Origin of the sequence: Halalkalibacter urbisdiaboli, from assembly GCF_002156385.1 — a bacterium.
Lineage (GTDB): Bacteria > Bacillota > Bacilli > Bacillales > Bacillaceae_D > Halalkalibacter_A > Halalkalibacter_A urbisdiaboli.
Map to the genome: position 1 here is coordinate 1 of NZ_MVJM01000008.1, position 56419 is coordinate 56419.

General features: G+C 40.3%; 71 protein-coding genes and 2 other annotated features (1 of these 73 cut by a window edge). All 71 genes read left to right on the forward strand.

The features are described 5' to 3' along the window. Window positions 1–589 precede the first annotated feature (589 nt). A complete protein-coding gene (locus B1R93_RS21805) occupies window positions 590–1060 on the forward strand; it encodes a CtsR family transcriptional regulator (RefSeq protein WP_088106017.1) in 471 nt (156 codons plus the stop codon). A 26-nt stretch (window positions 1061–1086) separates the two neighbouring features. Next, window positions 1087–1620 (forward strand): protein-arginine kinase activator protein McsA, encoded by a 534-nt coding sequence (gene mcsA / locus B1R93_RS21810; RefSeq protein WP_088106018.1) that lies wholly within the window; start codon window positions 1087–1089, stop codon window positions 1618–1620. Between the two features lie 3 nt (window positions 1621–1623). Then, a complete protein-coding gene (mcsB, locus tag B1R93_RS21815; RefSeq protein ID WP_088106019.1) occupies window positions 1624–2700 on the forward strand; it encodes a protein-arginine kinase McsB in 1077 nt (358 codons plus the stop codon). Between the two features lie 18 nt (window positions 2701–2718). After that, a complete protein-coding gene (gene clpC / locus B1R93_RS21820) occupies window positions 2719–5160 on the forward strand; it encodes an ATP-dependent protease ATP-binding subunit ClpC (protein ID WP_088106020.1) in 2442 nt (813 codons plus the stop codon). A 145-nt stretch (window positions 5161–5305) separates the two neighbouring features. Next, the gene (gene radA, locus B1R93_RS21825; protein ID WP_088106021.1) at window positions 5306–6679 is read left to right on the forward strand and encodes a DNA repair protein RadA; all 1374 of its coding nucleotides are present in this window, start codon (window positions 5306–5308) and stop codon (window positions 6677–6679) included. A gap of 3 nt (window positions 6680–6682) precedes the next feature. Continuing rightward, complete coding sequence (gene disA, locus B1R93_RS21830) at window positions 6683–7756, forward strand: DNA integrity scanning diadenylate cyclase DisA (protein ID WP_088106022.1); 1074 nt, start codon at window positions 6683–6685, stop codon at window positions 7754–7756. 145 nt (window positions 7757–7901) lie between these two features. Continuing rightward, window positions 7902–9002, forward strand: a complete 1101-nt coding sequence (locus B1R93_RS21835) for a PIN/TRAM domain-containing protein (protein WP_088106023.1) — start codon at window positions 7902–7904, stop codon at window positions 9000–9002. A gap of 182 nt (window positions 9003–9184) precedes the next feature. Next, window positions 9185–9871, forward strand: a complete 687-nt coding sequence (gene ispD / locus B1R93_RS21840) for a 2-C-methyl-D-erythritol 4-phosphate cytidylyltransferase (RefSeq protein ID WP_088106024.1) — start codon at window positions 9185–9187, stop codon at window positions 9869–9871. Continuing rightward, window positions 9868–10344: a 2-C-methyl-D-erythritol 2,4-cyclodiphosphate synthase gene (ispF, locus tag B1R93_RS21845; RefSeq protein WP_088106025.1), complete on the forward strand. Its 477-nt coding sequence runs from the start codon at window positions 9868–9870 to the stop codon at window positions 10342–10344. The genes ispD and ispF overlap by 4 nt, the downstream gene beginning before the upstream one ends. A 91-nt stretch (window positions 10345–10435) precedes the next feature. Then, the gene (gene gltX / locus B1R93_RS21850; RefSeq protein WP_088106026.1) at window positions 10436–11890 is read left to right on the forward strand and encodes a glutamate--tRNA ligase; all 1455 of its coding nucleotides are present in this window, start codon (window positions 10436–10438) and stop codon (window positions 11888–11890) included. Between the two features lie 17 nt (window positions 11891–11907). Further along, window positions 11908–12132: a binding site (T-box leader), on the forward strand. A gap of 136 nt (window positions 12133–12268) precedes the next feature. Continuing rightward, window positions 12269–12928 (forward strand): serine O-acetyltransferase, encoded by a 660-nt coding sequence (gene cysE / locus B1R93_RS21855; RefSeq protein ID WP_088106027.1) that lies wholly within the window; start codon window positions 12269–12271, stop codon window positions 12926–12928. A gap of 43 nt (window positions 12929–12971) precedes the next feature. Further along, on the forward strand, window positions 12972–14369 hold the full coding sequence (gene cysS / locus B1R93_RS21860; protein WP_088106028.1) for a cysteine--tRNA ligase: 1398 nt from the start codon (window positions 12972–12974) through the stop codon (window positions 14367–14369). 2 nt (window positions 14370–14371) lie between these two features. Continuing rightward, on the forward strand, window positions 14372–14788 hold the full coding sequence (locus B1R93_RS21865; protein ID WP_088106029.1) for a Mini-ribonuclease 3: 417 nt from the start codon (window positions 14372–14374) through the stop codon (window positions 14786–14788). 16 nt (window positions 14789–14804) lie between these two features. Further along, a complete protein-coding gene (gene rlmB, locus B1R93_RS21870) occupies window positions 14805–15554 on the forward strand; it encodes a 23S rRNA (guanosine(2251)-2'-O)-methyltransferase RlmB (RefSeq protein ID WP_088106030.1) in 750 nt (249 codons plus the stop codon). Between the two features lies 1 nt (window position 15555). Beyond that, window positions 15556–16065 carry an NYN domain-containing protein gene (locus B1R93_RS21875; RefSeq protein WP_088106031.1) on the forward strand — a complete coding sequence of 170 codons (510 nt, stop codon included), beginning with the start codon at window positions 15556–15558 and terminating at the stop codon, window positions 16063–16065. 70 nt (window positions 16066–16135) lie between these two features. Continuing rightward, a complete protein-coding gene (gene sigH / locus B1R93_RS21880; RefSeq protein ID WP_088106032.1) occupies window positions 16136–16789 on the forward strand; it encodes an RNA polymerase sporulation sigma factor SigH in 654 nt (217 codons plus the stop codon). Window positions 16790–17174: 385 nt separating this feature from the next. Further along, the gene (gene rpmG / locus B1R93_RS21885) at window positions 17175–17324 is read left to right on the forward strand and encodes a 50S ribosomal protein L33 (protein ID WP_088106033.1); all 150 of its coding nucleotides are present in this window, start codon (window positions 17175–17177) and stop codon (window positions 17322–17324) included. 223 nt (window positions 17325–17547) lie between these two features. Beyond that, window positions 17548–17736 (forward strand): preprotein translocase subunit SecE, encoded by a 189-nt coding sequence (gene secE, locus B1R93_RS21890; protein ID WP_207634191.1) that lies wholly within the window; start codon window positions 17548–17550, stop codon window positions 17734–17736. Window positions 17737–17826: 90 nt separating this feature from the next. Further along, complete coding sequence (gene nusG / locus B1R93_RS21895; protein ID WP_088106034.1) at window positions 17827–18360, forward strand: transcription termination/antitermination protein NusG; 534 nt, start codon at window positions 17827–17829, stop codon at window positions 18358–18360. Between the two features lie 159 nt (window positions 18361–18519). Beyond that, a complete protein-coding gene (rplK, locus tag B1R93_RS21900; protein WP_165763915.1) occupies window positions 18520–18945 on the forward strand; it encodes a 50S ribosomal protein L11 in 426 nt (141 codons plus the stop codon). Between the two features lie 98 nt (window positions 18946–19043). Next, complete coding sequence (rplA, locus tag B1R93_RS21905) at window positions 19044–19739, forward strand: 50S ribosomal protein L1 (RefSeq protein ID WP_088106036.1); 696 nt, start codon at window positions 19044–19046, stop codon at window positions 19737–19739. Window positions 19740–19796: 57 nt separating this feature from the next. Next, window positions 19797–19936, forward strand: a sequence feature (ribosomal protein L10 leader region). A gap of 38 nt (window positions 19937–19974) precedes the next feature. Next, window positions 19975–20472, forward strand: a complete 498-nt coding sequence (gene rplJ, locus B1R93_RS21910; protein WP_088106037.1) for a 50S ribosomal protein L10 — start codon at window positions 19975–19977, stop codon at window positions 20470–20472. Between the two features lie 70 nt (window positions 20473–20542). Further along, the gene (gene rplL, locus B1R93_RS21915) at window positions 20543–20905 is read left to right on the forward strand and encodes a 50S ribosomal protein L7/L12 (protein WP_035664717.1); all 363 of its coding nucleotides are present in this window, start codon (window positions 20543–20545) and stop codon (window positions 20903–20905) included. A 107-nt stretch (window positions 20906–21012) separates the two neighbouring features. Then, window positions 21013–21615, forward strand: a complete 603-nt coding sequence (locus tag B1R93_RS21920) for a class I SAM-dependent methyltransferase (protein ID WP_088106038.1) — start codon at window positions 21013–21015, stop codon at window positions 21613–21615. A 331-nt stretch (window positions 21616–21946) separates the two neighbouring features. Beyond that, window positions 21947–25489 (forward strand): DNA-directed RNA polymerase subunit beta, encoded by a 3543-nt coding sequence (rpoB, locus tag B1R93_RS21925; RefSeq protein WP_088106039.1) that lies wholly within the window; start codon window positions 21947–21949, stop codon window positions 25487–25489. Between the two features lie 117 nt (window positions 25490–25606). Continuing rightward, window positions 25607–29230, forward strand: coding sequence for a DNA-directed RNA polymerase subunit beta' (gene rpoC / locus B1R93_RS21930; RefSeq protein ID WP_088106040.1), 3624 nt, complete (start codon window positions 25607–25609; stop codon window positions 29228–29230). 92 nt (window positions 29231–29322) lie between these two features. Next, window positions 29323–29571, forward strand: a complete 249-nt coding sequence (locus tag B1R93_RS21935; RefSeq protein WP_088106041.1) for a 50S ribosomal protein L7ae-like protein — start codon at window positions 29323–29325, stop codon at window positions 29569–29571. A gap of 108 nt (window positions 29572–29679) precedes the next feature. Next, window positions 29680–30099: a 30S ribosomal protein S12 gene (gene rpsL, locus B1R93_RS21940; RefSeq protein ID WP_088106042.1), complete on the forward strand. Its 420-nt coding sequence runs from the start codon at window positions 29680–29682 to the stop codon at window positions 30097–30099. Between the two features lie 35 nt (window positions 30100–30134). After that, entirely contained in the window at window positions 30135–30605 is a 471-nt protein-coding gene (gene rpsG / locus B1R93_RS21945) for a 30S ribosomal protein S7 (RefSeq protein ID WP_088106043.1), read from the forward strand. Between the two features lie 51 nt (window positions 30606–30656). Beyond that, on the forward strand, window positions 30657–32735 hold the full coding sequence (gene fusA / locus B1R93_RS21950) for an elongation factor G (RefSeq protein ID WP_088106044.1): 2079 nt from the start codon (window positions 30657–30659) through the stop codon (window positions 32733–32735). Window positions 32736–32863: 128 nt separating this feature from the next. Further along, window positions 32864–34054 (forward strand): elongation factor Tu, encoded by a 1191-nt coding sequence (gene tuf, locus B1R93_RS21955; RefSeq protein WP_088106045.1) that lies wholly within the window; start codon window positions 32864–32866, stop codon window positions 34052–34054. A 303-nt stretch (window positions 34055–34357) separates the two neighbouring features. Then, window positions 34358–34666: a 30S ribosomal protein S10 gene (rpsJ, locus tag B1R93_RS21960; protein ID WP_010896316.1), complete on the forward strand. Its 309-nt coding sequence runs from the start codon at window positions 34358–34360 to the stop codon at window positions 34664–34666. A gap of 91 nt (window positions 34667–34757) precedes the next feature. Beyond that, window positions 34758–35387, forward strand: coding sequence for a 50S ribosomal protein L3 (gene rplC / locus B1R93_RS21965; protein WP_088106046.1), 630 nt, complete (start codon window positions 34758–34760; stop codon window positions 35385–35387). 25 nt (window positions 35388–35412) lie between these two features. Then, window positions 35413–36036, forward strand: a complete 624-nt coding sequence (gene rplD / locus B1R93_RS21970; protein WP_088106047.1) for a 50S ribosomal protein L4 — start codon at window positions 35413–35415, stop codon at window positions 36034–36036. Continuing rightward, window positions 36036–36326, forward strand: a complete 291-nt coding sequence (gene rplW / locus B1R93_RS21975) for a 50S ribosomal protein L23 (protein WP_088106048.1) — start codon at window positions 36036–36038, stop codon at window positions 36324–36326. The genes rplD and rplW overlap by 1 nt, the downstream gene beginning before the upstream one ends. Window positions 36327–36353: 27 nt before the next feature. Beyond that, window positions 36354–37184, forward strand: coding sequence for a 50S ribosomal protein L2 (gene rplB, locus B1R93_RS21980; RefSeq protein WP_088106049.1), 831 nt, complete (start codon window positions 36354–36356; stop codon window positions 37182–37184). A 60-nt stretch (window positions 37185–37244) separates the two neighbouring features. Continuing rightward, on the forward strand, window positions 37245–37523 hold the full coding sequence (rpsS, locus tag B1R93_RS21985; RefSeq protein ID WP_066159568.1) for a 30S ribosomal protein S19: 279 nt from the start codon (window positions 37245–37247) through the stop codon (window positions 37521–37523). A gap of 26 nt (window positions 37524–37549) precedes the next feature. Further along, window positions 37550–37891 (forward strand): 50S ribosomal protein L22, encoded by a 342-nt coding sequence (gene rplV / locus B1R93_RS21990; protein ID WP_035345222.1) that lies wholly within the window; start codon window positions 37550–37552, stop codon window positions 37889–37891. A gap of 3 nt (window positions 37892–37894) precedes the next feature. Then, window positions 37895–38554 carry a 30S ribosomal protein S3 gene (rpsC, locus tag B1R93_RS21995; protein WP_088106050.1) on the forward strand — a complete coding sequence of 220 codons (660 nt, stop codon included), beginning with the start codon at window positions 37895–37897 and terminating at the stop codon, window positions 38552–38554. Between the two features lie 2 nt (window positions 38555–38556). Beyond that, a complete protein-coding gene (gene rplP, locus B1R93_RS22000) occupies window positions 38557–38991 on the forward strand; it encodes a 50S ribosomal protein L16 (RefSeq protein WP_088106051.1) in 435 nt (144 codons plus the stop codon). Then, window positions 38981–39184 (forward strand): 50S ribosomal protein L29, encoded by a 204-nt coding sequence (gene rpmC, locus B1R93_RS22005; RefSeq protein WP_003322618.1) that lies wholly within the window; start codon window positions 38981–38983, stop codon window positions 39182–39184. The genes rplP and rpmC overlap by 11 nt, the downstream gene beginning before the upstream one ends. A gap of 16 nt (window positions 39185–39200) precedes the next feature. Then, entirely contained in the window at window positions 39201–39461 is a 261-nt protein-coding gene (gene rpsQ, locus B1R93_RS22010; protein ID WP_088106052.1) for a 30S ribosomal protein S17, read from the forward strand. A gap of 34 nt (window positions 39462–39495) precedes the next feature. Beyond that, the gene (gene rplN, locus B1R93_RS22015; protein WP_088106053.1) at window positions 39496–39864 is read left to right on the forward strand and encodes a 50S ribosomal protein L14; all 369 of its coding nucleotides are present in this window, start codon (window positions 39496–39498) and stop codon (window positions 39862–39864) included. A 48-nt stretch (window positions 39865–39912) separates the two neighbouring features. Beyond that, window positions 39913–40224, forward strand: a complete 312-nt coding sequence (gene rplX, locus B1R93_RS22020; RefSeq protein WP_088106082.1) for a 50S ribosomal protein L24 — start codon at window positions 39913–39915, stop codon at window positions 40222–40224. A gap of 26 nt (window positions 40225–40250) precedes the next feature. After that, on the forward strand, window positions 40251–40790 hold the full coding sequence (gene rplE, locus B1R93_RS22025) for a 50S ribosomal protein L5 (RefSeq protein WP_088106054.1): 540 nt from the start codon (window positions 40251–40253) through the stop codon (window positions 40788–40790). Between the two features lie 32 nt (window positions 40791–40822). Continuing rightward, window positions 40823–41008: a type Z 30S ribosomal protein S14 gene (locus B1R93_RS22030; RefSeq protein WP_066159591.1), complete on the forward strand. Its 186-nt coding sequence runs from the start codon at window positions 40823–40825 to the stop codon at window positions 41006–41008. Window positions 41009–41037: 29 nt separating this feature from the next. Next, complete coding sequence (gene rpsH / locus B1R93_RS22035) at window positions 41038–41436, forward strand: 30S ribosomal protein S8 (RefSeq protein ID WP_088106055.1); 399 nt, start codon at window positions 41038–41040, stop codon at window positions 41434–41436. Between the two features lie 33 nt (window positions 41437–41469). Then, window positions 41470–42006, forward strand: a complete 537-nt coding sequence (rplF, locus tag B1R93_RS22040) for a 50S ribosomal protein L6 (protein WP_088106056.1) — start codon at window positions 41470–41472, stop codon at window positions 42004–42006. 30 nt (window positions 42007–42036) lie between these two features. After that, the gene (gene rplR, locus B1R93_RS22045) at window positions 42037–42399 is read left to right on the forward strand and encodes a 50S ribosomal protein L18 (RefSeq protein WP_088106057.1); all 363 of its coding nucleotides are present in this window, start codon (window positions 42037–42039) and stop codon (window positions 42397–42399) included. A gap of 21 nt (window positions 42400–42420) precedes the next feature. After that, window positions 42421–42921, forward strand: coding sequence for a 30S ribosomal protein S5 (rpsE, locus tag B1R93_RS22050; protein WP_088106058.1), 501 nt, complete (start codon window positions 42421–42423; stop codon window positions 42919–42921). A 13-nt stretch (window positions 42922–42934) separates the two neighbouring features. Further along, complete coding sequence (rpmD, locus tag B1R93_RS22055) at window positions 42935–43123, forward strand: 50S ribosomal protein L30 (RefSeq protein WP_088106059.1); 189 nt, start codon at window positions 42935–42937, stop codon at window positions 43121–43123. 31 nt (window positions 43124–43154) lie between these two features. After that, a complete protein-coding gene (gene rplO / locus B1R93_RS22060) occupies window positions 43155–43595 on the forward strand; it encodes a 50S ribosomal protein L15 (protein ID WP_088106060.1) in 441 nt (146 codons plus the stop codon). Next, a complete protein-coding gene (gene secY, locus B1R93_RS22065; RefSeq protein WP_088106061.1) occupies window positions 43595–44887 on the forward strand; it encodes a preprotein translocase subunit SecY in 1293 nt (430 codons plus the stop codon). The genes rplO and secY overlap by 1 nt, the downstream gene beginning before the upstream one ends. 73 nt (window positions 44888–44960) lie before the next feature. Further along, window positions 44961–45614 (forward strand): adenylate kinase, encoded by a 654-nt coding sequence (locus tag B1R93_RS22070; RefSeq protein WP_088106062.1) that lies wholly within the window; start codon window positions 44961–44963, stop codon window positions 45612–45614. Continuing rightward, on the forward strand, window positions 45611–46357 hold the full coding sequence (gene map / locus B1R93_RS22075) for a type I methionyl aminopeptidase (protein WP_088106063.1): 747 nt from the start codon (window positions 45611–45613) through the stop codon (window positions 46355–46357). Before B1R93_RS22070 ends, map begins: the two co-directional genes overlap by 4 nt. An 18-nt stretch (window positions 46358–46375) precedes the next feature. Continuing rightward, the gene (locus B1R93_RS22080) at window positions 46376–46681 is read left to right on the forward strand and encodes a KOW domain-containing RNA-binding protein (protein ID WP_088106064.1); all 306 of its coding nucleotides are present in this window, start codon (window positions 46376–46378) and stop codon (window positions 46679–46681) included. Window positions 46682–46685: 4 nt separating this feature from the next. Next, on the forward strand, window positions 46686–46904 hold the full coding sequence (infA, locus tag B1R93_RS22085; protein ID WP_010896341.1) for a translation initiation factor IF-1: 219 nt from the start codon (window positions 46686–46688) through the stop codon (window positions 46902–46904). 100 nt (window positions 46905–47004) lie between these two features. After that, complete coding sequence (rpmJ, locus tag B1R93_RS22090) at window positions 47005–47118, forward strand: 50S ribosomal protein L36 (protein ID WP_003322638.1); 114 nt, start codon at window positions 47005–47007, stop codon at window positions 47116–47118. Window positions 47119–47140: 22 nt separating this feature from the next. Beyond that, entirely contained in the window at window positions 47141–47506 is a 366-nt protein-coding gene (gene rpsM, locus B1R93_RS22095; protein WP_088106065.1) for a 30S ribosomal protein S13, read from the forward strand. Between the two features lie 20 nt (window positions 47507–47526). Then, window positions 47527–47919 carry a 30S ribosomal protein S11 gene (rpsK, locus tag B1R93_RS22100; RefSeq protein WP_012957161.1) on the forward strand — a complete coding sequence of 131 codons (393 nt, stop codon included), beginning with the start codon at window positions 47527–47529 and terminating at the stop codon, window positions 47917–47919. 170 nt (window positions 47920–48089) lie between these two features. Then, entirely contained in the window at window positions 48090–49034 is a 945-nt protein-coding gene (locus B1R93_RS22105; protein WP_088106066.1) for a DNA-directed RNA polymerase subunit alpha, read from the forward strand. 124 nt (window positions 49035–49158) lie between these two features. Then, the gene (gene rplQ, locus B1R93_RS22110) at window positions 49159–49521 is read left to right on the forward strand and encodes a 50S ribosomal protein L17 (protein ID WP_088106067.1); all 363 of its coding nucleotides are present in this window, start codon (window positions 49159–49161) and stop codon (window positions 49519–49521) included. Window positions 49522–49648: 127 nt separating this feature from the next. Then, window positions 49649–50476 carry an energy-coupling factor transporter ATPase gene (locus tag B1R93_RS22115; RefSeq protein WP_088106068.1) on the forward strand — a complete coding sequence of 276 codons (828 nt, stop codon included), beginning with the start codon at window positions 49649–49651 and terminating at the stop codon, window positions 50474–50476. Beyond that, the gene (locus B1R93_RS22120) at window positions 50452–51321 is read left to right on the forward strand and encodes an energy-coupling factor ABC transporter ATP-binding protein (RefSeq protein ID WP_088106069.1); all 870 of its coding nucleotides are present in this window, start codon (window positions 50452–50454) and stop codon (window positions 51319–51321) included. Before B1R93_RS22115 ends, B1R93_RS22120 begins: the two co-directional genes overlap by 25 nt. Then, complete coding sequence (locus B1R93_RS22125; RefSeq protein ID WP_088106070.1) at window positions 51321–52118, forward strand: energy-coupling factor transporter transmembrane component T family protein; 798 nt, start codon at window positions 51321–51323, stop codon at window positions 52116–52118. The genes B1R93_RS22120 and B1R93_RS22125 overlap by 1 nt, the downstream gene beginning before the upstream one ends. A 20-nt stretch (window positions 52119–52138) precedes the next feature. Continuing rightward, window positions 52139–52900 carry a tRNA pseudouridine(38-40) synthase TruA gene (gene truA, locus B1R93_RS22130; protein WP_088106071.1) on the forward strand — a complete coding sequence of 254 codons (762 nt, stop codon included), beginning with the start codon at window positions 52139–52141 and terminating at the stop codon, window positions 52898–52900. A 527-nt stretch (window positions 52901–53427) separates the two neighbouring features. Then, window positions 53428–53865, forward strand: coding sequence for a 50S ribosomal protein L13 (rplM, locus tag B1R93_RS22135; protein ID WP_088106072.1), 438 nt, complete (start codon window positions 53428–53430; stop codon window positions 53863–53865). A 20-nt stretch (window positions 53866–53885) separates the two neighbouring features. Further along, on the forward strand, window positions 53886–54278 hold the full coding sequence (rpsI, locus tag B1R93_RS22140) for a 30S ribosomal protein S9 (protein WP_088106073.1): 393 nt from the start codon (window positions 53886–53888) through the stop codon (window positions 54276–54278). A gap of 176 nt (window positions 54279–54454) precedes the next feature. After that, window positions 54455–54892 carry a YbaK family protein gene (locus B1R93_RS22145; RefSeq protein ID WP_088106074.1) on the forward strand — a complete coding sequence of 146 codons (438 nt, stop codon included), beginning with the start codon at window positions 54455–54457 and terminating at the stop codon, window positions 54890–54892. An 82-nt stretch (window positions 54893–54974) separates the two neighbouring features. Then, window positions 54975–55691, forward strand: coding sequence for an N-acetylmuramoyl-L-alanine amidase CwlD (gene cwlD, locus B1R93_RS22150; RefSeq protein WP_088106075.1), 717 nt, complete (start codon window positions 54975–54977; stop codon window positions 55689–55691). Between the two features lie 76 nt (window positions 55692–55767). Further along, window positions 55768–56419: the 5' portion of an Mrp/NBP35 family ATP-binding protein gene (locus B1R93_RS22155; protein ID WP_088106076.1), read on the forward strand. It continues 404 nt past the right edge of the window; the window shows 652 of its 1056 coding nt (coding positions 1–652); it begins with the start codon at window positions 55768–55770; its stop codon lies off the right edge, out of view.

Genomic DNA, 56419 nt, shown 5'->3' on the forward strand with positions numbered 1-56419 from the left:
GGGGATTCCCCCTGTGAGAGTAGGACGTTGCCAGGCAGATAAAGCATAACCCAAAGGGTTATGCTTTTTAATTTGTACAAACGATTAAGCAGAAAGGCGCTGAAGAGTCTGGTCCGGAGGAACAGCGTCTAAGCCGATGGAGTCATCGTGAGTAAACATCGAAGAAAAGCAACATGCCCCCTGTGAGACGAGACGGTTCTCTTCGTACCCCTTCATGACTGAACTATGAAACGAAACGGCATGCATCACATCCCCGTAGAAGAGAACCGTTGAGCCAGGACGTTGCCAGGCAGATAAAGCATAACCCAAAGGGTTATGCTTTTTAATTTGCACAAACGATTAAGCAGGAAGGCAAAGGAGAGAACAATGAATTGATAATAGGAAATTAGAGTACTATTAAAGCAAAGAAAGAGTCATTTATTTTGTAAAGGTATATCTAAAAAAGTCGAAAATTAAAGTTTACGTAAAAAATAGGCGGGACATGGTTATACTAGCCGATGTAAAGGATTGCGGAATGATAAGAGTTTCTATATAATATACATATAGTCAAAGATAGTCAAAGTCAACATAGGTGAGAGGGGGCGTATTCTTGAAAAATATTTCAGATGTCATTGAAAATTATTTAAAAGCCACCTTAATGAAAAGTGAACAAGACCTAGTAGAAATAAAAAGAAGTGAGCTTGCGAAACAGTTTCAATGTGTACCTTCACAAATAAATTATGTTATAAGTACACGTTTTACTATCGAAAAGGGGTACATTGTTGAAAGTAAACGAGGTGGCGGAGGGTTTATTCGGATAATAAAAGTAAAACCACATGATAATATGGAGCTTTTTGACGAAATGATTCATATTATTGGTAGAGGAATTGACCAAGGTACTGCCGAAAATATAATTATGCGTCTTTTTGAGGAAAAGGTCATTTCAAAACGTGAGGCTAGTTTAATGATTAGTGTTGTCGATCGAACGTTATATCGGTCTAACATTCCGCACAGGGACGAAATTAGGGCGAATATATTAAAAGCGATGCTTGAAACACTAAAATATAAAGATAACCGTTGATAGAACGTTGAGAGAGGTGGTATGCGATGAAGTGCCAAGATTGTGGTCAAAGGCAAGCGACATTGCATTTTACAAAAATCATTAACGGAGAGAAAACGGAATTTCATATTTGTGAGCAATGTGCAAGAGAAAAAGGTGAACATTTTCCAGGCTCAAATAGTTTTTCCATTCATCAATTATTATCAGGACTTCTACATTTTGAGCAACCGATGAAGACGGACCAAGAAAAAGCAACACCTGATCGGGAGTTTTCCTGTGAAAAATGTGGAATGAGCTACGAACAATTTACAAGAGTCGGGCGTTTTGGATGTGCTCATTGTTACGAGAGCTTTTCTTCAAAGCTTGATCCTTTATTAAAACGAGTTCATAGCGGAAATCATTCACATGCTGGAAAGATTCCGGTAAGAATAGGTGGAGGAATTCAACTTCAAAGAAAAATTGATTCTTTAAAAGAACAGTTAAAGACTCATATCAATCAAGAGGAATTTGAATTGGCTGCTGAAGTAAGAGATGAAATTCGAGCGTTGGAAAGACAAAAAAATAACCAGAGGGAGGGATAGGAAGTGTCACTCCAAAGGTTTATTAACGAGGCTATTAGTCCTTGGATGAAAAAAGATGGCGCTGATTCGGATATTGTATTGAGTAGTCGAATAAGATTAGCTAGAAACCTTGAAGAATATAAATTTCCGCTCCTAGCTTCATTAGAGGAATCTCATGCAGTTGTTAAACATATTGAAGATGCCCTGGTAAAATCAACTACTGATTCTATCGGCAAAATTGAAATGGTTTATATGGATGACATGAAGGCAAATGAGAAACGAGTGCTTGTTGAAAAGCATTTAATTAGTCCTCATTTAGCGGAACAGTCAAAGCATGGTGCAGTCCTTTTAAGTGAAGATGAATCAATAAGCATCATGATCAATGAAGAAGATCATTTAAGAATCCAATGTTTATTTGCCGGCTTTGAGCTTACAAGAGGACTAGATATTGCTAGTTATTTAGATGATTGGATTGAAGAAAAGCTTACGTATGCCTTTGACGAAAAGCGTGGATATTTAACGAGTTGTCCTACAAATGTCGGGACGGGTTTACGAGCATCAGTGATGATGCATCTTCCAGCTTTGGCGATGACACAGCAACTAAGCAGGATTTTACCGGCAATTAATCAATTAGGATTAGTTGTTAGAGGAATTTACGGTGAAGGTAGCGAAGCTTTAGGTAATCTATTTCAGGTTTCAAATCAGTTAACGTTAGGAAAAACTGAAAAAGATATTGTTGAAGACTTGCGTGGGGTTGTTTTACAACTGATTCAACAGGAACGAGCTGCACGTGAAGTACTAATGCAAAATTCAAAGCTGCAGTTAGAAGACCGTGTATATCGTTCATATGGAATTCTCTCAAATAGTCGAATTATTGAATCGAAGGAAGCCACGCAAAGACTTTCCGATGTTCGGCTAGGAATAGATGTAGGGTTAATAAAAGGAATTTCAGGGAATATCCTTAACGAGTTAATGATTTTAACACAACCAGGATTTTTACAGCAATTTGCGGGTGAGGTGTTAGCCCCTGAACAACGTGATGAACGAAGGGCAGCTCTCATACGTGAGCGACTAAAGTTAGAGAACGAGACCACAGAATAATCATGGAGGTGGACGTCAATGATGTTTGGACGTTTTACAGAGCGAGCACAAAAAGTATTAGCTTTAGCACAAGAGGAAGCAATTCGTTTAGGGCATAATAATATCGGAACAGAGCATATTTTACTCGGTCTCATTCGAGAAGGCGAAGGCATTGCTGCAAAAGCATTACAAGCTTTAGGCTTAGGATCTGAAAAAATTCAAAATGAAGTTGAAACGTTGATCGGTAAAGGTCAAGAGGGTTCAAAAACGATTCATTACACACCTCGTGCAAAAAAGGTCATTGAGTTATCAATGGACGAAGCGAGAAAGCTTGGTCATTCCTACGTAGGGACAGAGCATATTCTTCTCGGCCTTATTCGAGAAGGCGAAGGGGTCGCTGCTCGCGTTTTAAATAACCTTGGTGTTAGCTTAAACAAAGCTCGTCAGCAAGTACTTCAACTTCTAGGAAGTAATGAAGCAGGAAGTTCATCTCAACAAGGTAGCAGTGCCACTCATGCCAATACACCCACTCTAGATAGCTTGGCTCGCGACTTAACTGCAATTGCGAGAGAAGAGTCACTTGATCCAGTTATTGGCCGTAGTAAGGAGATTGAGCGTGTGATCCAAGTATTAAGTCGTCGTACGAAAAACAACCCAGTTCTTATTGGGGAGCCTGGTGTTGGTAAGACAGCGATTGCTGAAGGATTAGCACAAGCAATTATAGCAAATGAAGTTCCTGAAACACTTCGTAATAAGCGAGTTATGACATTAGATATGGGAACGGTCGTTGCTGGTACAAAATACCGTGGTGAATTTGAAGATAGATTGAAAAAGGTGATGGATGAAATTCGCCAAGCTCAAAATGTAATTCTTTTTATTGATGAACTTCATACGTTGATTGGTGCAGGTGGAGCTGAAGGTGCAATTGATGCCTCAAACATTCTCAAACCTTCTCTAGCACGTGGGGAGCTTCAATGTATTGGGGCGACAACACTTGATGAGTATCGTAAGTACATTGAAAAGGATGCTGCGCTTGAGCGTCGTTTCCAACCGATTCAAGTTAATGAGCCAACATTAGATGAGTCTATTCAAATTTTAAAGGGGCTACGTGATCGTTATGAGGCCCATCACCGTGTGACGATTACCGATGATGCCATTGAAGAGGCAGTAAAACTATCGGACCGTTACATCTCGGACCGCTTCTTACCAGATAAAGCAATTGACTTGATTGATGAAGCAGCTTCTAAAGTAAGACTTCGTTCGTATACGGCTCCACCAAATTTAAAGGAGTTAGAATCTCGTTTAGAGGAAACACGTAAAGAGAAGGATGCAGCTGTTCAAAGTCAAGAATTCGAAAAGGCTGCATCATTAAGAGATTCTGAACAACGTTTACGTGAAGAGCTTGAAGAAATGAAGAATGAGTGGAAGCAAAAGCAAGGGCAAGAAAATACAGAGGTTGTTGTTGATGATATCGCGCAGGTCGTTGCAAGCTGGACGGGAATTCCTGTCTCCAAATTAGCAGAAGAAGAAACTGAACGTCTATTGAAAATGGAAAGCATTTTACACGAACGCGTGGTTGGCCAAGAAGAAGCGGTTAAATCCATTTCGCTAGCGGTCAGACGGGCTCGTGCTGGCTTAAAGGATCCTAAGCGTCCGATTGGGTCATTTATTTTCCTAGGACCAACAGGTGTAGGTAAAACAGAACTTGCACGTGCCGTTGCTGAAACATTATTTGGTGATGAGGATGCCGTTATTCGTGTAGATATGTCAGAGTATATGGAAAAGCATGCTACGAGCCGTCTCGTTGGTTCCCCTCCTGGTTACGTCGGCCATGAAGAAGGTGGGCAACTAACGGAGAAAGTACGTCGTAAGCCATATTCTGTTATTTTATTAGATGAAATTGAGAAGGCTCATCCAGATGTCTTTAATATTTTACTTCAAGTTCTTGAGGATGGACGATTAACGGATTCAAAGGGACGTACGGTTGATTTCCGTAACACAGCGATTATTATGACATCAAACGTTGGTGCAAGCTTACTCAGAAAGAATAAACACCTTGGGTTTACAACTGGAACGGAAGACCAAGAGCATAATGATATGAAAGGAAAAGTCATGGGTGAATTAAAGCGAAGCTTCCGCCCAGAATTCCTAAATCGTATTGATGAAATTATTGTCTTCCATTCATTAGAGAAGAAGCATGTTCGTGAAATTATTACATTAATGGCAGATCAACTGAAAAAACGTTTAATTGAGCAAGGTATCGAGTTCGAGTTAACAGAAGCTGCAAAGGATAAAATTACGGATATCGGCTATGACCCAGAATATGGTGCACGTCCTTTACGTCGCGCCCTTCAAAAGCAGGTTGAAGACCGCTTATCTGAAGAGCTTCTAAAAGGGACAATTGTAAAAGGGCAAAAAGCGATTATTGATGTTAATGACGGAGAACTAGTCGTTGTAACAAAGGAAAATGCCCAAGTATAAGGATTAGAATAGGGGCTTCGGCCTAGAAAAAGCCGAGGGAGAGTCATAATCCCTTGGCTTTTTACCATACATATAGGTAATACCGACTTTGACATAAAACTCTGTTAAAATAAGAAGAGACGTGTTAAAGGAAGCGGTGAATACAATGGCAAAGAAAAAAACAAAATTTATCTGTCAAGAATGTGGTTACGAATCACCAAAGTGGATGGGGAAATGTCCCGGTTGCCAGGGGTGGAATACGATGGTCGAGGAATTCGAACCTTCTGCTAAACAAGCGAGTCGAAGTTATGTTACTTCCTCTCTTACAGGTTCAAAGCCACAATCAATAACGGAAGTAGTAAGTGAAAAGGAACCACGAATAAATACGACGATGATTGAACTAAACCGTGTTCTGGGTGGAGGGATTGTTCCTGGTTCTTTAGTTTTAGTTGGTGGAGATCCCGGTATAGGAAAATCAACATTATTATTACAGCTATCGGCTAAGTTAGCTGAAACGAATCAAAAAGTTCTATATATTTCAGGTGAAGAGTCTGTTAAACAAACAAAGCTTCGAGCTGACCGACTGGGTGTCATTTCTCCAAACTTATATGTGTTGGCAGAAACTGATTTACAATTTATTGAAAAGGCTATAGATGAAGTGGGTCCTGCTCTAGTGATTATTGACTCGATCCAAACGGTTTATCAAGAGGATATTGCTTCAGCCCCAGGAAGTGTGTCTCAAGTAAGAGAATGTACAGCTGCATTTATGAGGATAGCGAAAACGAGGGGCATCGCAATTTTTATCGTAGGACATGTAACGAAACAAGGCTCAATTGCTGGTCCAAAGCTTTTAGAACATATGGTTGATTCCGTTCTATATTTTGAAGGGGAGCGTCATCATACGTATCGAATTTTAAGAGCTGTAAAAAACCGGTTTGGGTCAACCAATGAAATGGGTATCTTTGAAATGAAGGAGCTAGGGTTAGAGGAAGTTTTAAATCCTTCAGAAATCTTTCTAGAGGAACGTTCTCAGGGAACGGCTGGTTCGATTGTTGTTGCTTCAATGGAAGGAACTCGTCCTGTGCTTGTCGAGCTACAAGCTTTAATTTCGCCCACAAGCTTCGGAAATCCAAGGCGTATGGCAACAGGAATTGACCATAATCGTGTCTCACTATTGATGGCTGTTTTAGAAAAGCGTGTCGGACTCTTGCTACAAAATCAGGACGCTTATTTAAATGTAGCTGGTGGAGTGCGCTTAGATGAACCTGCCATTGATTTAGCGATAGCACTTAGTATTGCTTCAAGCTTTAGAAATCAAGTCACAAATCCAATGGATGTAGCGATTGGTGAAGTTGGGCTGACGGGTGAAATTCGTCGGGTTTCACGTATTGACCAACGTGTGAACGAGGCAGCAAAATTAGGATTTAAACGCGTCATCATCCCTGAGAAAAATCTTGGTGGTTGGACGTATCCTAAAGGAATTGAAGTAATAGGTGTGCCAACCCTTGAACGGGCGCTAGAGGTTGCATTAGGAGGCTAAAATATGGATGACAGAAAGAAGGGTGCATTTATTCAAGAAGTATTGAAGCTCGTCGCTCCAGGGACACCATTGCGAGCTGGAATTGATAACGTATTACGTGCAAAAACAGGTGGTTTAATCGTATTAGGATATAACAACGAAATGATGAATATCGTTGACGGTGGGTTTTTTATTAATTGTGACTTTTCACCAGCTTATCTGTATGAATTAGCGAAAATGGACGGCGCCATCATCTTAAGTGAAGATGGAAAACGGATATTGTATTCAAACACACAGTTAGTTCCTAATAATGGGATTGAATCCAATGAGACAGGAATTCGTCATAGAACGGCAGAACGAGTGGCGAAGCAAACAGGAAATCTAGTTATTTCGATATCACAACGGCGAAATGTCATTACACTTTATCAAGGAGAACATCGCTATTCACTTAAAGACATCGGAGTCATTTTAACAAAGGCCAACCAAGCGATTCAAACATTAGAAAAATATAAGGTTGTACTTGATCAAGGGATTACGAATTTAGGTGCATTAGAATTTGAGCAATTGGTTACCTTTCACGAAGTTACGCAAGTGATTCATCGTGTTCAAATGGTGCTTCGTATAAAGCGGGAAGTTTTGAATTATATAAATGAACTCGGAGATGAAGGGCGTTTAATCACAATGCAATTAAATGAACTTGTATCGAATATTGAAAAAGAAGCCATTTACTTGTTAAAGGATTATGTGAAGGATAAAAAACAAGATGTTTATGACACGCTAAAGGAATTAACGAAATTTCAAACCGAAGAATTACTCGATGAACAGGAAATCGTAAAAGTACTAGGATATGGGAAGAATATCAATGTTCAGGAACAGTCTGTATCTCCAAGAGGATATCGTATTCTACATCGAATCCCACGATTACCATCTGTTATTATTGATAATTTAATCGAGAAATATGGTGATTTAACAAGTATTATGTTTGCAAGCATTCAAGAGCTAGATGAAGTAGAAGGAATAGGAGAAGCTCGGGCAAAAATGATTAAAGACGGGCTTAATCGTATCCAAGAACAATTGTTTGTTGATCGCCACATTTAACATAATCGTCATCATGTTTAAAATTGGCATTTCAAGATGATTTGTTACGTTTATAAGAAAAAATCATGGAATTTTATGTGAAATTTAGTTTGCTAGGTTTTGATTCCGGATTCTTGTCTATAATAAATGAAGGAGGTGAATATGGATGCTAAAGCGAATAGTGCAGTTGTTTTTTGTTTTAGTAGGGGGAACCCTGGGATTTTTATATATTCCTGATTTAATCTACGTTATGAATTTTGGTAACATTCCTACGTGGATCATGAGTCCATATGTAGGTGTAGTCATTGGAGCTATTATTTTATATGTAACAACTTTTTGGCTTGCAGATTATATTGTGAATTTTATGAAGCTAATGGAAGAGGCCATTGTAAGGGCACCGGTTACAGATGTATTATTTGGATCTATGGGATTAATTATTGGACTTATTGTTGCTTACTTAATTGGAATTCCTCTTAATGCAATTCAGATTCCGGTTGTGAGTACGGTTTTGCCGATTTTTGTTACAATCTTTCTAGGGTATTTCGGTTTTCAAATTGGCTTTAAAAAGCGAGATGAATTAATTCACTTATTTACGATGACACGTAATTTTGGAAAAGACAAAAAGAAAGAGGAAGAAGAAGCTGCACAAAAAAGCGGACATGAGTTAAAAATTCTTGATACAAGTGTGATTATAGATGGTCGAATCGCCGATATTTGTAAAACTGGATTTCTTGAAGGGACACTTGTCATTCCTGAGTTTGTATTAGAAGAACTGCAGCATATAGCGGACTCATCTGATGTATTAAAAAGAAATCGTGGTCGACGCGGACTCGATATCTTAAATAAAATTCAAAAAGAACTTCCAATTAATGTTGAAATTTATGATGGTGATTTTGAAGATATACAAGAAGTAGATAGTAAATTAGTAAAGCTAGCTAAGCTATCTTCTGGAGTCGTTGTGACAAATGATTTTAATTTAAATAAGGTTTGCGAGTTACAAGGTGTCTCTGTGTTAAATATTAATGACCTTGCTAATGCCGTTAAACCGGTTGTTCTTCCGGGTGAAGAAATGAGTGTTCAAGTAATTAAAGACGGTAAGGAACATCATCAAGGCGTTGCTTATTTAGATGATGGCACGATGATTGTTGTTGAAGGTGGTCGTGATCATATTGGCAAGCATATTGAAGTAATTGTCACAAGTGTGCTACAAACGAGTGCCGGTCGAATGATTTTTGCCAAGCCTAAATTACTTGAAAAAGCGTTGTAGCTCCCCTGTCTTCATTAGATTGGAACAATGCTCTGTGCCAAGCGCCAAACTCTACTTAGTAGATATGGCGCTTGTCTTATGTTTGGACGGTTAAGACAAGCTATATTCTATTAAGTATGCGAAAAGAGTAGAGAACATGCTAAAATATAAACGGATGAACGTAGCGATTGGGGAGAGAGGTTATGAAATATAGTGTTGTAATTCCTGCTGCCGGGCAAGGAAAGAGGATGAAGGCTGGGAAAAACAAGCAGTTTATTAAGTTAAAGAACGAACCAATTATTATACATACTATTCGTGTTTTTGAAGCGGATCCTTGGTGCCACGAGATTATTCTTGTAGCTAATGAGCAAGAATGTGAAACGATGAGAGAGTTAATGAAGGCCTATCAAATAGACAAGGTTTCAATGATTGTTGCTGGTGGCCAGGAGCGTCAACATAGCGTTAAACGAGGGCTTGATGCGGTTGAAAAGGCTGAAATTGTACTCATTCATGATGGAGCTAGGCCCTTCATAAGACACGAGACGATTCATCAACTAGTTGACGAGGCAATTGAAGAGGGCGGTGCCATTGTAGCTGTACCTGTGAAAGATACGGTTAAGCGAGTGAAGGATAAAAGAGCTGTTGAGACGATGAATCGCTCAGAGCTGTGGGCTGTCCAAACACCTCAAGCTTTTCAATTATCACGTATAAAGGAAGTACATGAGAAGGCGGAAAGGGAGAAGAAAATTGGAACAGATGATGCTAGCTTGTTTGAGTGGTATGGTTATCGCGTCTCTGTTGTTGAAGGAGATTATCTAAACATTAAGCTGACAACACCTGAAGATCTGATTTTTGCCGAGGCTATATTAATTCAAAGGGGGAAACGGTGATGCGGATAGGACAAGGGTTTGACGTTCATCAATTAGTAGAAGGTCGCCCACTAATCATCGGTGGTATTACGATACCATATGAAAAAGGTTTATTAGGTCATTCTGATGCCGATGTTTTATTACATACAGTAGCAGATGCAGCATTAGGTGCAATTGCAGAGGGGGATATTGGGAAGCATTTTCCTGATACAGATCCTAATTTTAAAGATGCAGATTCCGCGAAACTTTTAGAGCATGTATGGGATTTGGTAAAAAACAAAGGTTATCAACTAGGTAATATAGACTGCACAATCATCGCACAGGCACCAAAAATGGCACCTTATATTGAGCAGATTCGTAGTCGGGTTGCCGAGCTACTTGAAGCAACAATGGATCAAGTAAATGTTAAAGCTACGACGACAGAAAAGCTAGGTTTTACCGGTCGTGGTGAAGGAATCGCAGCGCAAGCGACAATTTTACTTGTGAAGTCATGAACCAAGACTTGACCAGTCAATTCTTGGTGCTAAAATAAAGAAAGTGAAAATAGGCATTTTTTACAATGCGAAGAAATGGAAGGTGTAGACAATGGGAAGTGATGTACGAGTTCGTTTTGCGCCAAGTCCAACAGGACATTTACATATCGGTGGTGCGCGTTCGGCACTATTTAATTACTTATATGCAAAGAGCCAAGATGGAAAATTCATTTTAAGAATTGAAGATACGGATCAGGCAAGAAATGTAGGTCAAGCAAAGGAAAAGCTATTAGATAGTTTGAAATGGCTTGGTGTTGAATGGGATGAGAGTATTGACGTCGGAGGAGAATTTGGCCCATATAGCTGTATGGAACGACTCGATATTTATTCAAAGTATATTCAAAAGCTGCTTGATGAAGGTAAGGCATATTATTGTTATATGACAGAAGAGGAACTTGAAGCAGAACGTGAAGCACAAATCGCACGTGGGGAAATGCCAAGATACAGTGGACGTGACCGTAATTTAACGGAGGAGCAGCGTCAAGCTTACGAAGAAAAAGGTTTAAAGCCTGTTGTTCGTTTCCGAGTTCCAGAGGGAAAAGTCATTAAAATTGATGATGCCGTTCGTGGAGAAGTAACCTTTGAATCCGATGGAATAGGCGATTTTGTTATCGCCCGAAAAGATGGCATTCCAATGTATAACTTTGCCGTTGTCATTGATGATTATTTAATGAAAATTTCACATGTTATCCGTGGGGAAGAACATCTTTCAAACACACCACGTCAGGTTATGCTTTACGAGGCATTTGGTTGGGAAGTACCGCGTTTTGCTCATGCGTCGTTAATTTTAAATCCGAACCGTCAAAAGATGAGTAAGCGTGATGAATCGATTATTCAATTTGTTGAACAATATAAAGAGCTTGGCTATATGCCAGAAGCGATTGTGAACTTTTTAGCGTTACTTGGGTGGTCGCCAGTTGGAGAAGAAGAGATTTTTTCACTTGAGGAACTAGGGCAGCAATTTAGTCTTGAGCGTGTATCAAAAGCGCCTGCGGTATTCGATACAGACAAGCTTGCATGGATGAACAACCAATATATTAAGAAAGCTGACCTTGAAATAGTAGTTGGTTTGGCACTGCCACATCTTGTGAAAGCAGGGAAGCTTCCTGATGACATGAACCAAGAACAACGTGAATGGGCGACACGTCTCGTTGGACTATACCAAGACCAACTTCAATATGGAGCGGAAATTGTTGAGTTAACAGAGTTGTTCTTTAAGACGGAAATTGAGTATAATGAGGATGCAAATGAAGTTTTACAAGAAGAACAAGTACCTGAAGTATTAAAACAATTCCTTCAAGAAATTGAAGGCCTTGAGGAATTTACAGCAGCGAATATTAAGGCCGCTGTAAAGGCAACACAAAAAGCAACAGGACAAAAAGGGAAAAAATTATTTATGCCTATTCGTGTTGCTACGACAGGACAAACACATGGTCCAGAGCTTCCGGATTCAATTGAGCTTTTAGGTAAAGAAGTAGTTACTGCAAGACTACAAAAATTAGTTTAAAGGCCAAATAAATATAGATGATCGTGTTGAGAGGGAAAAGTAAGCAGCAAGGTTACTTTACAGAGAGAACCACCATCGGCTGTAAGTGGTTTAAGTAACGGCTCCTGAACATGCACCCTTGAGTCTCTTTCTGAACGGGAAACATAAACAGTAGGAAGGAGCGAGTAGCGTCGTTATCGGCTATGAAGATAAGTAGAGAATTCTACTTAAACAGAGTGGAACCGCGCCTTTGCGCCTCTGTGCACATGCTGCACAGAGGCTTTTTTTTATAGTCGCATTGGGCGATGTTACCCGAAGGAAGGTTGGAAGGCTAATAGAAATCTATCGTTTATAAAGAGGCTCCAATGTGTAAGTTTCTTTTATAGGGGGAAGAGAAGCATGAGGAAGGTATTTCGAACACTACTAAATGATGTAGATGTCGTTTTTGAGCAAGATCCGGCGGCTAGAAGTCGGCTAGAAGTCATTTTTACGTATTCAGGTGTTCATGCGATTTGGTCACATCGCTTAGCGCATTGGCTATGGAAGAAAAAGCTGTATTTTTTAGGTAGACTCCTTTCCCAGATTAGTCGGGCGATCACTGGGATAGAAATTCATCCAGGAGCTGTGATTGGGCAACGGTTATTCATAGACCATGGGATGGGTGTTGTGATTGGAGAAACCTGTGAAATTGGTGATAACGTCACAATTTATCAAGGAGTTACACTTGGAGGAACCGGGAAGGAAAAAGGGAAACGTCATCCGACAGTGAAAGATGGTGTCCTTATCGCGTCAGGAGCAAAAGTACTAGGCTCTTTTACAATTGGTGAAAATGCAAGAATAGGGGCTGGCTCAGTTGTATTAAAAGAGGTGCCGCCAAATTCAACGGTCGTTGGGATTCCCGGAAGAATTGTGATTCAAGATGGGGTAAAAGTAGAAAATGGATTAAATCATCACATGCTCCCAGATCCCGTTTCAGATAAATTAAAGGAGCTTGAAGAAGAAATTAAATTATTACGTAAAGAATTAGAAAAACGAGAAAATTCCTCACGTAGCTATTAGTCTTACACATAGCTTATAGAGAGTGATGCAAGGAGGAGTCAAAATGGCGATTCAACTATACAATAGCTTAACAAAGAAGAAAGAAGCCTTCGTACCAATTGAAGAGGGTAAAGTAAAAATGTATGTGTGTGGGCCGACGGTTTATAACTATATTCATATTGGGAACGCTAGACCACCAATTGTCTATGATATGGTTCGTCGTTATTTCGAATATCGAGGCTATGATGTCACATACGTTTCTAATTTTACAGATGTTGATGACAAAATTATTCGAGCTGCTCATGAACTTGGGGAAGATGTGTTTGAGGTAGCAAATCGCTTTATTGAAGCCTATCATCAAGACACTTGTTCATTAGGTGTAAAAAAAGCAGATATTCACCCACGTGTAACAGAAACTATCCCGGAAATCATTGATTTTATTTCGAAATTAATTGAAAAAGACTATGCGTATGAATCTGGTGGAGACGTGTATTTTCGCACAAGAAAATTTAAGGAATATGGAAAGTTATCATCTCAATCAATTGAAGATCTCCGTTCAGGGGCGAGAATTGAAGTCGATGAACGCAAAGAAGATTCACTTGATTTCGTTCTTTGGAAAGCTGCAAAAGAGGGAGAAATTTCTTGGGAAAGTCCATGGGGGCATGGACGTCCAGGCTGGCATATTGAATGCTCAGCTATGGTAAAAAAATATCTAGGTGATACGATTGATATTCATGCAGGTGGCCAGGATTTGTCCTTCCCTCATCATGAAAATGAAATTGCTCAATCAGAAGCATTAACCGGAAAACCAATGGCAAATTATTGGTTACACAATGGCTTTATTAACATAAATAATGAGAAAATGTCGAAATCACTCGGGAATTTTGTTTTGGCTAATGAGATTATTCGACAGCATTCTGCAGAAGTCGTTCGCTTTTTCATGCTGACTGCTCACTATCGTAGTCCGATAAATTTTAGTGATGAATTACTTGAAGGAGCAAGAAATGGTTTAGAACGATTAAAAACATCGGTATCAAGTTTAAAACATCGGTTAAACGAATCCGCAGATTATGGTGAAGTTGGAGATTGGCTTGATACGATTTCAGGCTTCAAGTCTCGTTTTATCTTAGAAATGGATGACGACTTCAATAGTGCCAATGGGATTGCCGTATTATTTGATTTAGCTAAGGAAGCCAATCGATATTTACGAGAAGAGCAAACATCTAAGAAAGTGTTAACGGCGTTTATTGAACAGTTTCAGGAATTTGCAGGTGTACTAGGTTTGGAATTAGAAGAACAAGAAACCCTGTTAGATGAAGATATTGAAGCACTTATTGAGAAGCGGAACCAGGCTCGTAAGGAACGGAATTTTGCTTTAGCAGATGACATTCGTGACCAGCTAAAAGAACAAGGAATTTTGTTAGAGGATACGGCACAAGGTGTACGTTGGAAGCGAGGCTAATAATGAAACTAATTGAAGCCACTACAGATTTGAGGCAATTAAATGCATTAGCCTTAGCGTATATGGGCGATGCGGTGCTTGATATGTATGTTCGTTACTATTTAATTGCACAAGGGAAAGTGCGCCCGCATCGCCTCCATGTTGAGGCAACAAAGTATGTGTCAGCTAAAGCACAAGCAGTCGTAGTTCGGACGTTAACAGAAGAGGCGTTTTTCTCCGAAGAGGAAGAAGCATTAATTAAAAGAGGGCGTAATGCAAAATCAGGTTCCATTCCGAAAAATACCGATGCAGCAACTTACAGCTACTCAACGGGATTTGAGGCATTATTAGGATTTCTTTATCTTCAAGAAAAAAATGAACGGCTTGATGAGATTATAAAACGTACATTTGCCTATATTGATAAAGAGAGACAAGCATAGAAAGGAGGAGATAACCATGAAGCAGGAGTTTATTGTTGGAAAAAACCCAATCATTGAAGCACTAAGAGCGGGCCATTCAATTAATAAGATTTGGATTGCAGAAGGCTCCCAAAAGGGTCAGATGTCAAAAGTGGTTGAACTGGCAAAAGAGAATGGGGTCCTTATTCAACATGCACCTAAGAAGAAACTTGAACAACTAGTTGATACGACAAATCACCAAGGTGTCGTTGCGTCAATTGCAGCGTATGAATATGCTGAAATTGACGATCTTTTTACAAGTGCAGCACAACGAGGAGAGGAACCATTTTTTCTAGTTCTAGACGAAGTAGAAGACCCGCATAATCTAGGATCAATCCTACGAACAGCGGATGCAGTTGGGGCGCATGGGGTAATTATTCCTAAGCGTCGTGCAGTAGGTTTAACTCAAACCGTTGCTAAAGCATCAACGGGCGCAATTGAGTATATCCCAGTTGTGCGGGTAACGAATATAGCAAGAACAATGGATGATTTGAAAAAACGAGGTATCTGGTTTGCTGGTACGGATGCAAAAGGCAGTGACGATTATCGCCGTGCCGCATTTGATATGCCACTTGGGCTCGTCATCGGTAGCGAAGGTAAGGGCATTAGCCGTTTAGTCAAGGAAAAGTGCGACTTTCTCATTCAAATCCCTATGGTTGGAAAAGTGACTTCATTAAATGCATCGGTGGCTGCTAGCCTACTTATGTATGAGGTTTACAGAAGGCGTCATCCATTAGGAAGCGAATAAGATGAAAGATATATTACTTGTTGATGGTTACAACATGATTGGCGCTTGGCCAGAGTTACGTGCGTTAAAGGATCGGGATTTAGGGTTAGCACGAGATCGTTTAGTTGAGGTTTTGGCTGAATACCAAGCATACACCGGATATGATGTTAAAGTAATATTCGATGCTCATATGGTGAGCGGGATTGGCAAGAAGTACAATAATTTTCGTATTGACGTCTTGTACACGAGGGAAAACGAAACTGCTGATGAACGAATTGAGAAGCTCGTTCATGAATTGAAGCGGATTGATACACGAATCCATGTTGCAACATCGGACTTTACGGAGCAATCGTTAGTGTTTGGAAGCGGGGCTTTACGAAAGTCAGCTCGGGAGCTTTTAATCGAAACAGAAGTCGTCGAAAAACGGATTAATCAAGATGTCGAATCACGGAAAAAGAAGCGCAATTCGACAAAAATTCCACTTAGTGAAGAAATTTTTGAAATTTTTGAAAGATGGCGTCGAGGCCAGTGATGTGTGGTTGACCTGCTGGAAAACTGTGCTATATAATGTTCCTAACTAAGCCGAGGTCAGGGGGATTGTCGTGAACATAGAACTGCAGGAAACCGTAACGAAGCCTAATTTTAACCAAGTCGATGATGATTACTTAGTGGAACAGGTGCGCAGTGGAGACAGTAGTGCCCTTGAATACTTAATTAACAAGTACAAAAACTTTGTAAGAGCAAAAGCACGATCTTATTTCCTAATTGGTGCTGACCACGAAGATATTGTCCAAGAAGGAATGATTGGCCTTTATAAGGCAGTCCGTGATTTCAAAGGGGACAAGCTATCGTCTTTTAAGGCATTTGCTGAACTTTGTATAACCCGTCAAATTATCACAGCAATTAAAACGGCTACAAGGCAGAAGCATATTCCACTAAATTCTTATGTTTCTCTGGACAAGCCTATTTACGACGAGGAGTCAGATCGGACGTTACTTGATGTTATTTGTGGGACACGTGTAACCGATCCGGAGGAATTACTTATTAACCAAGAAGAATTTGAAGATATTGAATTAAAAATGGGTGAAATACTTAGTGAGCTTGAACGACAAGTATTAATGCTTTATTTAGATGGTCGCTCGTATCAAGAAATTTCCGTTGATTTGAATCGTCATGTAAAATCAATTGACAATGCACTTCAGCGAGTAAAACGCAAGCTCGAGCGTTATGTTGAATTAAAAGGAGTTACACTATAAGGACCGAAAACGGTGTCTAGCTAAAAGGTTAGACGCCGTTTTTTCGTATGATATAGGGAAGGATGTAGCTAACTGTAACGGCCTCCTTATTGCTTTATGAAAAGGAGGCCATGCCGAAGCCACTGGAAAAGGTAAAAATCAACCTTTTTCAGTGCCTCTTATTAAGTAGCAATGGCTCCACACGTTGCTCGCCTGCTATGGGAAACCCACTCATAACAGGCTTTCAACAAGATGGCAACGGCTCCGCACATTGCTCTAAGGGCAATAAAAAAGGAAAAAGCACCCTTTTCCAGTGCCTTCGCCATGCCTTCTTTTCGTATTTGACACTTTTTTTTTCATATGCTAGAGTAAAATAGTGTGTATACAGAAGAGTGGGGGTGACTCAATGCGGACGAAAATTGTACTAGCCTGTGAAGTTTGTCAATCACGAAATTATTCAACGCAAAAGAATAAACTTACTCAGATTAACCGCATTGAGATGAAGAAGTTTTGTAAAACTTGTCAGGAACACACTCTTCATCGTGAAACGAAGTAGAATGTAGCGGTTCTTTTTTATTGTTGAAAAATAGCTACTAAACTTAAAGCTACTTAAAAGAAAACGCGTTCATGGTGCTCAAGTAATTTTTAATTAACGGATAGTCACGAAAAGCTTTAAAAGTTTTATAGCTTTTTGTGAATAAGTGTTAAAAGAAATCGGCTTGACTTCGAATAGATGCGCGAACATTTGTCTATATTGATTGGTGCTGGAGGTGTCTGTTATGGCTGTGAAGAATGTTGGGAAATTCCTTGGAGACGTTGTCTCAGAAATGAAACGTGTGTCGTGGCCAACACGCAAAGAACTTACACGTTATTCATGGGTGGTACTTGGAACGGTCGCGTTTATTACTGTATTTTTTGCTATTGTTGACTATGTGATCACGTTTCTTATTCGTTTGATTAACGGATAAATTTTTGTTGCGTTCTCAAAGGCTTTTTTAGCAGCCTAATGATGAGCATAAGACCGAAGAGGAGGGAAGGACAAAACCGTCCTAATTTGAATGGAAAAAAATTGGTATGTAGTCCATACGTATTCGGGGTATGAAAATAAGGTTAAAACGAATTTAGAAAAACGTCTAGAATCAATGGATATGACGGATAAGATTTTCCGTGTTCTTGTACCTGTCGAGGAAGAGACAGAAGTGAAGAATGGAAAGAGTAAGTCTGTAACACGTAAAGTGTTTCCTGGTTATGTGCTTGTAGAGATGATAATGACCGATGATTCTTGGTATGTTGTTCGAAATACGCCCGGAGTAACAGGTTTTGTCGGCTCTGCTGGTGCGGGATCGAAACCGACACCTTTGTTGCCGGATGAAATAGACTCTATTTTAAAACAAATGGGTGTCGAGGAGCCGAAAGCCGAAGTTGATTTCGAGATTAAAGAATCTGTGAAAGTGAAAGAAGGTCCTTTTGCTAACTTTGTGGGTACGATTGAAGAAATTCAAATTGATAAGCAAAAGGTAAAAGTTCATGTCAATATGTTTGGACGTGAAACCCCTGTTGAACTTGATTTTACACAGGTTGAAAAGATTTAATTGAAAAAAACTTGATATCTGATCGTGAAGGTGATAAAATCTTCATGTTCGATAATGGTTTCTAACATGAGCCATCGGGTGCATGAATGCATCCGTTTTTTGAGTGGGAGGGTGTAGAACACCCGGATAACCACATCACGGACTAAGGAGGTGTGTCACGTGGCTAAAAAGGTAATTAAAATGGTTAAATTGCAAATTCCAGCTGGTAAAGCAAATCCAGCACCGCCGGTTGGTCCTGCACTAGGACAAGCGGGTGTGAACATTATGGGATTTTGTAAAGAATTTAACGCTCGTACTTCAGATCAAGCGGGTCTTATCATCCCGGTAGAAATTACGGTATTTGAAGACCGTTCGTTTACATTCATCACAAAAACTCCACCTGCTGCTGTTCTTCTAAAAGTAGCTGCTGGTATCGAGTCAGGTTCTGGTGAGCCTAACAAGAAAAAAGTTGCGACAGTCAAGCGTGATAAAGTACGCGAGATTGCTGAAACGAAGATGCCAGACCTAAACGCTGCAGACGTTGAAGCTGCTATGCGTATGGTTGAAGGTACTGCACGTAGTATGGGTATCGTGATTGAAGACTAATTTGTAAGCTTACGGGGGTTGCAAGCCTATTTTGTAGGTTCGCAACCTTTCATAGTGGGAGGTCCTACCGCTAAAACCACAATCGAGGAGGAAATAGTATGGCTAAGAGAAGTAAGAAGTATCAAGACGCTTTGAAACTTGTTGACCGTGATACAGTGTACCAAGTGGAAGAAGCAATTGAACTTGTAAAAAAGACAGCTACAGCTAAGTTCGACGAAACGGTTGAAGTTGCTGTGCGTTTAGGTGTTGACCCTAAGAAAGCAGACCAACAAATTCGTGGTGCTGTTGTTCTTCCAAATGGTACAGGTAAAACACAACGAGTTTTAGTATTTGCAAAAGGTGAAAAGGCGAAAGAAGCTGAAGCTGCTGGAGCAGATTATGTAGGTGATGAAGATTTCATCAACAAGATCAACCAAGGTTGGTTCGAATTTGATGTTATCGTTGCAACACCTGATATGATGGCTCAAGTTGGTAAGCTTGGTCGTGTTCTTGGACCAAAGGGCTTAATGCCTAACCCTAAGACAGGTACAGTTACATTTGACGTAGAAAAGGCAGTTAATGAAATCAAGGCTGGTAAAGTAGAATACCGCGTTGATAAAGCTGGTAACATTCACGTGCCGATCGGTAAAGTTTCGTTTGAAACAGCTAAGCTTGTTGAAAACTTCAAAACAATTATCGAAACATTAGTGAAGGTTAAACCTGCTGCTGCAAAAGGTACGTATATGAAAAACGTAGCTGTTGCATCAACAATGGGTCCTGGTGTACGCGTTAATGCTTCTGCTTTTGCAAGATAGTCATTGACTTTCTGAATAAAGTTGATTATAATCTTAAGAGTGTCTTGAAGACATTTAACATTATATTTAATCATACCGTAGACAGTAGGTGCGTACTCGCTTAATTTCCTACCGAGGTAAGCTATAGATTCAAGGTTTGATTAATTTGAATCCGTATGCCCTCATGTCTACTACATGGGGGCTTTTTATATGCTTCTAAGTCGGGTATGGTATCAAAACCACGGGAGGTGTAAGGATGAGCGTACTAGAACAGAAAAAACAGGTTGTATCGGATATTGCTGCTAAATTACGTGAAAGCAAATCAACGGTTGTTGTTGACTACCGTGGATTAAATGTTGCTGAAGTAACTGAGCTTCGTAAACAACTTCGTGAAGCTGGCGTTGAGTTTAAAGTTTATAAGAACACTCTTGCTCGTCGTGCAACAGCTGAAGCTGAATTGACTGAATTGGATGCGAATCTTGTCGGTCCAACAGCGATCGCGTTCAGTAATGAAGATGTAATTGCTCCTGCAAAGGTACTTAACGAATTTGCGAAAAAGCACGATGCTCTTGAAATCAAGGCTGGTGTTATTGAAGGCCAAGTTGCGTCTGTAGCAGAAATCAAGGCTCTAGCTGAGCTTCCGTCTCGCGAAGGTCTACTTTCTATGCTTGCAAACGTGCTACAAGCTCCAATGCGCGGATTCGCTTTGGTTACAAAGGCGGTTGCGGAACAAAAAGAAGAACAAGGTGCTTAAGCCTAAGTGCTTAAATGCCAGTTAGATAACGTTTTAAAAAATAAAAAACAACAAATAGGAGGATTTAACAATGACGAAAGAACAAATCATTGAAGCGGTTAAAGAAATGACAGTTTTAGAACTTAATGACCTTGTAAAAGCAATCGAAGAGGAGTTTGGTGTAACTGCTGCTGCTCCTGTAGCTGTAGCTGCTGCTGGTGGCGACGCTGGTGCTGCTGAGCAAACTGAGTTTGACGTAATCCTTGCGTCTGCTGGTGGTTCTAAAATCAATGTTATCAAGGTTGTTCGTGAAATCACAGGCCTTGGTCTTAAAGAAGCAAAAGCACTTGTTGATGGTGCTCCTGCTCCAATTAAAGAAGGTGCTTCTAAAGAAGAAGCTGAAGAAGCAAAAGCTAAGCTTGAAGAAGCTGGCGCATCTGTAGAAGTTAAGTAATGATTGAAAAATAGACTCGCGTCATGCGGGTCTTTTTTTGACAAGATTTGAAATGGGCCTTGTTCTAATGTAAGGTTATGTTGAAATAGAACGAAAGGGGAATGGAGATGTCCGACCACTATTATTCAAACAAACCAGGTGTAGAAAGTGATGAACGGACGTGGACATTCGTTTTAAGAGGAACCACGCTAACCTTTACATCAGATCGAGGAGTTTTTTCTAAAAAAGAAGTCGACTTTGGTAGTCAAGTCCTTATTGAATCTTTTCGTTTTCCAAAGTGTGAAGGGGATTTGTTAGATGTAGGCTGCGGTTATGGACCAATTGGGTTGTCTCTTGCGAAAGAGGAAGAGCAACGAATGGTTCACATGGTTGATGTCAACGAAAGGGCGCTGCACCTAGCGGAAAAAAACGCTCAACAAAATAAGATAAAAAATGTCTCGATTTATATGAGTCATAGTTTTGAGAAAGTCGAGAAAACTGATTTTGCTTCTATTATTACAAATCCGCCAATTAGAGCAGGAAAACAAGTTGTTCATGATATTTTTGAAAAATCGTATGAACATTTGAAGTCTGGCGGTGAATTGTGGGTTGTTATTCAAAAGAAACAAGGTGCACCTTCCGCGATAGAGAAATTAGAGGGATTATTTAAGGAAGTAGAGATTGTAGAAAAGAAAAAAGGCTATTATATTTTATGTGCAAAAAAAAATTGACTGACTATCGCTTTTGTGATATTGTTATTTAATGCGTATGACTACCTATTTTTAGAGCGAATACTACGAAAATGTCAAGTGGAATTTGCTGTATAATGTAGATGTTTTTTGGTTATACTTATATAATCGAACGTTTTAACGGAAAAATTTGGTTTTAACAGCCATTTTTTCTTTTTGTACGTAAGGGTTTATCGCTTGTAACCTATGGTGCAAGCAGGCATTTAATCTATAAAAATGCTTCGTCTACTGGAGTTGTATGTTTGTTTTATATACAACACTAAGTACGATGTGTTTTTAGATACTATAACGCGAGATTTGAGGGGTGAATCAGTTGACAGGTCAACTAGTTCAGTATGGACGCCACCGCCAACGAAGAAGCTATGCACGTATTAATGAAGTATTAGAATTACCAAATTTAATCGAAATTCAAACAGCTTCTTATCAATGGTTTCTTGATCAGGGACTTAGAGAGATGTTTCAGGACATTTCCCCTATTCAAGACTTCACAGGGAATTTAGTTTTAGAATTTATTGATTACAGTCTTGGGGAGCCAAAGTACCCAGTTGATGAATCGAAGGAACGTGATGTAACGTATGCAGCTCCTTTGCGTGTAAAGGTTCGCTTAATTAATAAAGAGACCGGTGAAGTAAAGGAACAGGAAGTATTCATGGGAGACTTCCCGTTAATGACAGAAACAGGTACGTTTGTCATTAATGGTGCAGAGCGTGTTATTGTTTCACAGCTCGTTCGTTCTCCAAGTGTTTATTACAGTCAAAAGACTGATAAGAATGGGAAAAAAGGTTTTACCGCTACTGTTATTCCAAACCGCGGAGCTTGGTTAGAGCTTGAAACTGATGCGAAGGATATTGTTTATGTTCGTATTGACCGTACAAGAAAAATACCGGTGACGGTTCTTTTGCGTGCGCTTGGGTTTGGTTCTGATCAAGAGATCATTGACTTATTAGGGGAAGATGAGTATCTGCGCAATTCGTTAGAGAAGGATAATACAGATAGTGCAGAAAAAGCTCTCCTAGAGATTTACGAAAGATTACGTCCAGGGGAACCGCCAACTGTCGATAACGCTAAGAGCTTACTTGACTCTCGCTTTTTCGATCCGAAACGCTATGACTTAGCGAATGTTGGTCGTTACAAGATTAATAAGAAACTTCATATTAAGAATCGCCTCTTTAATCAACGATTAGCTGAAACGTTAGTTGACCCAGAAACAGGAGAGGTAATTGCTGAAGAAGGAACATTACTTGATCGTCGTACACTAGACCGTATCTTGCCTTATCTAGAGAACAACGTTGGCTTCCGCGATGTTCGTGCTGCTGGTGGAGTAGTGGAAGATGATGATATTCAGCTACAATCAATCAAGATTTATGCTCCGGATGACCAAGAAGGAGAACGTATTATTCGTGTAATTGGAAATGGTATGGTAGAGCGAGAAGTGAAGCATATTACGCCTTCAGATATTATTGCTTCTATTAATTATTTCTTTAATCTATTACACGGTGTCGGTGATACTGATGATATTGATCATCTTGGAAACCGTCGTTTGCGTTCAGTTGGTGAGTTATTACAAAACCAATTCCGCATCGGTCTATCACGAATGGAGCGTGTAGTTCGTGAGCGTATGTCAATCCAAGATCCGAATATGATTACACCTCAAGCGTTAATCAATATTCGTCCCGTGATTGCATCGATTAAAGAGTTCTTCGGTAGCTCACAGCTTTCACAATTCATGGATCAAACGAATCCGTTAGCTGAACTTACACATAAGCGTCGTTTATCAGCATTAGGGCCAGGTGGTTTAACACGTGAGCGTGCCGGATTTGAAGTGCGTGACGTTCACTACTCTCACTATGGACGTATGTGTCCAATTGAAACACCAGAGGGTCCGAATATCGGGTTAATTAACTCCCTATCATCCTATGCAAAGGTAAACGAATTTGGGTTTATGGAAACGCCATATCGTCGCGTAGACCCAGAGACAGGTAAAGTAACGTCTCAAATTGATTACTTAACTGCTGATGAAGAAGATAACTATGTTGTTGCTCAAGCAAACGCAAAGCTTGCAGATGATGGTTCATTTATCGATGATAATATCATTGCGCGTTTCAGAGGGGAAAACACAGTGGTTCCTCGTGAACGTCTTGATTATATGGATGTATCACCTAAGCAGGTTGTATCTGCGGCGACATCTTGTATTCCGTTCTTAGAAAACGATGACTCAAACCGTGCATTAATGGGAGCGAACATGCAACGTCAAGCTGTTCCACTCTTAGTTCCTGAGGCACCACTTGTTGGTACAGGGATGGAGCACGTGTCTGCGAAAGATTCAGGTGCAGCAATCGTATCGAAGTACCCTGGTGTCGTTGAACGTGTAACAGCAAAGGAAATTTGGGTTCGTCGCTTAGAGACGGTTGATGGTCAAGAGGTTAAAGGTGACCTTGATAAATATAAACTTCAAAAGTTTATTCGTTCAAACCAAGGAACGAGCTACAATCAACGTCCAATCGTATCAGAGGGTGATATTGTAGAAAAGCGTGAAATCCTTGCAGATGGACCTTCGATGGAGAAGGGTGAAATGGCATTAGGTCGTAATGTTCTTGTAGGTTTCATGACTTGGGAAGGTTATAACTATGAGGATGCGATCATTCTTAGTGAACGTCTTGTAAAAGATGACGTGTATACATCTGTTCATATTGAAGAATATGAATCAGAAGCGCGTGATACAAAGTTAGGGCCAGAGGAAATTACTCGTGATATCCCGAATGTCGGTGAAGATGCATTACGAAATCTTGATGAGCGTGGAATTATCCGAGTAGGTGCAGAAGTTAAAGACGGCGATATTCTCGTTGGTAAGGTTACACCTAAAGGGGTTACAGAGCTTACTGCAGAGGAACGTTTACTTCATGCTATCTTTGGTGAAAAGGCACGTGAGGTTCGTGATACGTCATTAAGAGCACCGCATGGTGGAGATGGCATCGTCCTTGATGTTAAAATCTTCAATCGTGAAGACGGCGACGAGTTACCTCCAGGTGTAAACCAGCTTGTTCGTGTTTACATCGTACAAAAGCGTAAGATTCACGAAGGAGATAAAATGGCTGGACGTCACGGTAACAAAGGGGTTATCTCGAGAATTCTTCCTGAAGAAGATATGCCTTTCTTGCCAGACGGAACACCGATTGATATCATGTTAAACCCATTAGGTGTACCATCGCGTATGAACATCGGACAAGTGCTTGAGCTACACTTAGGTATGGCTGCACGTAAGCTGGGAATTCATGTGGCATCACCAGTATTTGATGGGGCGCGTGAGGAAGATGTTTGGGGTACGCTTGAAGAAGCTGGAATGGCTCGTGATGGGAAGACGGTCCTTTATGATGGACGTACAGGTGAACCGTTTGATAATCGTGTTTCAGTTGGTATCATGTACATGATCAAACTTGCGCACATGGTTGATGATAAGCTTCATGCTCGTTCGACTGGTCCATATTCACTTGTTACGCAACAACCATTGGGAGGTAAGGCTCAATTTGGTGGTCAGCGTTTTGGTGAGATGGAGGTTTGGGCGCTAGAAGCCTATGGTGCGGCTTACACACTTCAAGAGATTTTAACAGTTAAATCGGATGACGTTGTCGGACGTGTGAAAACATATGAGGCAATTGTAAAAGGTGAAAATGTACCAGAGCCTGGAGTGCCCGAGTCATTTAAAGTATTAATTAAAGAGTTACAATCGCTAGGTATGGATGTAAAGATGCTCTCAAGCAATGAAGAGGAAATTGAAATGAGAGAGCTTGATGATGAAGATGAGCAAACAAGTGAGAAATTAAACCTTAACTTCGAATCGAATGAATCAAAGGCTTAAGGTAGGCAATAGGGGAGCTCGTTCACGTAGTTCCCTGTTGCTGTCTCCTTTTTTGAGACAGGATTATTTGTTGGCATTTGCGTTGGAGATATGGAAACCAAAAGGGAGGTTGACCCCTTGATAGATGTAAATAACTTCGAATATATGAAAATTGGCCTTGCTTCTCCGAATAAAATCCGTTCGTGGTCAAGAGGGGAAGTTAAAAAGCCAGAGACAATTAACTACCGTACGTTAAAACCTGAGAAAGACGGTCTTTTTTGTGAGCGTATTTTTGGACCAACAAAAGATTGGGAATGTCATTGTGGGAAATACAAGCGTGTTCGATACAAAGGCGTTGTTTGTGATCGCTGTGGCGTAGAAGTAACACGTGCTAAAGTTCGCCGTGAGCGCATGGGGCATATCGAGCTAGCTGCTCCAGTTTCTCATATTTGGTATTTTAAAGGGATTCCGAGCCGTATGGGGCTTGTATTAGATATGTCTCCTCGTTCTTTAGAGGAAGTTATCTATTTTGCGTCATATGTTGTAACAGATCCTGGTGATACGCCTCTTGAAAAGAAGCAATTGCTTTCTGAGAAAGAATATCGGGCATATTATGATAAATATGGTCGCTCATTTACAGCACAAATGGGTGCTGAGGCGATCCGTAAGCTTCTATCAAGCATTGAACTTGAAAAGGAAGTTGATGGTTTAAAGGAAGAGCTACTAACAGCGCAAGGGCAGCGTCGTACAAGAGCGATTAAGCGTCTTGAAGTATTAGAGGCATTTCGTCATTCTGGTAATGATCCGTCATGGATGATTTTAGACGTGCTCCCAGTTATTCCGCCTGAATTACGTCCGATGGTTCAGTTAGATGGTGGGCGTTTTGCTACATCAGATTTAAACGACTTATATCGTCGTGTTATTAACCGCAACAACCGTTTAAAGCGTTTATTAGATTTAGGTGCACCAAACATTATTGTTCAAAATGAAAAGCGTATGCTACAAGAAGCAGTTGACGCTTTAATTGATAATGGTCGTCGTGGTCGCCCGGTTACAGGACCAGGGAATCGTCCGCTTAAATCGTTATCACATATGCTTAAAGGGAAACAAGGCCGTTTCCGTCAAAACCTACTAGGTAAACGTGTAGACTATTCTGGTCGTTCTGTTATCGTAGTAGGGCCAAACTTAAAAATGTACCAATGTGGGCTTCCGAAAGAGATGGCTCTAGAGCTATTTAAGCCATTTGTTATGAAGGAGCTTGTTAGCAAAGGCTTAGCTCATAATATTAAGAGTGCTAAGCGTAAAGTAGAACGTGTTCAGCCAGAGGTTTGGGATGTTCTTGAAGAAGTAATCCGCGAGCATCCTGTATTATTAAACCGTGCACCTACGCTTCACCGTCTTGGTATTCAAGCATTTGAGCCAACATTAGTTGAAGGTCGTGCAATTAAGCTTCACCCATTAGTTTGTACTGCATATAATGCGGACTTTGATGGTGACCAAATGGCGGTTCACGTACCTTTATCTGCTGAGGCACAAGCTGAAGCTCGTATTTTAATGCTTGCTGCTCAAAACATCTTGAACCCGAAAGATGGAAAACCAGTTGTTACACCATCACAGGATATGGTTCTTGGTAACTATTACTTAACAATGGAACGTGAAGAAGCAAAAGGCGAAGGTTCCGTATTTAAAGATACGAACGAGGCGCTTATCGCTTATCAAAATGGCTATGTTCATTTACATAGTAGAATTGCGATTCCAGTAGCTTCTCTTGGAAAATCAACGTTTAAGGAAGAAGAGAATGAAATGCTTCTTCTTACGACAGTTGGAAAACTAATTTTCAACGAAATTTTGCCGGAGTCATTCCCATATATGAATGAACCGTCGGAAACAAACTTAGAGGTAGCTACACCAAGTAAATACCTTGTACCTAGTACGACAAATGTAAAAGAGCATTTTGCGCAAAGTGAAACAGTACCACCGTTTAAGAAAGGCTTCCTTGGGAATATCATCGCTGAAGTATTTAAGAAGTTTAAGATTACGGAAACATCTAAGATGCTTGACCGTATGAAGGATTTAGGATTTAAATACTCAACGAAAGCTGGTATTACGGTTGGTGTAGCTGATATCGTTGTATTAGCAGAGAAGAAGGAAATCATCGGAGAAGCAGAACAAAAGGTAGAGAGAGTCTTAAAGCAATTCCGTCGTGGTTTAATTACGGAAGAAGAGCGTTATGACAGAGTTATTTCTATCTGGAGTGAAGCGAAGGATGTTATTCAAAATAAGTTAATGGGTACATTAGACCGTCGTAACCCAATCTTTATGATGAGTGACTCAGGTGCCCGTGGTAACGCCTCAAACTTTACACAGCTTGCCGGTATGCGTGGTTTGATGGCGAATCCGTCTGGCCGAATTATTGAGTTACCGATCAAGTCAAGTTTCCGTGAAGGTTTAACGGTATTAGAGTACTTTATTTCGACGCATGGTGCGCGTAAAGGTCTAGCGGATACGGCTCTGAAAACTGCCGATTCAGGTTATTTAACTCGTCGACTTGTAGATGTGGCACAAGACGTTATTGTTCGTGAGACAGATTGTGGAACCGACCGTGGTCTAGAGGTTAAAGCGATCAAAGAAGGAAATGAAGTCATCGAAGGACTTTATGATCGTCTTGTTGGACGTGTGGCCTTTAAGACATTACGTAATCCAGCGACAAACGAAGTCATTGTAAGAAAAAATGAGTTAATTGATGAAGATATTGCTAAGCATATTGTTGATTTAGATATCGAAGAAGTAACAATTCGTTCTGTATTTACATGCGACACGCGTCATGGTGTATGTAAGAAATGCTACGGACGTAACCTTGCAACTGGTAGTGATGTAGAGGTTGGTGAGGCAGTCGGAATCATTGCTGCTCAGTCAATTGGTGAGCCGGGTACTCAGCTTACAATGCGTACATTCCATACAGGTGGGGTAGCAGGGGACGATATTACTCAAGGTCTTCCACGTATTCAGGAAATTTTTGAAGCGCGTAATCCTAAAGGTCAGGCTGTAATCTCTGAAATTGAAGGTGAAGTTATTGACTTTAAGGATGGAGACAAACGTGAAATTACTGTAAGAAGTGAAATGGAAACTAAGTCATATGCGATTCCATATGGTGCTCGTATAAAGGTTTCTGTTGGAGATCAAGTTGTAGCCGGACAAAGTATTACTGAAGGTTCAATTGATCCGAAAGAGCTTCTTAAAGTTAAAGGTATGAATGGAGTTCAAGAATATCTCTTACGTGAAGTTCAAAAGGTTTACCGTATGCAAGGGGTAGAAATTGGCGATAAGCACGTAGAGGTAATGGTGCGTCAAATGCTTCGTAAGATTCGAGTTGTGGATGCAGGTGAAACAAATGTGCTTCCTGGTTCATTAATTGAAATTCAACATTTCAATGATGAAAATCAACAAGTTCTCCTTAATGGAAAACGTCCAGCAACAGGTCGACCTGTTCTACTTGGTATTACGAAAGCATCTCTTGAAACAGATTCATTCTTATCTGCAGCATCCTTCCAAGAAACGACTCGTGTTTTAACGGATGCAGCGATAAAAGGTAAGCGCGATGAACTATTAGGCTTAAAGGAAAATGTTATTATCGGGAAGCTAGTTCCTGCTGGTACAGGAATGTCGCGCTATCGTAATCTAAATATTGTTTCAAAGTATGACGAAGCAGATGCTGAAGTCTCTGAAGATAAAATAGTAGAAGAAGCTTTAATCCACGAATAAAATTTGATAGAAGATTTTATTGACATTGAGTTTTCACGGTGATAAGATATCAAAGTGTGCCTGAGAAACCCTGTTGCTTTGGAGGATGAATGATGTCTTATGAAAAAGTATCGCAGGCTGAAAACCTAATTATAGGGACGAAACAAACGCTAAAGGCGCTTGATAATGGGGAAGTTGCAGAGTTAATTGTCGCAAAAGATGCGGAATACCGTATTATTCATAAGGTGGAAGCATTAGCAATAACGAAGCGCGTTCCAATTCACTATGTTGACTCGATGAAAAAGCTTGGAAAAGCTTGTAGAATTGAAGTCGGTGCAGCCACTGTTGCTTTAAGAAAGTAATTGTGTTTTTGCCATTCGGAGCGTACCGTATGGCAAAAACTTTACTTTTGCCAAAATATGAACCACCAGGATCAGTGGTCTTATCTTTTGAAGAAGGGAGGAGAAAAAATGCCTACTATTAATCAGTTAATTCGTAAAGGTCGTGAAGCGAAAATTAAGAAGTCTGACTCACCAGCTCTTAATAAAGGCTATAACAGCTTTAAGAAATCTCAAACGGATTTATCTTCACCGCAAAAGCGTGGTGTTTGTACTCGTGTTGGTACTATGACACCTAAGAAGCCGAACTCGGCTCTTCGTAAATATGCGCGTGTACGTTTAACAAATGGTATTGAGGTAACTGCATACATTCCTGGAATCGGCCACAACCTCCAAGAGCACAGTGTTGTTCTTATCCGCGGCGGTCGTGTTAAAGATTTACCAGGGGTACGTTACCACATTGTTCGTGGTGCTCTTGATACTGCAGGTGTTCAAAACCGTATGCAAGGTCGTTCTAAATATGGAACAAAGCGTCCAAAAGACAAAAAATAATATAAAACGTTTATTTAATGAAAGGAGGGGAAATTATGCCTCGTAAAGGTCCAGTCGCTCGTCGTGATGTGTTACCAGATCCTATTTACAATTCAAAGCTTGTAACTCGTTTAATCAATCGTATTATGGTTGATGGTAAGCGTGGAATCGCTCAAACGATTTTATATAACGCGTTTGAACTAGTGAAGGAACGCAGTGGTAAAGATCCTATGGAAGTATTCGATCAAGCTCTTAAGAACATTATGCCAGTTCTTGAGGTAAAAGCTCGTCGTGTTGGTGGTGCAAACTATCAAGTACCGATTGAAGTTAAGCCTGAACGTCGTACAACTTTAGGACTTCGCTGGTTAGTAAACTATTCTCGTCTTCGTGGTGAGAAAACGATGGAAGAGCGTTTAGCTAATGAAATTCTTGATGCTGCTAACAATGCAGGTGCATCTGTTAAGAAGCGTGAAGATACACATAAAATGGCTGAAGCAAACAAAGCGTTTGCTCACTATCGTTGGTAAGATTTTTGATATCCTAAATAAATTGTTCGAAATAGGAAGGAGAAATAAACTATGGCAAGAGAGTTCTCCTTAAAGGATACGCGTAATATCGGCATCATGGCTCACATTGATGCCGGTAAAACGACTGCAACAGAACGTATCTTATTCTACACAGGTCGTACACATAAGATTGGTGAAACTCATGAAGGGGCTTCCCAAATGGACTGGATGGAGCAGGAGCAAGAGCGTGGTATCACGATTACTTCTGCTGCAACAACAGCTCAATGGAAAGGTCACCGTATTAACATCATTGATACACCAGGACACGTAGACTTTACTGTAGAAGTTGAACGTTCACTTCGCGTATTGGACGGAGCTGTGGCAGTACTTGACGCACAGTCAGGTGTTGAGCCTCAAACAGAAACAGTTTGGCGTCAAGCAACAACTTATGGAGTTCCACGTGTTGTATTTGTTAACAAAATGGATAAAACAGGTGCTGACTTCATTTATTCATTAGGAACTCTTCGTGATCGTCTTCAAGCGAATGCTCATGCTATCCAATTACCAATTGGAGCAGAGGATGAGTTTGAAGGAATCATCGACTTAGTAAGAATGAAAGCTTATTTTTACGAAGATGATCTTGGAACACGTACTGAAGAGAAAGAAATTCCTGATGAGTATAAAGCTCAGGCTGAAGAGTATCGCGAAAAGCTAGTTGAAGCTGTCGCTGAACTTGATGAAGAGCTTACAATGAAATACTTAGAAGGTGAAGAACTTACTGAGGAAGAAATCAAGGCTGCAATCCGTAGAGGTACTTGTAACGTTGAATTCTATCCAGTAATTTGTGGTTCTGCATTTAAGAACAAAGGTGTTCAGCTTATGCTAGATGCTGTTCTTGACTACTTACCATCACCAATTGATGTACCTGCGATTAGAGGGATTGTTCCTGAAACTGAAGAAGAAGTTGTACGTGAGTCTGGAGACGACCAACCTTTCTCTGCATTAGCGTTTAAGGTAATGACGGATCCATTCGTAGGTAAATTAACATTCTTCCGTGTGTATTCAGGTACCCTTGAAGCTGGTTCATATGTAAGAAACTCAACGAAAGGTAAGCGTGAGCGTATCGGACGTATTCTACAAATGCACGCAAACTCTCGTGAGGAAATCTCAACGGTTTACTCTGGTGATATTGCTGCTGCTGTAGGTTTAAAGGATACAACAACTGGTGACACTCTATGTGATGAGAAGAACCTTGTTATCCTTGAGTCTATGGACTTCCCAGAGCCAGTTATCTCATTATCTGTTGAGCCTAAGTCAAAGGCTGACCAAGATAAAATGGGTATGGCGCTTGCTAAACTTGCTGAAGAGGATCCAACTTTCCGTACAGAGACAAACGAGGAGACTGGTCAAACAATTATTTCTGGTATGGGTGAGCTTCACCTTGATATCATTGTTGACCGTATGAGACGTGAGTTTAAAGTAGAGGCAAATGTTGGTGCACCTCAAGTATCATATCGTGAAACGATTCGTCAATCTGCTCAGGTTGAAGGTAAGTTCGTACGTCAATCTGGTGGACGTGGACAATTTGGTCACGTTTGGGTAGAGTTCTCTCCAAATGAAGAGGGAGCAGGTTTTGAATTTGAAAATGCTGTTGTTGGTGGTTCGGTTCCTCGTGAATACATCGGTGCTGTTGAAGCTGGTATCGAAGAATCACTTGCTAATGGTATGATTGCTGGCTTCCCGGTTATCGACATTAAGGCTAAACTATTTGATGGTTCTTACCATGATGTCGATTCAAACGAAATGGCGTTTAAGATTGCTGCTTCTATGGCACTTAAGAACGCTAAGGCGAAGTGTAATCCAGTTCTACTTGAGCCATTAATGAAAGTAGAAGTTGTTGTACCAGAAGAGTACATGGGTGATATCATGGGTGATGTTACTGCACGTCGTGGACGAGTTGATGGAATGGAAGCACGCGGAAACGCACAAATCGTTAGAGCATTTGTACCTCTAGCTGAAATGTTCGGTTATGCTACTTCACTTCGTTCTCGTACACAAGGTCGTGGTACGTATTCAATGGTCTTCTCTCACTATGAGGAAGCACCTAAGAGTATCGCTGAAGAAATCATCAAGAAACAAACTGGCCAATAATTTCTAATATTAATTGTTTCAAGGAACAATTTGTTGTAAGCTAAGAAAGGTACAATTGACATATGGATATTTTACCTTTCTTATCCATAAAATTTTTAAATTGTCTATATTAAGGGAGGAAATGAATCATGGGTAAAGAAAAATTCGATCGTTCGAAAACGCATGCCAATATCGGTACAATTGGACACGTTGACCATGGTAAAACAACTTTAACTGCTGCAATTACAACAGTTCTTGCTAAGCGTTCTGGTAAAGGTACTGCAATGGCATATGATGCTATTGATGGTGCTCCAGAAGAGCGTGAGCGTGGAATCACAATTTCTACTGCACACGTTGAGTATGAAACTGATAACCGTCACTATGCACACGTTGACTGCCCAGGACATGCTGACTATGTTAAGAACATGATCACTGGTGCTGCACAAATGGATGGTGGTATCTTAGTAGTATCTGCTGCTGATGGTCCAATGCCACAAACTCGTGAGCACATCCTTCTTTCTCGTCAAGTAGGTGTACCTTACCTTGTTGTATTCCTTAACAAGTGTGACATGGTTGATGATGAAGAATTACTAGAATTAGTAGAAATGGAAGTTCGTGACCTTCTTTCTGAGTACGATTTCCCTGGTGATGACGTTCCAGTTATCCAAGGTTCTGCTCTTAAAGCACTTGAAGGTGACGCTGCTTGGGAAGAAAAAATCATCGAGCTAATGGAAGCTGTTGACTCTTATATCCCAACTCCTGAGCGTGATAAAGAAAAGCCATTCATGATGCCTGTTGAGGATGTATTCTCAATCACTGGTCGTGGTACAGTTGCTACTGGTCGTGTTGAGCGTGGACAACTTAACGTTGGTGATGTAATTGACATCATCGGTATCACTGAAGAGCCTAAGCAAACTACTTGCACAGGTGTTGAAATGTTCCGTAAGCTTTTAGATTATGCTGAAGCTGGAGATAACATTGGTGCACTTCTTCGTGGTGTAAGCCGTGATGAAGTACAACGTGGTCAAGTACTTGCTAAGCCAGGTACAATCACTCCACACACAAACTTCAAAGCTGAAGTTTACGTTCTTTCAAAAGAAGAAGGTGGACGTCACACTCCATTCTTCTCTAACTACCGTCCTCAGTTCTACTTCCGTACAACTGACGTAACTGGAATCGTTCAACTTCCAGAAGGCGTTGAGATGGTAATGCCTGGTGACAACATCGAGATGACTGTTGAGCTTATCGCACCAATCGCTATCGAAGAAGGTACAAAGTTCTCTATCCGTGAGGGTGGACGTACTGTTGGTGCCGGCGTTGTTGCTTCAATCCAAAAGTAATTATAGTTACAAAAGAGATATCTCTTTTTTGAGAGATATCTCTTTTTTATTGATATTTATATTTTAGCAAGTATAAAAATGACTTGCATTCACTAGTAAGTATCTATATAATAGTTAAAGTGTGACTGAGACGATATTATACTTGATTTATTATAAATATCTATGTATAATGTTGAATGTTGGTCATTGACAGCGATGATGCGGAAGGTTGCTGACACACCCGGCCCCATTGCCATGGTGGGGTGTAGGAAATTTTCGCGGAGTATGTCTGTTTATAAAATGGACGAAAAAGGAGGGGCTATTATGGCAAAGCAAAAGATTCGCATTCGTTTAAAAGCGTACGATCACAGAGTTCTAGATCAGTCTGCAGAAAAGATTGTTGAAACAGCAAAGCGTTCAGGTGCCAATGTTTCAGGACCAATTCCACTTCCAACTGAGAAGTCGGTTTACACAATTTTACGTGCGGTACACAAGTATAAAGATTCTCGTGAGCAGTTTGAAATGCGTACTCATAAACGTTTAATTGATATTGTGAATCCAACACCACAAACAGTGGATGCACTTATGCGTTTGGATTTACCATCTGGCGTTGACATTGAAATTAAACTTTAATTAAAAGTTACTTATAATTTAGTGTGAACACATATAAGAAGTATATGAAAATGGCAAAAAATAAATTCGTTTTTTATAGGAGGTGTAACGGATGACCAAAGGAATCTTAGGTAGAAAAATCGGTATGACACAAGTGTTTTCTGAAAATGGTGAAGTCATCCCTGTAACAGTTATTGAAGCAGAACCTAACGTTGTTCTTCAATTAAAAACAGCTGAATCTGATGGCTATGAAGCAGTCCAATTAGGATTTGCTGACCAGAAGAAAGCAAATGCAAACAAACCAGCTCAAGGCCATGCTGCGAAAGCAAACACGGCTCCTAAGCGCTTCATCAAGGAAATCCGTAACGTTAATCTTGGCGAGTATGAAGTAGGTCAAGAATTAAAGGTTGATACATTTAAAGAAGGTGACGTAGTAGACGTAACTGGACAATCTAAAGGTAAAGGTTTCCAAGGTGCGATTAAGCGTCATAACCAATCTCGTGGACCAATGTCACATGGTTCTCGTTATCATCGTCGTCCTGGTTCGATGGGGCCAGTTGCTCCAAACCGTGTATTTAAAGGTAAAGCATTACCTGGACGTATGGGTGGAGAACAAATTACAATTCAAAATCTTGAAATCGTAAAGGTTGATACTGAGCGTAACTTGCTTCTAGTTAAAGGGAATGTACCTGGAGCTAAGAAAAGCTACGTAACAGTTCAAAGTGCGGTTAAAGTAAAATAAAGACTGAAAGAAAGGAGGACACATCATGCCGAAAGTAGCGTTATTTAACCAAGCTGGTTCACAAGTAGGAGATATTGAGTTAGTAGATTCGGTTTTTGGTATTGAACCGAATGAAAGTGTACTACATGAAGCTGTTGTCATGCAGCAAGCATCTCTTCGTCAAGGTACACATAAAACAAAAGGACGTTCTGAAGTTCGCGGTGGTGGGAGAAAGCCATGGCGTCAAAAGGGAACTGGTCGTGCTCGTCAAGGGTCAATCCGTTCACCACAATGGGTAGGTGGTGGTGTAGTATTCGGTCCAACACCGAGAAGCTACAGCTATAAACTACCAAAGAAAGTTCGTCGTCTAGCAATTAAATCTGCTCTTTCTAGTAAAGTAAAAGCAGCGGAAATTGTTGTATTAGATGATTTGAAATTTGATGTAGCAAAAACAAAGGATATGGTTAAAGTCCTTTCAGATTTATCAATCGATAGTAAGACGCTTGTTGTAACAGCTGATTACAATGAGGCAGTTGCATTATCTACTCGTAACTTACCTGGTGTAAGCTTTGTTACAGCTGATGGAGTAAATGTGCTTGATGTGCTTAAGCATGATAAGCTTGTCATCACTAAAGAAGCAGTTGAAAAGGTAGAGGAGGTGCTTGCGTAATGTCTAACGCTCGTGATATCATTAAGCGCCCCGTGATTACAGAACGTTCAACTGATCTTATGGCTGAGAAAAAGTATACGTTTGAAGTTGACGTACGTGCGAATAAAACTCAAATCAAAGATGCGGTAGAAGAAATCTTTGAAGTGAAGGTTGATAAAGTTAACACAATGAATTATAAAGGCAAAGCTAAGCGCTTTGGACGTTACACGGGTTTTACTGCTCGTCGTAAAAAAGCCATTGTGACATTATCACCAGATAGCAAAGAATTAGAATTCTTTGAAGGTGTATAAGTTTAAAAGCGAAGGAGGGAATTAAAGATGGCGATTAAAAAGTATAAACCAACCAGTGCTGGTCGTCGTGGTATGTCCGTATCTGATTTTGCGGAAATCACAACGGATAAGCCGGAAAAGTCGTTACTTGCTCCTTTACACAAAAAAGGTGGACGTAACAACCAAGGTAAGCTAACTGTTCGTCACCAAGGTGGTGGACATAAGCGTCAATACCGTGTTATTGACTTTAAGCGTAACAAAGATGGAATTCCAGGACGCGTTGCTACGATCGAATATGATCCGAACCGTTCAGCGAATATCGCTTTAATTAACTATGTTGATGGTGAGAAGCGTTATATCTTAGCTCCAAAAGGTCTTAAAGTAGGTACAATGATTGAATCTGGTCCGGAATCAGATATTAAAGTAGGTAACGCATTACCACTTAAAAATATCCCAGTCGGTACAGTTATTCATAACATTGAGTTAAAGCCTGGTAAAGGCGGACAATTAGTACGTTCTGCTGGTACTGAAGCTCAACTTCTTGGTAAAGAAGGAGACTACGTATTAGTACGTTTAAATTCAGGTGAAACTCGTTATATCTTATCAACTTGCAGAGCAACAATCGGTCAAGTTGGTAACTTAGAACATGAACTTATCAATATCGGTAAAGCAGGTCGTTCTCGTTGGTTAGGTAAACGCCCAACTGTTCGTGGATCTGTTATGAACCCGAACGATCACCCACACGGTGGTGGTGAAGGACGTGCTCCAATTGGACGTAAGTCACCAATGTCACCTTGGGGTAAACCAACTCTTGGTTACAAAACACGTAAGAAAAACAAAGCTTCTGATAAGTATATTGTACGTCGTCGTAAAAAATAACGGGATTGAGATGCGGTTCTTAGATAGAACCGTTCCCCAATCGCGAAGGGAGGTTTTCTCATGGGTCGTAGCTTGAAAAAAGGGCCTTTTGTCGATGATCATTTGATGAAGAAAGTTGAAGCAATGAATGAAACTGATGACAAGCGAGTGATTAAGACATGGTCTCGTCGTTCAACAATTTTCCCTGAGTTTATTGGTCACACAATCGCAGTATATGATGGCCGTAAGCATGTACCTGTATATGTTTCTGAAGATATGGTAGGACACAAACTTGGTGAGTTTGCGCCTACTCGTACGTACAAAGGCCATGCTGCTGATGATAAGAAAACAAGACGTTAAGCGGAGTTAGAGAGGAGGTCTAGGCTATGCAAGCTAAAGCTGTAGCAAAACAAGTTCGTATTGCTCCTCGTAAAGTGCGTTTAGTTGTTGACTTAATTCGCGGAAAGCAAGTTGGTGAGGCGATTGCAATTCTTCGCCATACACCAAAAGCTGCTTCTCCTGTTGTAGAAAAGCTTTTAAATTCTGCAATTGCGAATGCAGAGCACAACTATGAAATGGAGCCAAACAATCTTGTAATTAGTGAAGCGTTTGTTGATGAAGGTGTTACTTTGAAACGTTTCCGTCCACGTGCGATGGGTCGTGCAAGTCGTATTAACAAGCGTACTAGTCATATTACATTAGTTGTAACAGAAAAGAAGGAGGGATAACGCGTGGGTCAAAAAGTCAATCCGATAGGACTTCGTGTTGGAGTCATTCGTGACTGGGAATCTAAATGGTTCGCAGAAAAAGATTATGCAGATTTACTTCATGAAGACATTAAGATTCGTGAATACATTGAAAAGCGTTTAAAAGATGCTTCTTTATCTAAAGTTGAAATTGAACGTGCTGCTAACCGCGTAAACATTACAATTTCTACTGCTAAGCCTGGTATGGTGATCGGAAAAGGTGGTTCTGAAGTTGAAGCTTTACGTAAAGCACTTAATGAACTAACTGGTAAACGAGTTCACATCAATATTTTTGAAGTGAAGCAAGCAGATTTAGATGCAAAATTAGTAGCTGAAAATATTGCTCGTCAATTAGAAAATCGTATTTCGTTCCGTCGTGCAATGAAGCAAGCAATCCAACGTACAATGCGTGCAGGTGCAAAGGGTATTAAAACTCAAGTATCTGGTCGTCTTGGCGGTGCGGATATCGCACGTGCTGAACACTACAGCGAAGGAACTGTTCCACTTCACACTCTTCGTGCTGATATCGATTATGGTACAGCAGAAGCTGATACGACTTACGGTAAATTAGGGGTTAAAATCTGGATTTATCGTGGTGAAGTCCTTCCAACGAAAGGAACGAAGAAAGAGGAAGGAGGCAACTAATCATGTTATTACCAAAGCGTGTGAAATATCGTCGTGAACATCGCGGTAATATGCGTGGTCGTGCAAAGGGCGGTACTGAAGTACATTTCGGTGAATTCGGTTTACAAGCTTTAGAAGCTTCTTGGATTACAAACCGTCAAATCGAATCTGCTCGTATTGCAATGACACGTTATATGAAGCGTGGTGGTAAAGTTTGGATTAAAATCTTCCCTTCTAAGCCTTACACTGCTAAGCCACTTGAAGTTCGAATGGGTTCTGGTAAAGGTGCTCCTGAAGGATGGGTTGCAGTAGTTAAGCCTGGAAAGGTTATGTTTGAAATTGCTGGTGTTTCTGAAGAAGTTGCTCGTGAAGCGTTACGTCTTGCTTCTCATAAATTACCGGTTAAATGTAAGTTTGTAAAACGCGAAGAAGTGGGTGGTGACGCAAATGAAAGCTAATGATATTCGTAACTTAACCACTGCTGAAATTGAGCAAAAAACGAAATCACTTAAAGAAGAGTTATTTAACCTTCGCTTTCAACTAGCGACTGGTCAATTGGATAATCCAGCCCGTATTCGTGAAGTTCGTAAAGCAATTGCTCGTGCAAAGACAGTTTTGCGTGAACGTGAGCTTGGAATTAACAACGGCTAAAAAGGAGGTTTGCTAAATGGAACGCAACCAACGTAAGGTTTACACAGGGCGCGTCGTTTCAGACAAGATGGATAAGACGATTACTGTTCTTGTTGAAACTTACAAAAAAGATCGTTTATACGGTAAGCGTGTAAAGTATTCTAAAAAGTTTAAAGCCCATGATGAGGAAAACAGCGCGAAAATTGGCGATGTTGTTAAAATCATGGAAACTCGTCCGCTTTCAAAAGATAAACGTTTCCGCTTAGTTGAAATCGTAGAAGAAGCGGTAATTATTTAATAGAAGTTCTCTAGTTGAAGGGAGGTAAGATCGCATGATTCAACAAGAATCCCGTTTAAAAGTAGCTGATAACTCTGGTGCTCGTGAAGTTTTATGTATTAAAGTACTAGGTGGTTCAGGTCGTAAAACTGCTAACATTGGTGATGTAATTGTTTGCTCGGTGAAACAAGCAACACCAGGTGGCGTTGTCAAGAAAGGTGAAGTTGTTAAGGCGGTTATCGTTCGCTCTAAGAGTGGCGTACGTCGTAACGATGGTTCTTATATTAAATTTGACGAGAATGCTGCGGTTATCGTTCGTGATGATAAGAGTCCACGTGGAACGCGTATTTTCGGACCGGTAGCACGTGAACTTCGTGACAACCAATTCATGAAGATTGTGTCTCTTGCTCCAGAAGTTCTTTAATAGAAGATTACGGAAAGGCCCTGTCAAGGAGGTGCGAACATGGCGAAAATGCATGTCAAAAAAGGTGATACTGTAAAGGTCATCTCTGGTAAAGACAAAGGGAAGCAAGGTGTGATTCTTGAGGCATATCCAAAAAAGAGTCGCGTTCTTGTTGAAGGTGTTAATGTAGTGAAGAAGCACGCGAAACCTTCTCAAGATAATCCACAAGGTGGAATCTTGAACCAAGAAGCGCCAATTCATTCTTCAAACGTTATGCCAATTGACCCTAAGTCAGGTGAACCTACTCGTGTAGGTTATAAAGTGGAAAACGATAATAAAGTACGTATTGCAAAGAAGTCTGGCGAAACTTTAGATAAGTAGTCAGAGTGTGAAAGGAGGTCAATCGTATGAACCGATTAAAGGAGAAGTATTCAAAAGAGATCGTTCCTTCTCTAGTTGAGAAGTTTAATTACTCATCTGTAATGGCTGTACCTAAATTAGAAAAAATCGTTGTGAATATGGGTGTTGGTGATGCTGTTTCTAACGCAAAAGCTTTAGATAAAGCTGTTGAAGAATTAACCGAAATCACTGGTCAAAAGCCTCTAATTACAAAAGCGAAAAAGTCTATTGCTGGATTTAAGCTACGTGAAGGTATGCCAATTGGAGCTAAAGTAACATTACGTGGTGAGCGTATGTATGAGTTTCTTGATAAATTAGTTACTATTTCATTACCACGTGTACGTGACTTCCGCGGTATCTCAAAAAAGGCTTTTGATGGTCGTGGAAATTACACACTTGGTGTTAAAGAGCAATTAATTTTCCCGGAAATTGATTACGATAAAGTTGACAAAGTTCGTGGAATGGATGTTGTTATTGTTACAACTGCTAACACTGACGAAGAAGCTCGTGAACTATTAACTCAAATGGGAATGCCATTTCAAAAATAATTTAAAAGTCGTATCGAAGAGGAGGGAAAACGTTGGCGAAGAAATCAATGATTGCAAAGCAAAAACGCACACAGAAGTATAAAGTACAAGAATATACACGCTGTGAACGTTGCGGTCGTCCTCATTCAGTATTACGTAAGTTTAAACTTTGCAGAATTTGCTTCAGAGAACTTGCTTACAAAGGGCAAATTCCTGGTGTGAAAAAAGCTAGTTGGTAAGCCTAAGAACGGGAAGGAGGTAAATACACATGGTCATGACTGATCCAATTGCAGATATGCTGACTCGTATTCGTAATGCGAACACAGTTCGTCACGAGAAGTTAGAATTGCCTGCTTCAAAGGTAAAGAAGGAGATCGCTGATATTCTTAAGCGTGAAGGCTTTATCCGTGACTACGAATATATTGAAGATAATAAGCAAGGTGTTATCCGCATCTTCTTAAAATATGGAGTATCAAATGAAAGAGTAATTACTGGTCTTAAGCGTATTAGTAAACCTGGTCTTCGTGTGTACGCGAAAGCAGGCGAGCTTCCACGCGTACTTGGTGGACTTGGAATTGCGCTTGTGTCAACGTCTAAAGGCGTTATGACAGACAAGGATGCACGTCAACAACAAATCGGTGGCGAAGTATTAGCTTACGTTTGGTAATACAATCCTTGAAATGAATGGAGGTGTACTAGAATGTCTCGTATTGGTAAAAAGCCTGTTGAGGTTCCAAGTGGTGTTACAATTACACTTGACGGAACACTATTAACGGTTAAAGGTCCTAAAGGTGAATTAAAGCGTGAACTTCACCCTGACATGAAGATTAACATTGCAGAAAATGAAGTAGTGGTAGAACGCCCTACTGATAATAAAGAGCACCGTGCTCTTCACGGAACGACTCGAAGCTTAATCAACAATATGGTTGAAGGCGTAACGAAAGGTTTCGAACGTGGCCTTGAACTTATTGGGGTAGGTTATCGTGCAACGAAGTCCGGACAAAAGCTTGTACTTAATGTAGGATACTCTCATCCAGTTGAAATCGAGCCTGAGCAAGGAATCGAAATCGATGTCCCTTCTAACACAAAAGTTGTTGTTAAAGGAATCGATAAAGAGCGCGTAGGTGCAGTTGCGTCTAATATTCGTTCAGTACGTTTACCTGAGCCTTACAAAGGTAAAGGGATTCGTTACGAAGGTGAATATGTACGTCGTAAAGAAGGTAAGACTGGTAAATAATCATTAACTTACGGAAAGGAATGACGTTCAATGATTACGAAGCCTAACAAAAATTTGGCACGTAAAAAAAGACACGCTCATGTTCGTCGTGCGATTACAGGAACTCCTGAACGTCCGCGTCTAAACGTTTTCCGTTCATCAAAACACATTTACGCACAGCTTATCGATGACGTAAATGGTGTAACTCTTGCTTCAGCATCTTCGTTGGATAAAGAGATTTCAGTTGAGAACGGTGGAAATAAAGATGCGGCGAAACAAGTTGGAGAACTTGTTGCAAAGCGTGCGATTGAAAATGGACACAAAGTCGTTGTATTCGACCGTGGTGGATACGTGTATCACGGACGTGTAGCAACATTAGCAGACGCAGCGCGTGAAGCGGGTCTGCAATTCTAAAGAACAAAGGAGGGAAAACGAATGCGTCGTATTGACCCTAATACGTTGGAACTTGAAGAAAAAGTAGTAGCAGTCAATCGTGTAGCAAAGGTTGTTAAGGGTGGTCGTCGTTTCCGCTTTGCTGCATTGGTTGTTGTTGGCGATAAGAACGGTCATGTTGGGTTCGGTATGGGTAAAGCTCAGGAAGTTCCTGAAGCTATCCGTAAAGCAGTGGAAGATGCAAAGAAAAACCTCATTGAAGTACCAGTTGTAGGTACTACAATTCCACATGAAATCCTTGGTCACTTTGGTGCAGGTCGAGTTTTATTAAAACCAGCTTCAGAAGGTACAGGGGTTATCGCAGGTGGACCTGTTCGTGCAGTACTAGATCTTGCAGGTGTAGGCGATATTCTTTCAAAATCATTAGGTTCTAATAACCCTATTAATATGGTTCGTGCAACAATGCAAGGACTTAAAGGGTTAAAGAAGGCTGAAGAAGTAGCAAAATTACGCGGTAAAACAGTGGAAGAACTGTTAGGATAAGGAGGGAAAGTAAATGGCTAAGAAATTAGAAATTACCCTCACTCGTAGTCTTATCGGACGTCCGGAAGACCAACGCGTTACAGTAAATACACTTGGATTACGTAAGATGCATCAATCAGTTGTTCAAGAAGATAACGCAGCGATTCGCGGTATGGTAAACAAGGTCTCTCACCTGTTAACAGTTAAAGAAATCGAAGCTTAATCGCTAAATTTATACATGAGGAGGTGTCAACATGAAACTTCATGAGTTGAAGCCTGCAGAAGGTTCACGAAAAGTACGTAATCGTGTAGGTCGTGGTATCGGTTCTGGTAATGGTAAGACTGCTGGTAAGGGACACAAAGGTCAAAATGCACGTTCTGGCGGAGGTGTTCGCCCAGGTTTTGAAGGTGGTCAAAATCCATTGTACCGTCGTTTACCTAAACGTGGTTTCACAAACCCGACTCGTAAGGAGTATTCAATCATTAACCTTGATACACTTAACCGTTTTGACGGTGGTGTTGAGGTGACTCCAGAACTTCTTATTGAAACAGGTGTTGTGAAGAACGTAAAGGACGGAATTAAGGTTTTAGGTAACGGCAAGCTTGAAAAGAACGTTACTGTTAAAGCACATAAGTTTTCAGCTTCAGCTGTCGAAGCAATCGAAGCTGCTGGCGGAAAAACTGAGGTGATTTAATGTTCCGGACGATCTCCAACATAATTCGAGTGGGTGACTTACGCCAAAAGGTTGTTTTCACCCTACTCATGCTCATTGTTTTTCGTCTTGGTAGTTTTATTCCTGTACCTGGTGCAAATAGTGAAGCCTTGAATTTTATGGACCAAGCTAATGCGTTTGGTTTCCTAAATACATTCGGTGGTGGAGCTCTAGGAAACTTTTCCATTTTTGCAATGGGTATCATGCCGTACATTACTGCATCGATTGTCGTTCAATTATTACAGATGGATGTAGTTCCTAAATTTACGGAATGGGCAAAACAGGGAGAAGCCGGTCGTCGAAAGTTAGCACAGATTACTCGATATGGAACGATCGTTTTAGGATTCATTCAAGCACTTGGGATGTCAATTGGGTTTAATACGCTCTTTCCAGGGTTAATTCCTTATCCAAGTATCCCAACTTATTTATTTATTGCTCTTGTTCTTACAGCGGGAACGGCATTTCTTATGTGGCTTGGTGAACAAATTACTGCTAAAGGTGTAGGGAACGGTATTTCGATAATCATTTTTGGTGGGATTGCTGCAGGGATTCCAAATGGAATTAATCAAATCTACGCAACTCAAATTGAAGGTGCGGGTGAGCAGTTATTCCTTAGTATCGTAACAGTTCTTTTACTTGTGCTAGCTATTTTAGCTATCATTGTTGGAGTGATTTTTGTTCAACAGGCACTACGAAAGATTCCTGTTCAGTATGCCAAGCGTTTAGTTGGTCGTAGTCCAGTTGGTGGACAGTCAACACATTTACCGTTAAAAGTAAATGCAGCAGGGGTTATTCCGGTAATTTTTGCATTGTCTTTGTTTATTTTCCCACCTACGGTTGCCGGGTTCTTTGGAACAGATAATGCAATTGCTGCTTGGGTAACGAGAGTGTTTGATTATACTCATCCTATTGGTATGGCAGTCTATGCAGCGTTAATTATTGGTTTTACGTACTTCTACACATTTATTCAAGTAAACCCGGAACAAATGGCTGAAAACCTCAAAAAGCAAGGTGGCTATGTCCCAGGCATTCGTCCCGGAAAAACAACACAAGTATACTTAACGCGTATTTTATACCGTTTAACGTTTGTAGGGGCTCTATTTTTAGCTGTTGTCGCTATTATACCAGTGTTCTTTACGAGATTTATGGATTTACCACCTGCTATTCAGATTGGTGGTACTGGATTATTAATCGTAGTTGGTGTAGCATTAGACACGATGAAGCAAATCGAGAGTCAGTTAATCAAGCGTTCTTATAAAGGGTTTATTAAGTAACTAGGGTTCAGGGAAGGCATTGGCTTCTTCCCTTCGCCTATGTTGTTAAGACGGTTCGATGGAGGGATACGAAATGAACTTGATTTTGATGGGGTTACCTGGTGCTGGTAAAGGTACTCAGGCAGAGCGTATTGTTGAGAAATATGAGATTCCTCATATCTCAACAGGGGATATGTTTCGTGCTGCAATTAAGGGCGAAACTGAGCTTGGATTAAAAGCTAAATCATTTATGGATGCAGGTGAGCTTGTACCTGATGAAGTAACGATTGGGATAGTACGTGAACGACTTAGTCAAAGTGATTGCGAGAACGGATTTTTATTAGATGGTTTTCCGAGAACTGTGGCTCAGGCAGAAGCATTAGAAGAGATGCTATCATCTATGGGACGTTCGCTAGATTATGTTCTTAACATTGATGTACCTGAGGAGCTTCTAATGGAGCGTTTAACAGGACGATGGGTTTCACCATCATCAGGTAAGACTTATCATACGCTTTTCAACCCGCCAACAGTGGCAGGTAAATGTGATGTGGATGGTAGTGAGCTTATTCAACGTGATGACGATAAGCCAGAGACTGTTAAAAAGCGTTTAGAAGTGAACCAAAAGCAGGCTCAGCCACTAATTGATTTCTATTCAGAAAAAGGTTATTTAAAGAATATAAATGGTAATCAAGAAATTTCGAAAGTGTTTGAAGATCTAGACGAACTTTTGAAAGGACTTAATGCATGATTATATGTAAGACAAAGCGTGAAATTGAAATCATGCGAGAAGCTGGAAAAATTGTTGCTTTAACGCATCAAGCTTTAAAAGACTATATTCAGCCAGGTATTACGACGTTAGAATTGGATGAGATTGCTGAAAAGTTGATTCGTTCACACGGTGCAACACCCTCGTTCAAAGGCTATAATGGATTTACAGGTAGCATCTGCGCTTCCGTTAATGAAGAATTGGTGCACGGTATTCCTGGAAAGCGCGTATTAAAGGATGGAGACATCATTAGTGTAGACATCGGTGCATATTATAATGGGTATCACGGTGATTCTGCTTGGACTTATGCGGTCGGAACGATCACAAAGGAAGACCAAAAGCTTCTGGATGTAACAGAAACGTCTTTGTATAAAGGGTTGGAGAAGGCGGTACCAGGTGAGAGGTTATCTGATATTTCTCATGCTATTCAATCTTATGCAGAGCCACTTGGTTTTTCAATTGTACGTGAGTATGTTGGGCATGGAGTTGGTCAAAACTTACATGAAGACCCACAGATCCCTCACTACGGTCCTCCAGGGAAAGGTCCTCGTTTAAAGCCGGGAATGGTATTAGCCATTGAACCGATGATCAATGCTGGTGCTCGTTATGTACGTACATTATCTGATGACTGGACTGTTGTGACAGTTGATGGTAAGAAATGTGCACATTTTGAACATACAATTGCTATTACGGATACGGGCTATGAAATCTTAACAAAAGTTTAGATGTAGGTGATGGAAAAGATGAAAGACTCTGAACCGAGTCCCTCGGTCGGTCAAATTGTAAAAATTACAAAAGGTCGAGATCGTGACCAGTTTAGTGTTATTATAAAACTTGATAATCACCGGTTTGTCTTTATTGCAGATGGCGACAAACGTAAAGTTGATCGTCCAAAAAGGAAGAACATTAGCCATCTAAAACTTATGGATTACATTTCCGAAGAAGTTTGCAATAGCTTTAATGAAACAGGACGTGTCACAAATGGGAAGCTGCGGTATGCATTAAGCAACTTTCTCGAACAGGAATTATTGTTACAGGAAGGAGAGTAAATTCATGGCCAAAGAGGATGTTATTGAAGTAGAAGGAACGGTAATTGAGCCGCTTCCAAACGCTATGTTTCGTGTTGAGTTAGAAAACGGTCATAAGATTCTAGCACATGTCTCTGGTAAGATTCGTATGCACTTTATTCGTATTCTTCCTGGAGATAAAGTAACGGTAGAACTTTCACCTTATGATTTAACTCGTGGGCGAATCACATATCGATACAAATAATATTGTTGCGAGAGCGACTAGCAAAACGTAATAGTTTTGCTTTTATCTGATTGAACGATCATAATTAGATGCACTCCGTACCATAAGGAGGTAAAAGAAAATGAAGGTAAGACCATCTGTCAAACCTATTTGTGAAAAGTGTAAGGTTATCCGTCGTAAAGGGACGGTTATGGTTATTTGTGAAAACCCAAAACATAAACAAAAACAAGGCTAATATTTAAGGAGGTGCTGATTATATGGCACGTATTGCAGGTGTCGATATTCCTCGTGATAAGCGAGTGGTTATTTCACTTACTTACATCTATGGAATCGGTAAGGCTAAAGCAGCTGAAGTTTTAGCAAAAGCTGGTGTTTCTGAAAATACACGTGTTCGTGACTTAACAGAAGAAGAATTAGGTCGTATTCGTGAAGCGATCGAAGCTCATCCAGTAGAAGGTGACCTTCGTCGTGAAATTTCACTTAATATTAAACGTCTAATTGAAATTGGTTCATACCGTGGTATCCGCCATCGTCGTGGTTTACCAGTTCGCGGTCAAAATTCTAAAAACAATGCTCGTACACGTAAAGGTCCTCGTCGTACAGTAGCGAATAAGAAAAAATAGTAAAGGAGGTTGAATAAGTAATGGCTAAGAAAACGAATACTCGTCCAAAGCGTCGTCAACGTAAAAATGTTGAGGCGGGTGTAGCTCACATTCGCTCAACTTTCAATAACACAATCGTGACGATTACCGATACACACGGTAATGCTATTTCCTGGGCAAGTGCAGGTGCATTAGGTTTTAAAGGTTCTCGTAAGTCTACTCCATTTGCTGCTCAAATGGCTGCTGAAACAGCTGCTAAAACTGCAATGGAGCATGGCATGAAGACAATCGAAGTTTCCGTTAAAGGCCCTGGTGCTGGTCGTGAAGCAGCGATTCGCTCATTACAAGCTGTTGGATTAGAAGTTAATATGATTAAAGATGTTACTCCTGTTCCACATAACGGCTGCCGTCCGCCAAAACGTCGTAGAGTGTAACGGAATCAATCATTGTATAGATTTCCTGAAAGTGTCAATACTGGATTAGGTGAATAAAAAATCCTATTGACAAAAAAGGTGAAACGGTTGGGAACTGCCTAATGGGGATTTCCGGTTAGGCTTTCCTGGCAGTCTACCGGAGTTCGACGTTTTGAAGGAGGGTTTGTTTAATGATTGAAATCGAAAAGCCAAATATTGAAACGGTTGAAATTAGTGAAGACGCAAAATACGGGAAGTTTGTCGTTGAACCACTTGAACGTGGCTACGGAACGACACTAGGGAACTCCTTACGTCGTATTCTTCTGTCCTCTTTACCAGGGGCTGCGGTTACTTCTGTTCAAATTGATGGTGTTTTACATGAGTTTTCAACGATCGAAGGTGTTGTTGAAGATGTAACAACAGTCATTTTGAATTTAAAGAAACTTGCACTTAAGATTTATTCTGATGAAGAGAAGACACTTGAAATCGATGTTCAAGGCGAAGGTGTTGTTACTGCTGGTGATTTAACACATGATAGTGATATTGAAGTGTTAAATCCGGATTTGCATATTGCAACTCTAGCAAAGGGCGCTAATCTTCGGATGCGTCTTGTAGCAAAGCGTGGTCGTGGTTATGTTCTTGCTGAAGGAAATAAGAATGATGAGCAGCCGATTGGCGTTCTTCCTATTGACTCTATCTATACACCGGTCTCACGTGTGAATTATCAAGTAGAAAATACACGCGTCGGTCAGGTTACCAACTATGACAAACTAACCCTTGATGTATGGACTGATGGAAGTATTCGCCCAGAGGAAGCAGTTTCTTTAGGTGCGAAAATTTTAACTGAGCATTTAAATATTTTTGTAGGTTTAACGGATCAAGCGCAAAATGCTGAAATCATGGTCGAAAAAGAAGAAGATCAGAAAGAGAAAGTCCTTGAAATGACGATTGAAGAACTAGATCTCTCTGTTCGTTCTTATAACTGCTTAAAGCGTGCTGGTATAAATACGGTTCAAGAGCTTACGCAAAAGTCAGAAGAAGACATGATGAAGGTTCGAAACCTTGGACGTAAATCGTTAGAGGAAGTTCAGGAGAAACTGGGAGAGCTTGGTTTAGGTCTTCGTAAGGAAGATTAACGGACAGGTCTCAATAGACTCTTTGATTCCTTTCAATCACAATATAATTTTGATTGATTCTATTAAGTAAAATGCTCTGTACATTTATTTGTTTCAGAGAAAGCTACAAAGGAGGGAAACGAACATGGCATACGCTAAATTAGGTCGTGATAGTTCTGCTCGTAAAGCACTTTTCCGTGACTTAGCAACAGATCTTATCATCAATGAACGCATTGAAACAACTGAAGCGAAGGCGAAAGAGTTACGCTCAATCGTTGAGAAAATGATTACGCTTGGTAAGCGTGGAGACTTACATGCTCGTCGTCAAGCTGCAGCTTTCATTCGTAGAGAAGTAGCAGACGCTGAGAGTGGTCAAGATGCTATCCAAAAGCTTTTCTCGGATATCGCACCTCGTTATGAAGAGCGTCAAGGTGGTTATACACGTATTTTAAAAGTTGGTCCTCGTCGTGGAGACGGTGCACCAATGGCAATTATTGAGCTTGTATAACTGATTCTCTTTTTTGAGTCAATATATGAGACGACTAAGGGCAGTACAGGATCTGAGCATGAGCGCTCTGACTCTGGGGCCCTTTTTTGTTATATAAAGAGTGCATCTTATTAAGGGTGTGAAGGTAATGATTGAACTTGAGGACGTTGTTTTTCGTTATGATGGAGCAAAAATCAATGCGATACATAACGTAAGCTTAACGATTGAAAGTAACGAGTGGGTTGCAATTCTCGGCCAGAATGGCTCCGGGAAATCTACTCTTGGAAGGTTGATAAATGGTTTATTCATTCCAACGAGTGGGTCTGTTAAGGTCGATGGGTACGAAACAATCCAGGAATCTTCTTTATGGGAAGTTCGTAGACGTGTTGGAATGGTCTTTCAAAATCCAGAGCATCAGTTTGTAGCTACTACTGTGCGAGATGATCTTGCCTTCGGTTTAGAAAATCGTGGTATTGAACGCGCAGAAATGGTCGCGCGGATAGAAAAATATTCAAAGCAAATTGGCATTGAACATTTATTAGACAAGGAACCTCATCGTTTATCTGGCGGACAAAAACAGCGTGTTGCGATTGCAGGGATTATTGCACTAGAACCTGAGTTTGTTATTTTTGATGAGGCTACATCTATGCTCGATCCAATTGGTAGACAAGAAGTACTACAGACGATGAAGGAGCTTCATAATCATGGTGTTTCAATAGTATCGATTACACATGATATGCAAGAGGCAATTTATGCGAATCGGGTAATCGTTTTAAAAGATGGACAGGTCCTAAAGGATGGTTCACCTAGACAGGTATTTCAATCACATGATTGGATTAAAGAGGCTGGGTTGTCTGTACCTTTTTCTTTAACATTACAGCAAGAATTGGCGAAGCAGGGAGTTATGCTTAAACAGCAATGTTTAACGAATGAGGAGCTGGTGAATGCCTTATGGATATCCAATTTAACGAAGTAGTACATCGTTATATGCCAGGAACCCCTTTTGAGAAATTAGCGTTAGATGGTATTTCTTTAAAAATTCCATCAGGGTCGTTTACCGCAATTATTGGGCATACAGGTTCTGGGAAATCGACATTTATTCAGCATTTAAACGGTTTACTTAAACCTTCTTCAGGAACTGTCCAGATTGGTTCATTCACTCTTACAGCAGGAAAAAATAAATTTAACTTAAAAGAGTTGAGAAAAAAGGTCGGTTTAGTCTTTCAGTACCCAGAACACCAGTTATTCGAAGAGACGGTAGCAAAAGATATTTGCTTTGGTCCGATAAACTTTGGTTTGTCTGAGGAGCGTGCTTTAAATCGAGCTAGAAAATTACTACCTCAAGTTGGGCTATCGGAGGACCTTTTAGAAGTGTCACCCTTTCAGTTAAGCGGCGGACAAATGAGAAGAGTGGCTATTGCAGGTGTATTAGCTTCTAGACCTGAAATTCTTGTATTAGACGAGCCAACTGCTGGTCTTGACCCTGAAGGACGTAAACAAATTATGGAGCTTTTTACAAACTATCACCGTGAACATGAGACGACAACGATATTAGTTACTCATCAAATGGAAGATGCTGCTCGTTTTGCAGATCATATAATCGTGTTAAATGAAGGAAAAGTTGAAATGGAAGGTAGCCGAGAGCAAGTTTTTCAACATACTACACGTCTAACTGAAATTGGTCTAGATTTACCTGATACGGTTCGCTTTTTAAATGAGTTTAAAAATAGATTTCAGCTTAAGGAAGTGCCGCTCATTTTTGATATGAAGGAACTCGCTGCTTATATGGCGGCTCATGTCCAGAAAGGACGTGGTCTCTAGTGCTGCAAAATGTCATCATCGGACAGTATATTCCTGTGGAGTCAATGCTACATCGTCTTGATCCACGTTCTAAATTAGTTTCCGCGTTTTTGCTTGTATTTGTTATCTTTCTAGCAAATAATTGGTATGCAAATGGACTTATTATTGTTTTTGCTATGATCATGCTAGCATTATCTCGAGTACCTATTTCGTTCATCTATCGTGGAATTAAGCCGATTCTCTGGCTTATTTTATTTACGCTTATCCTTCATGTTTTTTTGACAAAGGAAGGTGAGGTATGGTATTCCCTAGGCTTTATTACTATTTATGAGGGCGGAGTTACAAAAGGACTGTTTACATCGATTCGATTACTAACCCTTGTTGTTCTAACGTCACTTGTTACTTTAACAACAAGCCCGATTGTATTAACGGACGGACTAGAATCACTTTTAACTCCCCTTAAAAAAATTGGTGTGCCTGCTCATGAACTAGCTTTAATGATTTCGATTGCCTTACGCTTCATCCCAACTTTTCTTCAGGAGACGGAGAAGATTATGAAAGCGCAAATGGCTAGAGGGGTTGATTTTACTTCAGGTCCGCTTACGGAGCGTGTAAAAGCCTTGTTACCATTACTAGTTCCTCTTTTTGTCAATGCTTTTAAGCGGGCTGAGGAGTTAGCATTAGCAATGGAAGCTCGTGGGTACCGAGGAGGGGAAGGGCGTACTAAATTACGTGTTCTCTGCTGGTCGTTACGTGATTCAGTCGCGTTAACGCTTTGCATTATATTAGGTCTCATAATCTGGTTATTAAGAGCTTAAGAGCTTTATAGGAGGGTATGATGACAAGAATAGCTTGCAAGGTTGCCTATGATGGAACTGGGTTTTCTGGTTATCAAGTTCAGCCTGGAAAACGTACGGTTCAAGCAGAATTGGAAAGATGTCTCCAAGTGATTCATAAAGGAGAATCTATTAAAGTCTTTGCTTCTGGAAGAACGGATGCAGCAGTACATGCTAAAGGTCAAGTGATTCACTTTGATAGTTCGTTATCAATACCTGAAAAACAGTGGCCCAAGGCGATTAATGCTTGTTTACCACCTGATATTCGAGTAATGGAAGCTGTATTTGTCGATGATGAATTCCATGCGCGCTTTTCCGTTAAACAGAAGGAATATCGCTATCGAGTGAGTCATACAAAAGCTGCGGATGTTTTTACTAGAAATTTTAGCTATCATCACCCCTTTAATCTTAATATTGATGCAATGAGAGATGGAGCATTCTATTTAGTTGGGACCTATGACTTTAGTTCATTTTGCGCGGCTAAAACAGAGGTACAGGACAAAGTAAGAACATTATTTAAGCTAGAGATTGAGGAAAACGATGAGGAATTAGTTTTTATACTAGTCGGCAACGGCTTTTTATATAACATGGTTCGAATCATTGTCGGGACTTTGCTAGAGATTGGGGCTGGTAAACGAAGTCCGATCGAGATGATGGCTATACGTGATGGGCAAAACCGAGATTTAGCTGGAAAAACAGTACCAGGCCATGGCTTATATTTGTGGGATGTAAAGTATGATTATCCAGTTTTTAAGTCAGTGTAAGGCTATTTAAGGAACCCGTGTAATGCTTTTGGTTTAACAAGGGTGAAAGCGCGTGTCCAAGGGAAGTAAGAAAAGCTAAGCCCCCGCCGGAGAATGGTCTCTAATCTAGGTAGGCAAAGTGAAGAGGAGAGAGTGACGAAGGAAGAAAATAGGTAGTGAAGTCCCTATCCCCTTGTTAAAAGAGAGGAAGAAAAGGCAAGCTTTTCTTGAATGAATCGTTTAACAAGGGTGAAAGAGCATGGCCAAGGGAAGTAAGAAAAGCTAAGACCCCGCCGGAGAATGATCTCTAATCGTGGGTAGATAAGTGAAGAGAAGAGAGTTACAAAGTTATAAATCTGGCGGGGCCAAGCTTTTCTAAAACAACTAATCCTAGTGTAACATTTTGTTGACATTGGTTTTTGAATATTATATGATGTTAGATGGTAATTCCAAAAACCCACTAGCCCCGGGTTCCGGAATGTTACAATAGACTATGGTTTAAGTTATGTAAAATTTGAAAGTGATCGTTTTCTTTAGGAGGGAAAATCATGCGTACAACATATATGGCAAAGCCAAACGAAGTTGAGCGTAAGTGGTATGTAGTAGACGCTGAAGGCCAAACTCTTGGTCGTTTAGCATCTGAAGTAGCTTCAATTCTTCGTGGTAAGAACAAGCCAACTTTTACGCCTCACGTTGATACAGGTGATCATGTAATCATCATTAACGCAGAGAAGATTGAGTTGACTGGAAACAAGTTAAAAAACAAGATTTACTATCGTCACACAAATCACCCAGGTGGTTTGAAAAAGACAACAGCTGGAGATATGCGTGCTAACAAGCCTGAGCGTATGCTTGAGCTAGCAATTAAAGGTATGCTTCCAAAGAACACTCTTGGACGCGCACAAGGTATGAAGCTACATGTATATGCAGGTAGCGAACACAAACATCAAGCTCAAAAACCAGAAGTTTATCAACTTCGCGGTTAATTGAATAGGAGGGTATTATTTTGGCACAAGTACAATACTATGGTACAGGTCGTCGTAAGCACTCTGTTGCTCGTGTACGTTTATTGCCAGGCGACGGTCGTATCGTGATTAATGGTCGCGATATGGATGAATATTTTGGTCTTGAAACTTTAAAGCTTATCGTTAAGCAACCACTTGTGGAAACAGGCGTTGAAGGTCAATACGATGTTCACGTTAATGTTGATGGTGGTGGATACACAGGACAAGCGGGAGCTATCCGTCACGGTGTAGCACGTGCTCTACTTCAAGTAGACCCTGATAACCGTCCAGCACTTAAAACAGCTGGTTTCTTAACTCGTGATGCACGTATGAAAGAACGTAAGAAATACGGTCTTAAAGCAGCACGTCGTGCACCTCAGTTCTCAAAACGTTAATATATCTTTTCAACCTCTTTGGTCTTATGCCCAAAGAGGTTTTTTGTATGTTTACCTTTATTTTATGACTTGTTTGAGTACATTATGAATTGGTGAATTTCGTCAACAATTCCACTGCATGTGTTTCCACTCTTGACCTCATACTAAAAGAAAAAACGAAAGGAGTGACGAAATATATGGCAGTTATTACAACGTTTTTCGATAAACGCCGTGAGAAGCAATGGAAATTTGAACGGAAGGTCCTTCGCCGCGTATCTTTAAAAAAAATGAAGGGAAATGTTCGTGACCATTTTCGACAAGTCATTCCTTTTCATTTTCTAACACATCCATTTTTAATTGACCCGTGTATGGACCTTGCGATAGATGCTTATTTACTTGGAGCTGAGTATGGGCGCTTTGGTTATTTAGGTGAAACAGAGGACGAAGTTAAGGAACGATGTAATGTTGAATTAAATGATTTGTCTCATTCATTATTTGATTTCCTTCAAACCTGGTTAATGAATGAGGATTACTTATTAGACTCTTTAAAAATAACAACCGATGTATTTATAAATGAGTGGTGGGAAAAAGGATTTCGGGAAGCGGAGAAGCTTTTACGTTTAAAGCTGCATTAACGTTAACATTAAAAAAATAGCCTCATAAAATTCCCCTTGTCCCAATATATATATAGTGGAAGCGGACGAGGAGGGACAAGTGATGATAAAGTGGTTAAAAGGTGGGGCTTTTGCTCTGGGGGTCGTGAGCTTATTATTTATTATTCAATATCAATTTATTAGTAGTGATTCATGGTCAGCTTGGCAGCTCCCCTTGTCAGGAAAAGTAATTGTTATTGATCCTGGTCATGGGGGAATAGACGGAGGAGCGGTTTCTAAAAGTGGTACTCTTGAAAAGGACGTAACATTAGAAATTAGTAAACAGCTTCGTGACTATTTACAGGAATCAGGTGCATTGGTTCTAATGACGAGGGAAGAAGATCGTGATTTGGCCCATGATGATACGAAAAAGATAAGAACACGTAAGATGGAGGATTTAAAAAGAAGGGTCGAAATTGTGAATGAATCGGATGCAGATATGTTTGTTAGCCTTCATTTAAATGCGATTCCATCACCGAAGTGGAGTGGAGCACAAACGTTTTATAATCGAGCCATTCCTGAAAATCAGGTATTAGCTAAATTTGTTCAAGACGAGGTTAAACGAAATCTTGAAAATACAAACCGATATGCAAAACCAATCGACAATGTATTTTTACTAAAAAGTGCTGAAATTCCTGGTGTCCTCATTGAAGCTGGATTTTTATCGAATCCAACTGAAGCTGAGTTATTAGATACGGAAGAATACCAACAAAAGGTTGCGGCTTCCATTTACCAAGGAATCCTTCGTTTCTATACGAACGAAGAAGAACCTGAGATGTAATCCTTCCGTTAGTATTCGGTTTGTCTTATCGTATATGCTATACTAAGCATATATTGAAATAAGGATGGTGTCAGCGTTGGTAACGGAGGAGTCGGTAAGAGAAGCTTTAAAGCGTGTTAAAGACCGTGACTTAAATAAAAATCTTGTTGAAACTGGTGGCATTAGAGAATTAAAAGTGAAGGATCATAATGTCAGCTTAAAAATAGCTCTAGCTAAAATTGGAACACCGGAACAGCTAGAGCTACAACAAGAGATTGTAAATGTATTAAAGAGCGAAGGTGCCGCATCTGTGGGACTTCGTTTTGAACAGCTTAGTGATGAAGAGATTCGCAATCTTGGTGGATTAAATGAGGATGAATTTACAGGCCCTGCCTTGCTGAATCCAAATGGACCTACTACATTTATTGCAGTCACGAGTGGAAAGGGTGGCGTTGGAAAGTCAACAGTATCGGTGAATTTAGCAACAACACTCGTCCGTCTCGGCAAACGAGTAGGTATTATTGATGCTGATATTTATGGGTTTAGTGTACCGGATATGATGGGAATTGAAGATCGCCCAGCTGTTAAAGGTAATAAAATTTATCCTGTTGAACGTTTCGGAGTTAAGGTTATTTCCATGGGCTTTTTTGTAGAAGACAACGCACCAGTTATTTGGCGTGGTCCGATGTTAGGAAAAATGCTTAATCAGTTTTTTACTGATGTAGAGTGGGGAGAACTAGATTACTTAG

Coding starts and splice junctions, on each gene's coding strand:
- rpmC (WP_003322618.1), top strand. CDS start 38,981: ATGAAAGCTAATGATATTCGTAACTTAACCACTGCTGAAATTGAGCAA.
- B1R93_RS21835 (WP_088106023.1), top strand. CDS start 7,902: ATGCTAAAGCGAATAGTGCAGTTGTTTTTTGTTTTAGTAGGGGGAACC.
- rpsJ (WP_010896316.1), top strand. CDS start 34,358: ATGGCAAAGCAAAAGATTCGCATTCGTTTAAAAGCGTACGATCACAGA.
- B1R93_RS22070 (WP_088106062.1), top strand. CDS start 44,961: ATGAACTTGATTTTGATGGGGTTACCTGGTGCTGGTAAAGGTACTCAG.
- rplA (WP_088106036.1), top strand. CDS start 19,044: ATGGCTAAGAGAAGTAAGAAGTATCAAGACGCTTTGAAACTTGTTGAC.
- rplW (WP_088106048.1), top strand. CDS start 36,036: ATGTCTAACGCTCGTGATATCATTAAGCGCCCCGTGATTACAGAACGT.
- cysE (WP_088106027.1), top strand. CDS start 12,269: ATGAGGAAGGTATTTCGAACACTACTAAATGATGTAGATGTCGTTTTT.
- tuf (WP_088106045.1), top strand. CDS start 32,864: ATGGGTAAAGAAAAATTCGATCGTTCGAAAACGCATGCCAATATCGGT.
- mcsA (WP_088106018.1), top strand. CDS start 1,087: ATGAAGTGCCAAGATTGTGGTCAAAGGCAAGCGACATTGCATTTTACA.
- cysS (WP_088106028.1), top strand. CDS start 12,972: ATGGCGATTCAACTATACAATAGCTTAACAAAGAAGAAAGAAGCCTTC.
- truA (WP_088106071.1), top strand. CDS start 52,139: ATGACAAGAATAGCTTGCAAGGTTGCCTATGATGGAACTGGGTTTTCT.
- rplD (WP_088106047.1), top strand. CDS start 35,413: ATGCCGAAAGTAGCGTTATTTAACCAAGCTGGTTCACAAGTAGGAGAT.
- rpmG (WP_088106033.1), top strand. CDS start 17,175: ATGCGGACGAAAATTGTACTAGCCTGTGAAGTTTGTCAATCACGAAAT.
- rplX (WP_088106082.1), top strand. CDS start 39,913: ATGCATGTCAAAAAAGGTGATACTGTAAAGGTCATCTCTGGTAAAGAC.
- B1R93_RS21875 (WP_088106031.1), top strand. CDS start 15,556: ATGAAAGATATATTACTTGTTGATGGTTACAACATGATTGGCGCTTGG.
- rpsM (WP_088106065.1), top strand. CDS start 47,141: ATGGCACGTATTGCAGGTGTCGATATTCCTCGTGATAAGCGAGTGGTT.
- rplC (WP_088106046.1), top strand. CDS start 34,758: ATGACCAAAGGAATCTTAGGTAGAAAAATCGGTATGACACAAGTGTTT.
- rplM (WP_088106072.1), top strand. CDS start 53,428: ATGCGTACAACATATATGGCAAAGCCAAACGAAGTTGAGCGTAAGTGG.
- B1R93_RS22120 (WP_088106069.1), top strand. CDS start 50,452: ATGGATATCCAATTTAACGAAGTAGTACATCGTTATATGCCAGGAACC.
- rpsL (WP_088106042.1), top strand. CDS start 29,680: ATGCCTACTATTAATCAGTTAATTCGTAAAGGTCGTGAAGCGAAAATT.
- rplL (WP_035664717.1), top strand. CDS start 20,543: ATGACGAAAGAACAAATCATTGAAGCGGTTAAAGAAATGACAGTTTTA.
- cwlD (WP_088106075.1), top strand. CDS start 54,975: ATGATAAAGTGGTTAAAAGGTGGGGCTTTTGCTCTGGGGGTCGTGAGC.
- secY (WP_088106061.1), top strand. CDS start 43,595: ATGTTCCGGACGATCTCCAACATAATTCGAGTGGGTGACTTACGCCAA.
- gltX (WP_088106026.1), top strand. CDS start 10,436: ATGGGAAGTGATGTACGAGTTCGTTTTGCGCCAAGTCCAACAGGACAT.
- infA (WP_010896341.1), top strand. CDS start 46,686: ATGGCCAAAGAGGATGTTATTGAAGTAGAAGGAACGGTAATTGAGCCG.
- secE (WP_207634191.1), top strand. CDS start 17,548: ATGGCTGTGAAGAATGTTGGGAAATTCCTTGGAGACGTTGTCTCAGAA.
- B1R93_RS21920 (WP_088106038.1), top strand. CDS start 21,013: ATGTCCGACCACTATTATTCAAACAAACCAGGTGTAGAAAGTGATGAA.
- rplF (WP_088106056.1), top strand. CDS start 41,470: ATGTCTCGTATTGGTAAAAAGCCTGTTGAGGTTCCAAGTGGTGTTACA.
- B1R93_RS21935 (WP_088106041.1), top strand. CDS start 29,323: ATGTCTTATGAAAAAGTATCGCAGGCTGAAAACCTAATTATAGGGACG.
- rpsG (WP_088106043.1), top strand. CDS start 30,135: ATGCCTCGTAAAGGTCCAGTCGCTCGTCGTGATGTGTTACCAGATCCT.
- rplJ (WP_088106037.1), top strand. CDS start 19,975: ATGAGCGTACTAGAACAGAAAAAACAGGTTGTATCGGATATTGCTGCT.
- B1R93_RS21865 (WP_088106029.1), top strand. CDS start 14,372: ATGAAACTAATTGAAGCCACTACAGATTTGAGGCAATTAAATGCATTA.
- map (WP_088106063.1), top strand. CDS start 45,611: ATGATTATATGTAAGACAAAGCGTGAAATTGAAATCATGCGAGAAGCT.
- rpsE (WP_088106058.1), top strand. CDS start 42,421: ATGCGTCGTATTGACCCTAATACGTTGGAACTTGAAGAAAAAGTAGTA.
- rplN (WP_088106053.1), top strand. CDS start 39,496: ATGATTCAACAAGAATCCCGTTTAAAAGTAGCTGATAACTCTGGTGCT.
- rlmB (WP_088106030.1), top strand. CDS start 14,805: ATGAAGCAGGAGTTTATTGTTGGAAAAAACCCAATCATTGAAGCACTA.
- rplB (WP_088106049.1), top strand. CDS start 36,354: ATGGCGATTAAAAAGTATAAACCAACCAGTGCTGGTCGTCGTGGTATG.
- rplO (WP_088106060.1), top strand. CDS start 43,155: ATGAAACTTCATGAGTTGAAGCCTGCAGAAGGTTCACGAAAAGTACGT.
- rpmJ (WP_003322638.1), top strand. CDS start 47,005: ATGAAGGTAAGACCATCTGTCAAACCTATTTGTGAAAAGTGTAAGGTT.
- radA (WP_088106021.1), top strand. CDS start 5,306: ATGGCAAAGAAAAAAACAAAATTTATCTGTCAAGAATGTGGTTACGAA.
- rpsQ (WP_088106052.1), top strand. CDS start 39,201: ATGGAACGCAACCAACGTAAGGTTTACACAGGGCGCGTCGTTTCAGAC.
- rpsS (WP_066159568.1), top strand. CDS start 37,245: ATGGGTCGTAGCTTGAAAAAAGGGCCTTTTGTCGATGATCATTTGATG.
- rplP (WP_088106051.1), top strand. CDS start 38,557: ATGTTATTACCAAAGCGTGTGAAATATCGTCGTGAACATCGCGGTAAT.
- rplR (WP_088106057.1), top strand. CDS start 42,037: ATGATTACGAAGCCTAACAAAAATTTGGCACGTAAAAAAAGACACGCT.
- rpmD (WP_088106059.1), top strand. CDS start 42,935: ATGGCTAAGAAATTAGAAATTACCCTCACTCGTAGTCTTATCGGACGT.
- fusA (WP_088106044.1), top strand. CDS start 30,657: ATGGCAAGAGAGTTCTCCTTAAAGGATACGCGTAATATCGGCATCATG.
- rpsK (WP_012957161.1), top strand. CDS start 47,527: ATGGCTAAGAAAACGAATACTCGTCCAAAGCGTCGTCAACGTAAAAAT.
- rpsH (WP_088106055.1), top strand. CDS start 41,038: ATGGTCATGACTGATCCAATTGCAGATATGCTGACTCGTATTCGTAAT.
- nusG (WP_088106034.1), top strand. CDS start 17,827: ATGGAAAAAAATTGGTATGTAGTCCATACGTATTCGGGGTATGAAAAT.
- rplQ (WP_088106067.1), top strand. CDS start 49,159: ATGGCATACGCTAAATTAGGTCGTGATAGTTCTGCTCGTAAAGCACTT.
- B1R93_RS22115 (WP_088106068.1), top strand. CDS start 49,649: ATGATTGAACTTGAGGACGTTGTTTTTCGTTATGATGGAGCAAAAATC.
- B1R93_RS22145 (WP_088106074.1), top strand. CDS start 54,455: ATGGCAGTTATTACAACGTTTTTCGATAAACGCCGTGAGAAGCAATGG.
- ispD (WP_088106024.1), top strand. CDS start 9,185: ATGAAATATAGTGTTGTAATTCCTGCTGCCGGGCAAGGAAAGAGGATG.
- B1R93_RS22105 (WP_088106066.1), top strand. CDS start 48,090: ATGATTGAAATCGAAAAGCCAAATATTGAAACGGTTGAAATTAGTGAA.
- B1R93_RS22080 (WP_088106064.1), top strand. CDS start 46,376: ATGAAAGACTCTGAACCGAGTCCCTCGGTCGGTCAAATTGTAAAAATT.
- clpC (WP_088106020.1), top strand. CDS start 2,719: ATGATGTTTGGACGTTTTACAGAGCGAGCACAAAAAGTATTAGCTTTA.
- rplV (WP_035345222.1), top strand. CDS start 37,550: ATGCAAGCTAAAGCTGTAGCAAAACAAGTTCGTATTGCTCCTCGTAAA.
- rplE (WP_088106054.1), top strand. CDS start 40,251: ATGAACCGATTAAAGGAGAAGTATTCAAAAGAGATCGTTCCTTCTCTA.
- disA (WP_088106022.1), top strand. CDS start 6,683: ATGGATGACAGAAAGAAGGGTGCATTTATTCAAGAAGTATTGAAGCTC.